The 56,870-nt window shown below is 66.5% G+C and carries 54 protein-coding genes (2 of these 54 running past the window's edge); 19 read left to right on the plus strand and 35 right to left on the minus strand.

The features are described 5' to 3' along the window. The 5 genes in view from ABIB38_RS15600 to ABIB38_RS15620 are tightly spaced (at most 30 nt apart) and all read right to left on the minus strand, a layout consistent with a single transcriptional unit that may run on beyond the window. On the minus strand, positions 1–102 hold the 5' portion of the coding sequence (locus ABIB38_RS15600; RefSeq protein ID WP_005668925.1) for a YjfB family protein. Its footprint begins 90 nt before the window's first position; the window shows 102 of its 192 coding nt (coding positions 1–102); its start codon is at positions 100–102; the stop codon falls past the left edge of the window. 23 nt (positions 103–125) lie between these two features. Continuing rightward, the gene (mobB, locus tag ABIB38_RS15605) at positions 126–710 is read right to left on the minus strand and encodes a molybdopterin-guanine dinucleotide biosynthesis protein B (RefSeq protein ID WP_429205183.1); all 585 of its coding nucleotides are present in this window, start codon (positions 708–710) and stop codon (positions 126–128) included. Continuing rightward, entirely contained in the window at positions 697–1,419 is a 723-nt protein-coding gene (locus ABIB38_RS15610; protein ID WP_429205185.1) for a general secretion pathway protein GspB, read from the minus strand. The genes mobB and ABIB38_RS15610 overlap by 14 nt, the downstream gene beginning before the upstream one ends. 1 nt (position 1,420) lies before the next feature. Then, complete coding sequence (locus tag ABIB38_RS15615; protein ID WP_429205186.1) at positions 1,421–3,043, minus strand: AAA family ATPase; 1,623 nt, start codon at positions 3,041–3,043, stop codon at positions 1,421–1,423. 30 nt (positions 3,044–3,073) lie between these two features. Next, entirely contained in the window at positions 3,074–3,595 is a 522-nt protein-coding gene (locus ABIB38_RS15620; protein WP_429205188.1) for a hypothetical protein, read from the minus strand. Positions 3,596–3,796: 201 nt separating this feature from the next. Between ABIB38_RS15620 and ABIB38_RS15625 the strand changes: the two genes are divergently transcribed. From ABIB38_RS15625 to ABIB38_RS15665, 9 genes are all read left to right on the plus strand, one after another. Then, on the plus strand, positions 3,797–5,164 hold the full coding sequence (locus ABIB38_RS15625; protein ID WP_429205190.1) for a GIN domain-containing protein: 1,368 nt from the start codon (positions 3,797–3,799) through the stop codon (positions 5,162–5,164). Between the two features lie 221 nt (positions 5,165–5,385). Then, positions 5,386–6,264 carry a BadF/BadG/BcrA/BcrD ATPase family protein gene (locus ABIB38_RS15630; protein WP_429205191.1) on the plus strand — a complete coding sequence of 293 codons (879 nt, stop codon included), beginning with the start codon at positions 5,386–5,388 and terminating at the stop codon, positions 6,262–6,264. Then, positions 6,261–7,358: an N-acetylglucosamine-6-phosphate deacetylase gene (nagA, locus tag ABIB38_RS15635; RefSeq protein WP_429205192.1), complete on the plus strand. Its 1,098-nt coding sequence runs from the start codon at positions 6,261–6,263 to the stop codon at positions 7,356–7,358. Before ABIB38_RS15630 ends, nagA begins: the two co-directional genes overlap by 4 nt. A 44-nt stretch (positions 7,359–7,402) precedes the next feature. Beyond that, positions 7,403–8,413: an SIS domain-containing protein gene (locus ABIB38_RS15640; protein WP_429205295.1), complete on the plus strand. Its 1,011-nt coding sequence runs from the start codon at positions 7,403–7,405 to the stop codon at positions 8,411–8,413. Positions 8,414–8,424: 11 nt separating this feature from the next. Then, on the plus strand, positions 8,425–9,933 hold the full coding sequence (gene nagZ / locus ABIB38_RS15645; RefSeq protein WP_429205193.1) for a beta-N-acetylhexosaminidase: 1,509 nt from the start codon (positions 8,425–8,427) through the stop codon (positions 9,931–9,933). A gap of 202 nt (positions 9,934–10,135) precedes the next feature. Next, positions 10,136–11,407, plus strand: a complete 1,272-nt coding sequence (locus tag ABIB38_RS15650) for a tetratricopeptide repeat protein (protein ID WP_429205194.1) — start codon at positions 10,136–10,138, stop codon at positions 11,405–11,407. 153 nt (positions 11,408–11,560) lie between these two features. Further along, complete coding sequence (locus tag ABIB38_RS15655; RefSeq protein WP_429205195.1) at positions 11,561–12,529, plus strand: IS1595 family transposase; 969 nt, start codon at positions 11,561–11,563, stop codon at positions 12,527–12,529. 135 nt (positions 12,530–12,664) lie between these two features. Further along, the gene (locus ABIB38_RS15660; protein WP_429205196.1) at positions 12,665–13,735 is read left to right on the plus strand and encodes a flavodoxin family protein; all 1,071 of its coding nucleotides are present in this window, start codon (positions 12,665–12,667) and stop codon (positions 13,733–13,735) included. Positions 13,736–13,799: 64 nt separating this feature from the next. Beyond that, positions 13,800–14,576 (plus strand): GntR family transcriptional regulator, encoded by a 777-nt coding sequence (locus tag ABIB38_RS15665; RefSeq protein WP_429205198.1) that lies wholly within the window; start codon positions 13,800–13,802, stop codon positions 14,574–14,576. A gap of 99 nt (positions 14,577–14,675) precedes the next feature. Here ABIB38_RS15665 and ABIB38_RS15670 read toward each other — a convergent pair whose 3' ends face one another. The 11 genes from ABIB38_RS15670 to rpsP all read right to left on the minus strand — a co-directional run bounded on the left by ABIB38_RS15670 (position 14,676) and on the right by rpsP (position 24,378). Then, positions 14,676–15,356, minus strand: a complete 681-nt coding sequence (locus ABIB38_RS15670; protein WP_429205199.1) for a choice-of-anchor E domain-containing protein — start codon at positions 15,354–15,356, stop codon at positions 14,676–14,678. A gap of 184 nt (positions 15,357–15,540) precedes the next feature. After that, positions 15,541–16,332 carry an SDR family oxidoreductase gene (locus ABIB38_RS15675; protein WP_429205201.1) on the minus strand — a complete coding sequence of 264 codons (792 nt, stop codon included), beginning with the start codon at positions 16,330–16,332 and terminating at the stop codon, positions 15,541–15,543. A gap of 103 nt (positions 16,333–16,435) precedes the next feature. Next, a complete protein-coding gene (locus ABIB38_RS15680; protein WP_429205202.1) occupies positions 16,436–19,243 on the minus strand; it encodes a M16 family metallopeptidase in 2,808 nt (935 codons plus the stop codon). Positions 19,244–19,360: 117 nt separating this feature from the next. Beyond that, entirely contained in the window at positions 19,361–19,810 is a 450-nt protein-coding gene (locus ABIB38_RS15685; RefSeq protein ID WP_429205204.1) for a CBS domain-containing protein, read from the minus strand. 99 nt (positions 19,811–19,909) lie between these two features. Beyond that, positions 19,910–20,263 (minus strand): DUF3579 domain-containing protein, encoded by a 354-nt coding sequence (locus tag ABIB38_RS15690; RefSeq protein WP_429205206.1) that lies wholly within the window; start codon positions 20,261–20,263, stop codon positions 19,910–19,912. 200 nt (positions 20,264–20,463) lie between these two features. Further along, on the minus strand, positions 20,464–21,423 hold the full coding sequence (locus tag ABIB38_RS15695) for a CobD/CbiB family protein (protein ID WP_429205208.1): 960 nt from the start codon (positions 21,421–21,423) through the stop codon (positions 20,464–20,466). Between the two features lie 91 nt (positions 21,424–21,514). Further along, positions 21,515–22,225 (minus strand): CoA pyrophosphatase, encoded by a 711-nt coding sequence (locus tag ABIB38_RS15700; RefSeq protein ID WP_429205209.1) that lies wholly within the window; start codon positions 22,223–22,225, stop codon positions 21,515–21,517. Positions 22,226–22,259: 34 nt separating this feature from the next. After that, positions 22,260–22,646 carry a 50S ribosomal protein L19 gene (rplS, locus tag ABIB38_RS15705; RefSeq protein ID WP_429205211.1) on the minus strand — a complete coding sequence of 129 codons (387 nt, stop codon included), beginning with the start codon at positions 22,644–22,646 and terminating at the stop codon, positions 22,260–22,262. Between the two features lie 113 nt (positions 22,647–22,759). Beyond that, entirely contained in the window at positions 22,760–23,521 is a 762-nt protein-coding gene (trmD, locus tag ABIB38_RS15710) for a tRNA (guanosine(37)-N1)-methyltransferase TrmD (protein ID WP_429205213.1), read from the minus strand. 27 nt (positions 23,522–23,548) lie between these two features. Then, positions 23,549–24,079 (minus strand): ribosome maturation factor RimM, encoded by a 531-nt coding sequence (gene rimM, locus ABIB38_RS15715; RefSeq protein ID WP_429205296.1) that lies wholly within the window; start codon positions 24,077–24,079, stop codon positions 23,549–23,551. Between the two features lie 50 nt (positions 24,080–24,129). Further along, positions 24,130–24,378 carry a 30S ribosomal protein S16 gene (gene rpsP / locus ABIB38_RS15720; protein ID WP_123071958.1) on the minus strand — a complete coding sequence of 83 codons (249 nt, stop codon included), beginning with the start codon at positions 24,376–24,378 and terminating at the stop codon, positions 24,130–24,132. A 253-nt stretch (positions 24,379–24,631) separates the two neighbouring features. Between rpsP and ABIB38_RS15725 the strand changes: the two genes are divergently transcribed. Then, positions 24,632–25,045 (plus strand): NINE protein, encoded by a 414-nt coding sequence (locus ABIB38_RS15725; protein ID WP_429205214.1) that lies wholly within the window; start codon positions 24,632–24,634, stop codon positions 25,043–25,045. 1 nt (position 25,046) lies between these two features. Here ABIB38_RS15725 and ABIB38_RS15730 read toward each other — a convergent pair whose 3' ends face one another. From ABIB38_RS15730 to ABIB38_RS15765, 8 genes are all read right to left on the minus strand, one after another. Further along, on the minus strand, positions 25,047–26,837 hold the full coding sequence (locus ABIB38_RS15730) for an acyl-CoA dehydrogenase (RefSeq protein WP_429205215.1): 1,791 nt from the start codon (positions 26,835–26,837) through the stop codon (positions 25,047–25,049). Positions 26,838–27,098: 261 nt separating this feature from the next. Next, positions 27,099–28,028, minus strand: coding sequence for an electron transfer flavoprotein subunit alpha/FixB family protein (locus ABIB38_RS15735; RefSeq protein ID WP_429205217.1), 930 nt, complete (start codon positions 28,026–28,028; stop codon positions 27,099–27,101). Between the two features lie 34 nt (positions 28,029–28,062). Beyond that, complete coding sequence (locus ABIB38_RS15740) at positions 28,063–28,812, minus strand: electron transfer flavoprotein subunit beta/FixA family protein (protein WP_147933939.1); 750 nt, start codon at positions 28,810–28,812, stop codon at positions 28,063–28,065. Between the two features lie 214 nt (positions 28,813–29,026). Further along, the gene (locus tag ABIB38_RS15745; protein WP_040777452.1) at positions 29,027–29,254 is read right to left on the minus strand and encodes a sulfurtransferase TusA family protein; all 228 of its coding nucleotides are present in this window, start codon (positions 29,252–29,254) and stop codon (positions 29,027–29,029) included. Between the two features lie 476 nt (positions 29,255–29,730). Then, complete coding sequence (gene alaS / locus ABIB38_RS15750) at positions 29,731–32,352, minus strand: alanine--tRNA ligase (protein ID WP_429205218.1); 2,622 nt, start codon at positions 32,350–32,352, stop codon at positions 29,731–29,733. A gap of 112 nt (positions 32,353–32,464) precedes the next feature. Then, on the minus strand, positions 32,465–32,692 hold the full coding sequence (locus tag ABIB38_RS15755) for a hypothetical protein (RefSeq protein ID WP_429205220.1): 228 nt from the start codon (positions 32,690–32,692) through the stop codon (positions 32,465–32,467). A 94-nt stretch (positions 32,693–32,786) separates the two neighbouring features. Further along, positions 32,787–33,539 carry a glycerophosphodiester phosphodiesterase gene (ugpQ, locus tag ABIB38_RS15760; protein WP_429205221.1) on the minus strand — a complete coding sequence of 251 codons (753 nt, stop codon included), beginning with the start codon at positions 33,537–33,539 and terminating at the stop codon, positions 32,787–32,789. A gap of 19 nt (positions 33,540–33,558) precedes the next feature. Continuing rightward, entirely contained in the window at positions 33,559–33,903 is a 345-nt protein-coding gene (locus ABIB38_RS15765) for a DUF1294 domain-containing protein (RefSeq protein WP_429205222.1), read from the minus strand. A 693-nt stretch (positions 33,904–34,596) separates the two neighbouring features. Here ABIB38_RS15765 and ABIB38_RS15770 point away from each other — a divergent pair. After that, on the plus strand, positions 34,597–35,061 hold the full coding sequence (locus ABIB38_RS15770; protein WP_429205298.1) for a DUF3597 domain-containing protein: 465 nt from the start codon (positions 34,597–34,599) through the stop codon (positions 35,059–35,061). A 22-nt stretch (positions 35,062–35,083) separates the two neighbouring features. Here ABIB38_RS15770 and ABIB38_RS15775 read toward each other — a convergent pair whose 3' ends face one another. Both ABIB38_RS15775 and trpS read right to left on the minus strand, forming a co-directional pair. After that, on the minus strand, positions 35,084–36,133 hold the full coding sequence (locus ABIB38_RS15775; RefSeq protein WP_429205224.1) for a serine endopeptidase: 1,050 nt from the start codon (positions 36,131–36,133) through the stop codon (positions 35,084–35,086). A gap of 118 nt (positions 36,134–36,251) precedes the next feature. Next, positions 36,252–37,283, minus strand: a complete 1,032-nt coding sequence (gene trpS / locus ABIB38_RS15780) for a tryptophan--tRNA ligase (protein WP_429205226.1) — start codon at positions 37,281–37,283, stop codon at positions 36,252–36,254. A gap of 302 nt (positions 37,284–37,585) precedes the next feature. Here trpS and ABIB38_RS15785 point away from each other — a divergent pair, with 302 nt between their 5' ends. The 3 genes from ABIB38_RS15785 to ABIB38_RS15795 all read left to right on the plus strand — a co-directional run bounded on the left by ABIB38_RS15785 (position 37,586) and on the right by ABIB38_RS15795 (position 42,193). Then, entirely contained in the window at positions 37,586–39,904 is a 2,319-nt protein-coding gene (locus tag ABIB38_RS15785; protein ID WP_429205227.1) for a family 1 glycosylhydrolase, read from the plus strand. A gap of 138 nt (positions 39,905–40,042) precedes the next feature. Then, positions 40,043–40,606: a hypothetical protein gene (locus tag ABIB38_RS15790; RefSeq protein ID WP_429205228.1), complete on the plus strand. Its 564-nt coding sequence runs from the start codon at positions 40,043–40,045 to the stop codon at positions 40,604–40,606. A 333-nt stretch (positions 40,607–40,939) separates the two neighbouring features. Next, on the plus strand, positions 40,940–42,193 hold the full coding sequence (locus ABIB38_RS15795) for a CaiB/BaiF CoA transferase family protein (RefSeq protein WP_429205229.1): 1,254 nt from the start codon (positions 40,940–40,942) through the stop codon (positions 42,191–42,193). Between the two features lies 1 nt (position 42,194). On the opposite strand, the gene ABIB38_RS15800 is transcribed toward ABIB38_RS15795, so the two are convergent. Together ABIB38_RS15800 and ABIB38_RS15805 are read right to left on the minus strand one after the other, a co-directional pair. Further along, complete coding sequence (locus ABIB38_RS15800) at positions 42,195–42,518, minus strand: hypothetical protein (protein ID WP_429205231.1); 324 nt, start codon at positions 42,516–42,518, stop codon at positions 42,195–42,197. Between the two features lie 230 nt (positions 42,519–42,748). Continuing rightward, complete coding sequence (locus tag ABIB38_RS15805) at positions 42,749–44,179, minus strand: alpha/beta fold hydrolase (protein WP_429205232.1); 1,431 nt, start codon at positions 44,177–44,179, stop codon at positions 42,749–42,751. A gap of 225 nt (positions 44,180–44,404) precedes the next feature. On the opposite strand from ABIB38_RS15805, the gene ABIB38_RS15810 reads away from it, so the two are divergent. Then, positions 44,405–46,051 carry a DUF4394 domain-containing protein gene (locus tag ABIB38_RS15810; protein WP_429205233.1) on the plus strand — a complete coding sequence of 549 codons (1,647 nt, stop codon included), beginning with the start codon at positions 44,405–44,407 and terminating at the stop codon, positions 46,049–46,051. 57 nt (positions 46,052–46,108) lie between these two features. Here the strand turns inward: ABIB38_RS15810 and ABIB38_RS15815 are convergent, their stop codons facing one another. Continuing rightward, positions 46,109–46,801, minus strand: a complete 693-nt coding sequence (locus tag ABIB38_RS15815; protein WP_429205234.1) for an anti-sigma factor — start codon at positions 46,799–46,801, stop codon at positions 46,109–46,111. Beyond that, positions 46,798–47,391: a sigma-70 family RNA polymerase sigma factor gene (locus ABIB38_RS15820; protein WP_429205236.1), complete on the minus strand. Its 594-nt coding sequence runs from the start codon at positions 47,389–47,391 to the stop codon at positions 46,798–46,800. The genes ABIB38_RS15815 and ABIB38_RS15820 overlap by 4 nt, the downstream gene beginning before the upstream one ends. A 590-nt stretch (positions 47,392–47,981) precedes the next feature. Here ABIB38_RS15820 and infA point away from each other — a divergent pair. Next, positions 47,982–48,251 (plus strand): translation initiation factor IF-1, encoded by a 270-nt coding sequence (gene infA / locus ABIB38_RS15825; protein ID WP_429205238.1) that lies wholly within the window; start codon positions 47,982–47,984, stop codon positions 48,249–48,251. Between the two features lie 178 nt (positions 48,252–48,429). Further along, positions 48,430–48,663: a hypothetical protein gene (locus ABIB38_RS15830; protein WP_429205239.1), complete on the plus strand. Its 234-nt coding sequence runs from the start codon at positions 48,430–48,432 to the stop codon at positions 48,661–48,663. 47 nt (positions 48,664–48,710) lie between these two features. On the opposite strand, the gene ABIB38_RS15835 is transcribed toward ABIB38_RS15830, so the two are convergent. From ABIB38_RS15835 to ABIB38_RS15855, 5 genes are all read right to left on the minus strand, one after another. After that, positions 48,711–49,925 carry an MFS transporter gene (locus ABIB38_RS15835; protein ID WP_429205240.1) on the minus strand — a complete coding sequence of 405 codons (1,215 nt, stop codon included), beginning with the start codon at positions 49,923–49,925 and terminating at the stop codon, positions 48,711–48,713. Positions 49,926–49,941: 16 nt separating this feature from the next. Further along, positions 49,942–50,820 carry a hypothetical protein gene (locus ABIB38_RS15840; RefSeq protein WP_429205242.1) on the minus strand — a complete coding sequence of 293 codons (879 nt, stop codon included), beginning with the start codon at positions 50,818–50,820 and terminating at the stop codon, positions 49,942–49,944. 17 nt (positions 50,821–50,837) lie between these two features. Next, the gene (locus tag ABIB38_RS15845) at positions 50,838–51,623 is read right to left on the minus strand and encodes a hypothetical protein (RefSeq protein ID WP_429205244.1); all 786 of its coding nucleotides are present in this window, start codon (positions 51,621–51,623) and stop codon (positions 50,838–50,840) included. Further along, positions 51,613–52,125 carry a hypothetical protein gene (locus tag ABIB38_RS15850; RefSeq protein ID WP_429205245.1) on the minus strand — a complete coding sequence of 171 codons (513 nt, stop codon included), beginning with the start codon at positions 52,123–52,125 and terminating at the stop codon, positions 51,613–51,615. Before ABIB38_RS15850 ends, ABIB38_RS15845 begins: the two co-directional genes overlap by 11 nt. 73 nt (positions 52,126–52,198) lie before the next feature. Continuing rightward, complete coding sequence (locus tag ABIB38_RS15855) at positions 52,199–52,492, minus strand: DnaJ domain-containing protein (RefSeq protein ID WP_429205247.1); 294 nt, start codon at positions 52,490–52,492, stop codon at positions 52,199–52,201. A gap of 165 nt (positions 52,493–52,657) precedes the next feature. Between ABIB38_RS15855 and ABIB38_RS15860 the strand changes: the two genes are divergently transcribed. After that, positions 52,658–54,412: a glutamine--tRNA ligase/YqeY domain fusion protein gene (locus ABIB38_RS15860; RefSeq protein ID WP_429205248.1), complete on the plus strand. Its 1,755-nt coding sequence runs from the start codon at positions 52,658–52,660 to the stop codon at positions 54,410–54,412. Positions 54,413–54,814: 402 nt separating this feature from the next. Then, a protein-coding gene (locus ABIB38_RS15865; protein ID WP_429205250.1) for a PKD domain-containing protein crosses the window boundary here: on the plus strand, positions 54,815–56,870 show its 5' portion. Its footprint extends 8 nt past the window's final position; the window shows 2,056 of its 2,064 coding nt (coding positions 1–2,056); its start codon is at positions 54,815–54,817; its stop codon lies beyond the right edge, outside the window.

Consider the following 56,870-nt stretch of genomic DNA (forward strand, 5'->3'; position numbering starts at 1 on the left):
CTGGATGTCCATGGATTTCTTGAGCATGGAAACGCCGACTTCCTGACGGATACCGGTTTCGGCCATGCTGGTTGCAAGCTTTGCAATGTTCGTGACGTCCATACACCTCTCCAGAAAAAGACACGTCAGTCTTTAACGGCCGCTTCGCCCCGAACTTGAGGCTGCGACTTTAACCATCCGCAAACCCATTCCACCACCTGCCCCAGGTCGTTCAAGTCGAGCCAGGCGAGTCCGGCGTGCGCATCGACGGGCCGCGCCGCGTCCGAGATCACGCCCAGGATCGTGACATCGTCCTGGAACAGCGGCGGCTTGCCCAGACCCGGGCGGTGCACCTCCAGCTTGGGCAGGGATGTCCATTTATAGCCTTCGACCAGGGTCAGGTCGGCCGGCGACAGCCGCGCCAGCAACTCGTCCAGCCCCGGCTCCGGCTCGGCGCGCAGTTCGCGCATGATGGCAATGCGGTAAGGCGACGCGATCATCACCTCGGCCGCCCCGGCCAGGCGCAGGCGCGCGCTGTCCTTGCGCGGCGGTTCGAGTTCGATGTCGTGGTGGCTGTGCTTGACGATGTTGACCCGCAAGCCGTCCTGCGCCAGGCGCGCGACCAGCCCTTCCAGCAAGGTGGTCTTGCCGCTGCCCGACCAGCCCACCACGCCCAGGACCGGGCCGGCCCCCTGCCGTTGCGCCGTTGGCGGCGCTTCAGTACGCGACACGGTAGCGGGTCCCCCTGTAGTTCATCACCGCCGCCTTCGGCATCAGGCGCTCGAGCACCAGTCCGGGCGCCACTTCCTCGCCTTCGCGGCGCAGCATCTTATCGACCAGCAACAAGCTCTCGCCCGGTGTCGGCGAATAGATGTAGCCGCCGAAGCTCAGTTGCGGGATCTCGCGCCTGACCGCCTCGGGCAATTGCTGCAGGGTACGCAGGTTGTCGTCGCCGGCCGGCACGGCCGCCGCCACGGGCGCCGGTGTTGGCGCCGGTGTCGACGCCGGCTCCGGCGCCGGTTCTGACGCCTTGCGCGCCGGCGCGGCCCGCGTTGAAGAAGCCGGCGCTTCGGCCACGCCCCTTGTCTGCGCCGGCTTCGCGGCCACCGGCGCGGCTGCGCGCGGCGCCGGCGCTGGAGCGGCGGTCGGCGCAGGAGCAGGATCAGGAGCGGATGCAGGTGCGGGCGCAGACACCGGCGCCGGCACGGCCACCGGCGCCGCCGCCAGCCGCACCGGCTGCTCGCCCCCGTGGCGTACCCACAGCAACGCGGCGGCCGCCACCAGCACGCCCAGGCCGAGGCCGATCACGAGATGGCGCCGGTTCCCGCCCTGGGCGCGATCCGGCGCCGCATACATCGGCGGCGGCGCATGGATGGTCGGGGCATTGCCCAGCTGGCGTTCGGCCTGGGCCTTCTTGAGTGCTTCGAGGATGTACGACATATCAGTTTCCCGTCGCCGGACCGGCCACCAGGCGCGGCTCGGCCACGCCCGACAGCTGGTTCAGACGCATATAGGTGCGCGGCCCGGCCACGCCGTCCGCCTTCAGGTCCTGGGCCGCCTGGAAGGCGCGCAGCCATTCCTGGGTGCGCGCCGCCAGCGGCTGGTCGAGCGGCGGCGCGGTGGTCTTGTTCAGGCCCGCCAGGCGCTGGGCGATCCAGTCGACGTCGGGGCCACGGTCGCCCTGTCCCACGACGTCGCGAAACGCGCCCGGCATGCGCCAGAACGTCGTGAACTCGCCGCCGAAGCGCGAGACGAAGGCGGGAATGGCGACCCGCGCGCGGCGCCCATCCGCGGCGAGCAGCACGCTGTCTTCGTCCATCCCGACCAGCACCGCATACCCGGTGCGCGGACCATCGTGCAGGGTGACCACGGCCGGGCGGTCCAGCAGGCGCAGTTCGTACAGGCCGCCGCGGCCCTGGTGACAGCGCAGGTTGGCGCGCTGCGCCGCCTCGCAGATCGCCTTCGGGCTGGCGCCGGCAATGCCGGCGAACGACGGCCCCCACAGGGCCGCCAGCGCGCGCAGCGCATCGGTCTCGTTCTTGCCGACCGCGAAATCGGCGCCGGCCACGGGCGCCCCCTCCATCGACGGCGGCGCCGGCCTGGCCGCCACCTGCTGCACGGCCGCCGCCCCCGCTTGCGCGGCGGCCGGCTGCGCCTGGTGCGGCAGCATCTGCCAGGCCGCGGCGCTGATCGCCACGCCGGCCAGCGCCCCGCCCGCCAGCAGCGGCCAGCGCAGCGGCTTGCGTGGGGCCGGCTCGCCGGCAAACACTTCCTCGGCCGACCTGAGCAGGATGGCGCGCGTGACTTGCGGGCTGTTCTCGACATAGGCGCCGAGCAGCGCGCGGTCGCACAGCAGGTTGATCCGGCGCGGCACGCCATGCGTCAGGCGGTGTACCTGCGGCGTCAGGCCCGGCGGGAACGGCATCCCGACCGCCCCCGACACCGCCAGCCGGTGCGCGATATAGGCCCCGGTTTCCTGCTCGGACAGCGGCCCCAGGTGATAGCGCGCGATCACGCGCTGCGCCAGCTGCTCCAGCTCCGGCCGCGCCAGCATGGTGCGCAGCTCGGGCTGGCCGATCAGGATGATCTGCAGCAGCTTGCGCTCGCTGGTCTCGAGATTGGTCAACAGGCGCAACTGTTCGAGCACCTCGCTCGACAGGTTCTGGGCCTCGTCGATCACGAGCACATTGTTCAGCCCCTGGGCATGCGATTCGAGCAGGTAGCGGTTGATCGCATCGACGTACGATTTGACGCCGCTCACCCCGGACGGCAGCGCGATGCGCAGCTCGTCGCAAATCGTCTGCAACAGCTCTTCGGCGTTCAGGCGCGGATTGAAGATATAGGCCAGCCGGCAATCCTCGGGAATCTGCTCGATGAAGCAGCGGCACACGGTGGTCTTGCCGGCGCCGATCTCGCCGGTCAGCAGGACGAAGCCGCCGCCGCTGCCGACGCCGTACAGCAGGTGGGCCAGCGCCTCGCGGTGCCGTTCGCTCATGAACAGGTAGCGCGGATCGGGCGCGATCGAGAACGGGGCGTGCTTCAGCTGGAAATAATGGTTGTACATGCGTTGGAACGGACGATGTGGCGTGCGCGGCTAGCGGCCCGGAGGCTGCGGCTTGAACTTCGCGCAGTATATTTTGCTTTTGTCATTGGCGTAGGCGATCGTGCTGCCCGGGTTGGACTTGCGCAAAGGGTGGCGCGAGGCGTCCACCGGCTTGAAGGCGACGCCGACGGCGGCGCGCACCGATTTCTCGAGCTCCTCGGGCGTGCTGTCGAGGACGGCGGCCACGAACACCAGGTTGCTGGTGTCGTCGCTGACCATCACCTCGCTCACCTGGGCGCCCCACAGCGACGCCTCGGTTCGGAACCACCAGGCGCCGCCCTCGCGCTTGTAGGCCGGGCCGAAGGCCTGGGTCAGGTAGGCGTGGAAATAGGCATTGTCCAGCTGGCTACGGCACAGCAGCGCGCTGCCGATCACGGGACCGAAGGTCGACGGCGCCGCCATGGCGCCGGAGCAAGCGAGCCCGGCCAGCAGCGGCAAGGCGCGCAGCAGCGGCCGGACGGCGCCCGACGATCTTGCTGCCCGCGCTGAAGGCGGGCCAGGGTCACGTTTCACGACAAGCTTCTCCTTCGACGATCTCGACATTATGACATTCCATGCCGGACATGGGACCGGGGATTGGCGCAAACGCCGCGCGGTTCGTCGCGTACGGGCGCAGCCGGTCGCCCCAAACCACCGCTTCGTCGGATTCATCGTGCAGCGCGCACGGGCCCGGCATATCGTTCAGTCTCCCGTCGACTCCGAACCAGGAACACCATGCACATCGTCCTGAAAACCGCCCTGACCGCCTTCGCCGCCGGCGCCACCCTCCTCGCGATCGGCGACAGCCAGGCCGGCACGCCCGACAGGCGCATCACCGAGCAGCGCAGCGTCGGCGCCTTCAGCGCCATCGAACTGTCCGGCCCCTACGACGTCACGATCGACGCCCAGGGTCGCTCCGGCCTGCGCCTGTCGGGCGAGCGGGAGCAGCTCGACGGGGTCGAGGTCTTCGTGCGCGGCGACACCCTGGTCGTGCGCCCGCTGGAACGCCGCTCGTTCCAGTTCGGCTTCAGCCAGCGGCGCCAGGCCGTCACGATCGACATCGGCACGCCGCAGCTCGAGCGGCTTGCCATGTCGGGCAGCGGCGACGTCACGCTGGCCCAGGTCAACGGCGAGCGCGTCGCGCTGCAGGTCGACGGCCCTGGCGACCTGCAGGTCTCGGGCGCGGTGCGCGAGCTCGCACTGCGGGTGAGCGGCAGCGGCGACACCGACCTGCAGCGCCTGCGCGCCGGCAAGGTGGAACTGGCCATGAGCGGTCCCGGCGACGTCTGGCTCGCCAACGTCGACCACGACTTGCAGGCCAGCCTGACGGGCTCGGGCGACCTGGACGCCGACGGCCTGCGCCTGGCGCGCCTGGATGCGCGCGTGACCGGCCCCGGCGGATTGCGGCTGCGCGGCAGCAGTCTCGAGGTGCGCGCCGAGCTCACCGGCTCGGGCGACTTCGACGCCTGCGACCTGGCCGCCGGCCGCGTCAGCATCCAGCAGCGTGGGCCGGGCGACGCCTGCGTCGGCGGCGCCATTACCCACCTCGACGCCGCGGTGAGCGGTTCCGGCGATTTCACGGCGCGCGGCTTGCGCGCGCAAGCCGCCGCCCTGCGCCTGGACGGTCCGGGCGACGTCACCCTCGGCGGCACAGTGGCCGATCTGAAGGCCGAACTGACGGGCTCGGGCGACCTCGACGGCAGCGCGCTGGCGGCGGGCAAGGCCGCCATCAAGAGCCGCGGCCCCGGCGACGTCGCACTGGCCCGGGTATCCGACGTGCTGGAAGCCGAGCTGCGCGACTCGGGCGGCCTGAAGGCCGAGATCGACGGCAAGCGCCTGGTGCTGACGTCGAGCGGCCCGGGCGGCGCCGACATCGGCGGACGGGTCGACCTGGTGCGGGTGCGACTGAACGGCTCGGGCGCGCTGGACGGCACCCGTCTGACGGCCGGGCGCGCCGACATCGCCGTCCACGGGCCCGGCGCCGCCAGGGTCCATGTGCTGCGCGACGCAAACCACCACGGCGACAGGGACGCTGCCGCGAAGGACGCGCCGGCCCGGTTGCTGGTGGTGCAGCGCAGCGGCAGCACGACCACGGCCGAGTGAGCTTGACGCGGCGCGCGCCTCGCACCGATCGAGGCCGGCCGCATCGCCGAAAGCAATACCAGTTGAGATACCAATCCCGCCAACCGTCCCTGTTGAGGCCGGGATTATAAGCGCAGACTATCGCGCGATAGTGGTCCGCATCGACGCATACCAGTTAAATACCTGTTGACATCCAGATAGGGCCTGCATATAGTGCCCTGACCCTATTTCTCCCACCTACCATGATCGACTATCTCATCGGCGTCGACGGCGGCGGCACCAATACCCGCGTACGCCTGGCCGGGCGCGACGGCGCCGAGCTGGCGACCGGCCGCAGCGGCGCTTCCGGCCTGGTCCACGGCATCGACAATGCCTGGCGCGCGGTCGAGGACGCCACCGCCAGGGCCTTTGCCGCGCTCGGCATCGACGCGATTCCCCGCCAGTCATGCGCCATCGGCCTGGGCCTGGCGGGCGTGCACAACAAGAAATGGGCGGCCGCTTTCCGCGCCGCCAATCCGGGCTACGCCGCACTCAGGCTCGACACCGACGGCTTCACGACCCTGATAGGCGCCCATGGAGGCCGCCCGGGCGCCATCGTCGCGATCGGCACCGGCAGCGTGGGCGAAACCCTGCGGGCGGACGGCACGCGGGTCGAGGTCGGCGGCTGGGGCTTTCCGTCTGGTGACGAGGCCAGCGGCGGCTGGATGGGCCTGCGCGCGATTGCCCACGTCCAGCAGGTGCTCGACGGCCGGGCCGAGGGCGGCGCGCTGGCGCGCGACATCATCAAAGCCTGCGGCGGCGGGCGCGACGCGATCCAGGTCTGGCTCGGCAAGGCCAGCCAGACCGATTACGCGAGCCTGGCGCGCTTCGTGGTGGAGCATGGCGAGCACGACCCGGTCGCCGGCGCGATCCTCGAGCAGGCCGGCCGCGAAGTGGCCACGATGGCGCAGGCGCTCGACCCGTCCGGCACCCTGCCGCTGGCGCTGTGCGGCGGCCTGGGCGACGTCCTGCGCCCGTACCTGCCGGCCGCGACGCTGGCGCGCTGCAGGGCGCCCCATGGCGATTCGGCCCTGGGCGCGCTGCGCATGATCGAACTGCACCTGAAGGACACCCCGGCATGACTGGCTCAATCAACGGCAACATCCTCACGCCCGACGGCTGGGTACGCGGCACGCTGCGCTACGGCGAGCGCATCGACGCCATCGACGGCAGCCCGGGCGACCCGAACGCCAACGGCGACGACTACATTTTGCCCGGCTTCATCGACGTGCACGTGCACGGCGGCGCCGGACGCGACATGATGGAAGGCGGCGACGCCCCGCACGTGATCGCCGCCCTGCACGCCAGGCACGGCACCACCAGCCTGCTGGCCACCACCATGACCGCGCCGGTCGAGGACATCGACCGCGCCCTCGCCGCCATCGGCCGCGCCTGCGCCGCGCGCGGCAAGGGAGAAGCGCGCATCCTGGGCGTGCACCTGGAAGGCCCGTACATCAATGCGGGCAAGCTGGGCGCCCAGCCGCCGTTCGCGCGCGAAGCCAGCCTCGCTGAAGTGAAACGCTTCGACGCCCAGGCGCCGATGAAGCTCATCACGGTGGCGCCCGAGATCGACGGCCACATGGAGCTGGTGCGCCTGCTGACCGAGGCCGGCATCCGGGTCCAGGTCGGCCACACCAACGGCAACTACGAGGTCGGCGTGGCCGCGCTCGAACACGGCGCGGCGGGCTTTACCCACCTGTTCAACGCCATGCCTGGCCTGCACCACCGCGATCCCGGCATGGTCGGCGCGGCGCTGGCGCATGCCGAATACGCCGAGATCATCCCCGACCTGCTGCACGTGCATCCGGGCGCGATCAGGACCGCGCTGCGCTGCATTCCCAAGCTGTTCTGCGTGACCGATTCGACCGCCGCCGCCGGCATGCCCGATGGCGAATACATGCTGGGCCGCCAGGTGGTCCATAAATGCATGGGCGGCGTGCGCCTGGGCGACGGCACCCTGGCCGGCAGCACGCTCACCATGGACCAGGCGCTGCGCAACCTGGTGAGCATCGGCCTGCCCCTCGCCGAGGCCAGCCTGCGCGTGTCCACCAACGCCGCCGACTACCTCGGCGAAACCCAGCGCGGCCGCCTGGCGCCGGGCTGCCATGCCGACTTCGTGGTCCTCGACCGCGACCTGAACATCAAAGCCGTCCATATCGAAGGAGAAGTCCTGTGAGCACCGCTACCGCTTCCGCAGTCACCCAGCCCGCCCCGTCGCTCATGCTGCAGGAGGCCTTGTCGGCCGCCGATTGCATCGCCCACCAGCTGACCCAGGACGTGGAGCGCTACGCGGAGCTGGGGGCGACGCTGCGCGCGGCGCCGCTGCACAGCGCGGTGACCGTGGCGCGCGGCAGCTCGGACCACGCGTCGAACTACCTGGCCTACCTGATCATGGCGCGCATGGGCCGCCTGGTGACGTCGCTGCCGATGTCGCTCATCACCCTGTACAAGTCGCCGATCGTCGCACGCGACACGCTGGCGGTGGCGATCTCGCAGTCGGGCCAGAGCCCCGACGTGGTCGAGCCGATCCGTTATTTTCGCGCTGGCGGCGCCACCACCGTGGCCCTGGTCAACGACCCCGCGTCGCCGCTCGGCGACGCCGCCGAATGGACCATGCCGCTGCATGCCGGCCCCGAGAAAAGCGTGGCCGCGACCAAGAGCTTCATCGCCAGCCTGGTGGCCGGCGCGCGCCTGGTCGCCAACTGGCAGGACAGCAAGGAGCTCAAGGACGGCGTCAACGCCCTGCCCGACGCGCTGCGCGCCGCCGCCGAGGTGGACTGGTCGGCCGCGATCGAGGTGCTGGCGCCGGCCCGCAACATCATGGTGGTAGGCCGCGGCATCAGCTTCCCGCTGGCGCTCGAATCCTCGCTCAAGTTCAAGGAAACCTCGGCGCTGCAGGCCGAGGCGTTCTCGGGCGCCGAGATCAAGCACGGCCCGATGGCCCTGATCGAGGAAGGCTATCCGCTGCTGGTCTACGCCACGCGCGGCCCGACCCAGGCCGGCCTGGTGGCCCTGGCCGACGAGATGCGCGCGCGGGGCGCGCGCGTGCTGCTGGCCGCGCCGGCCGACGTCGCCAGCCGCGACCTGCTGCTTCCCACCGCGGCCATCCCCGACCTCGACCCGATCACCGCGGTGCAAGCCTTTTATACGATGGCGGCCAAGCTGTCGGCCGCGCGCGGCATGAACCCGGACCAGCCGCGCCACCTGAGCAAGGTCACCAGGACCAACTGACCACAAGATCCATGACCAGTACCATGAGCGATTACCTCGACCTCGCCGGCCAATTGATGATGGTGCGCCTGTTCGGCACCGAACTCGATGCCGACACCGACGCCTTCCTGCGCACGCACAAGATCGGAGGCGTGTGCCTGTTCCGCCAGAACATGGTGGACGCCGACCAGCTGACCCGCTTCACCGGCGCCCTGGCGGGCGCCATCGGCCCACGGGCCCTGGTCGCGCTCGACCAGGAAGGCGGCGCCGTGGTGCGCTCGACCTGGGTGCCGGCGCCGCCGAGCGCCATGGCCCTGGGCGCCGCGAACGATCCGCAGCTGGCGCGCGAGGTCGGCGCCGCGGTGGCGCGCGCGGTACGCGCGCTGGGCTTCAACTGGAACTTCGCGCCGGTACTGGACCTGAACAACAACCCGCACAACCCCGTCATCGCCGAGCGCTCGTTCGGCGCCGATCCATTGCTTGCAACTCGCCTTGCCCTGGCCTGGATGGAAGGCAGCGAGAGCGAAGGCGTGGCCTGCTGCGTCAAGCACTTCCCCGGCCACGGCGACACCCACGTCGATTCGCACCGCGACCTGCCGCGCGTGGACAAGCCGCGCGAGGAGCTGGAACGCTTCGAGTTCGCGCCGTTCCGTATCGCCGCCAGGGCGGCAACGCCGGCGCCGGCGGTGATGACGGCGCACATCGTCTATCCCGCCCTGGACCCGGTCAATCCGGCCACGATGTCGCGCGCCATCCTCACCGGCGTGCTGCGCGAGGAATTCGGCTACGACGGCGTGATCATCACCGACGGCATGGACATGCATGCGATCGCGCACCGCTACGGCGCCGGCCAGGCCGCCGTCAACGCGCTGGCGGCGGGCGCCGACATGGTGATGGCGATCGGCACCCGCGACACGCAAATCGAGACCGTGCACGCGATCGCCGGGGCGATCCGCGACGGCGTGCTGCCGCTGCCGGACGTCGAGGCGAAACTGGCGCGCCTCGGAAAGCTGGCCGACGCGCATCCCGCGCGCGCCGTCGCCTACGCCCGCGAACAGGATGACCGCGCGCTGATGGCGCGCGCCTGGCGCGCCGGCCTGACCGCGCTCGGCCAGCCGCAACGGCCCGCGCGCGGCAGCCGCGTGCGCCTGGTCGCACGCGCCGACGTGGTCAGCGACGGCATCGCGGAAGCCGGGGTGCCGGCGGAGCGCATCGCCCAAGCGCTGGGCATCCTGTATGACGTTGACCTCGTCACCTTCGCCGACAGCGAAAGCTTCGACTGGTCGGTTCTACCGCAGGACGGGCGCTTCACGATCCTGGCCTCGACTTCGCGCCGCCGCTATGGCCCGAACGCGCGCGCCGGTTGGCGTCCCGACCTGCACCTGGCCCTGTGGAATCCCTACCAGGCGCTGGACTTCCCGGCCCCGGCCCTGATGAGCTATGGTTTCGCCGCGCCCGCCCTGGAGGCGGCGGTGGCCTGGCTGGCCGGCGAGATCGATGCGCCGGGCACGTGCCCGGTGCCAGGGTTCGAACGGCAATGACACGAAGGTGACCGCGGCGAGGTAACGCGATGTAACGACGCTGGGCGTACGGGCGAGCTCTGCGGCACAATTGGCAGGCCAGAAAATTGCCGATATATGGGACAATGCACGTTTGTCCAAGATTGGCATTTTTGCTATATTGCGGAAAAAATGTCGCGCAAGCGCGTTTCGTCGAAATTTTGTCTAGATAGAAGGATACCCAATGTCCCAACTCCGTCTTGCCCGCCTCTGCCTGATGCTGGCCGCCGTCGGCCTCTCGGCCCCGGCCCTCACCACCGCCGTCCATGCGCAAGAGAAGCCCGCCGCCGAAGCGCCGAAGGACACCGTCCGCCCAGAGCTGTTCAAGCTGCTCGACCCGGCCGCGATCAAGCCGCTGATGGACGCCAAGAATTACGCCGAAGTGCAGAGCCGCGTACAGCAGGCCGAAGCCTTCCCGAACCGCACCCCGTACGAAGACTACGTCGTCAACCGCATGAAGCTGTCGCTGGGCTCGGCGACCAACAACAACGCGATCGCCATGCCGGCACTGGAAGCCGTGATCAATTCCGGCCGCCTGCAAGGCCAGGAACAGGCCGATTTCATCCTGGCCCTGGGCAATATGCACTACAACGCCAAGGACTATCCGAAGGCGATCGAGTGGTTCAAGCGCTACCAGAAAGAAAGCGCAACCCCTGAAAAAGTCACGCCTTCCCTGATCCGCGCCCACTACCTGGGCGGCGACTTCGCCAGCGCCAAGGCGGCCCTGCTGCCGGCGATCGAAGCGACCGAAAAAGCCGGCCAGAAGCCGAGCGAGGAAGACCTGCGCCTGCTGGCCTCGTCGGCCAACAAGGTCAAGGATGACGCCGGCTACCTGACCGCGCTCGAAAAACTGGTCGCCCACTACCCGAACGACGACTTCTGGACCGACGTCCTGAACCGCGGCGTGGCGCGCAAGCCCGGCTTCGATGCGCAGACCAACATGATCAACGTGTACCGCCTGGAAGCGGCCACCGTCAAGAAGATGGCGCCGGAAGAATACGTCGACCTGGCCGAACTGTCGCTGCGCGACGGCTTCCCGACCGAAGCCAAGAAAGCCATGGATGCCGGCTACGCCGCCGGCGTGCTGGGCCAGGGTTCGAACGCCAAGGCCCACGCCGCCCTGCGCGACAAGGCGACCAAGGGCGCGGCCGACGATGCCAAGAACATCGCCGCCGGCGAAGCCTCGGCCACCAAGGCCAAGACCGGCGCTGGCCTCGTCAACCTGGGCTGGGCCTACGCCACCATGGACCAGGGCGACAAGGGTGTCGGCTTCATCCAGCAAGGCATCGCTAAGGGCGGCCTGAAGAACCCCGAAGAAGCCAAGCTGCGCCTGGGCATGGCGCAGGCGCTGGCCGGCAAGAAAGCCGAAGCCATCCAGACCTTCGAAACCGTCAAGGGCGGCGGCGGCGCGGGCGACCTGGCGAAGTACTGGATCGTTCACCTGAAACAGTCGTAATCGCCGCGCTGCGCGACGACCCCGCGAAGGCGGGCCGGGCTCGATGCCCGGCCCGCTTTTTTCATGGCGCTGTACTCGCTAGCTGTGGATGAGCACTGAACTGCTGAGCTGACCCGCGGTCCAATCCCGGTCGTCATCGATCGGGAGCGTACGATGAAAGCGCCGCAGTTTGCGCAGCTGTTCGCCCAGCTGCCAAAGCTGAACCAGCCGCAGCGTCAGAAGGTGCTCGCTGCCCTGCATCCCGCAGCCGGGCTGGACCGGGTGACCGCCCTCATCGGCGCGATCCGGTCAACCGGGCGGCGCTGTCCAGACTGCGCCTGCGAGCGCTGCCACCGGCATGGCCAGGCCAACGGCCTGCAACGCTACCGCTGCTGCGCGTGCGGCCGCACCTTCAACGACCTCACTGGCACGCCGCTGGCGCGGCTCAGGCTCAAGGGAAAGTGGGTCGACTATCTGGAAGCGGTGCTCGACTCCCGCTCGGTTCGCTCTGCGGCCAAGCGTGTTGGCGTGCACCGCAACACGGCCTTTCGCTGGCGTCATCGCTTTCTTGAGCGGGCCAAGGACGATCGCCCGGCACGGCTCGGCGGCATCGTCGAGGCCGACGAGATGTTCCTGCTCGAATCGCAAAAGGGTTCACGCAAGCTCGATCGCCAGCCGCGCAAGCGCGGCGGCAGGGCCGCCCTGCGCGGGATCTCGCATTACCTTGACTGCATCCTGGTGGCGCGCGACCGCAGCGGCCAGACCATCGACGCCGTTACCGGACGCGGCGCCCTGAAAGCGGCGCAGCTGGTCAGGCACCTGCTGCCGAAACTCGATCGCCAGGCGCTGCTGGTGACGGACGCCAACGCCGCCTATGCCGCCTTCGCCCGTGCCCATGGCGTTGCGCATCAAGCGGTCAATGTCAGTGCCGGCGAACGGGTCCGCAAGGGTGCCGAGGGCGCCATCCATGTTCAACATGTCAACGCCTATCACCGGCGCTTCAAGGAATGGCTGGCGCGCTTCCATGGCGTGGCGTCGCGCCGGCTACCCAACTACCTGGGCTGGCATTGGGCGCTCGATGGCGGACGGGTACCATCTGTCAAGCAATTGCTGCGCATCGCATTCGGGGTCATCAACAGCTGATGGGTACAGCGCCTTTTTCATGGGCGGTTCACGCCGGCGCCGGATGACCCGGATTTCGCCCGCCCAACGTGCGGCCCCGAACATTGACGTCGCGCCTGCCGGTCCGATAATTATCTTATTTACATCGGAGACGGCATGACGACGGTACGCAAGGGCCAGGCGCCCGCCAAGCTGGGACGCGACGAATTCCACCTGCGCTTTCGCAGGGCGTTCCAGGACCCCGGCTACGAAGCGCTCGACCGCGAGCTGGCGGCGATCGAGGACGTGGCCTGGGATGCGTACCACGAAGGCCGCAAGGCCCCGCACACGGTCAAGGCCGGCCCCGGATTCCTCGATCCCGGCTACGATCTGTCGGTCGAATGGAAGGAGGCGCGCGACCGGCTGATCGGCGCCGAGCAGCGCCAGAAGGACCCCGCGTCGCGCAACCGCATTCTCCTCATCAACGCCTCGGCCCGCAACGACGGCACCTGTCCCGGCGAAATCTCGAAGAGCTGGCGCATGACGCAGATGGCGAAAGAGGTCTTGATGGAACAGGGTTTCGAGGCCGACGTGCTCGACCTCTCCCTGCTCAATTCGGACTACGACCGCCACATCCACCCCTGCAAGGGCTGCGTGTCGACCGCGATGCCGCTGTGCCACTGGCCGTGCAGCTGCTACCCGAACCACGCCGAGCGCCAGGTGGGCGACTGGATGAACGAGATCTACGAGCGCTGGGTGCTGGCCCATGGCGTCATCATCATCACCCCGGTCTACTGGTACCAGACCCCTGCGGTGCTGAAACTGATGATCGACCGCCTGGTGTGCGCCGACGGCGGCAATCCCGACCCGACCTCGACCCACGGCAAGCACGCCGAGGAAGCCAAGCAGATCGAGCGTGACGGCTGGGATTATCCGAAACACCTGGCCGGCCGCGCCTTTGGCCTGCTGGTGCACGGCGACGTGGCCGGCATCGAGGGCACGCGGCGCTCGCTGTCGGACTGGCTCGAGTGGATGGGCTTGATCAACTCGGGCAGCTTCGGCCAGCTCGACCGCTACATCGGCTATTACGAATCGTATGCCGACAGCCACGAGACGTTCGACCGCGACGCCGCGGTGCAGGAAGAGACGCGCAACGTGGCGCGCGCGGTGGCCACCGCCGTGCGCGAGGTGCGCGCGGGGCGGGTCGCCGTGGTCAGCCAGCCCTTGAAGGATCCACGCCCGAAGTGATCCGGCGACTGACCGGGCGGACGTGCTGCGGTATCATTGCCTGTCCGTCCACCCTGCCAGCCGCATGAATCCCCTCGTCCAACTGATGCACGACGCCGCCAAGGCCGGCCTCGCCGCCGGCGCCGGCAAGCTGCCGCTCTACCAGCAATTGCAGCGCGCGCTGCGCCAGGCGATCGACCACGGCATCTACGGCCCCTCGAGCGCCCTGCCCGCCGAGCGCCAGCTGGCGCTGGAACTGGGCATCTCGCGCATCACGGTGCGCAAGGCGATCGACAGCCTGGTCGAGGACGGCCTGCTGGTGCGGCGCGCCGGCTCCGGCAATTTTCTCAACACGCGCATCGAAAAGAATTTCGCCAAGCTCAGTTCGTTCTCCGAAGACATGCGCGCCCGTGGACGGGTGCCGAGAAGCAGCTGGCTCAAGCGTTCGGAAGGCCTGGTCACGCCCGAGGAAGCGCTGCGCCTGCGGCTTTCTCCGGGCACGCCGGTGTACCGCTTCCACCGCCTGCGCTACGCCGACGATGCGCCGATGTGCCTGGAGTACGCGACCATCGCCGCCTTTGCCCTGCCTTCGCTCGACGCGGTGGGCGACTCGATGTACGAGGCGCTCGAGGCGGCCGGCAACCGTCCGGTGCGCGCGCTGCAGCGCCTGTCGGCCCTGCTGCTGGGTGCCGAGCAGGCGCGCCTGCTCGATGCGCGCGAGGGCGACGCCGGCCTGTGCGTGGAACGCCTGGGGTTCCTGCGCGACGGGCGTGCGGTGGAGTTCTGCCGTTCTTATTTCCGTGGCGATACGTATGATTTCGTGGCCGAGCTCAACGCGAGCCCGAGCCCGACGTCGATGTGAACGATGTGGGGTGTTCGACGGAGGTCGACAATCCTTCATCGAACGGCGCAAGGCTGTCCTTGCGCCGTTCGATCGGCAGGCAGCGCCGCCGTCTGCGGCTCAGGCCCGCTTTGCCTTGCGGCGGCGCACGGCGCCCATCAGGCCGAAGCCGGCGAGCATGGTCGCCAGGGTGGCCGGTTCCGGGATTTCGGCAAATGGCGTGTAGTCATACGTGACCTGCACCGCGCCGGAAGCGAGCGTGTCGAATCCGGTGATCACGTTGCCAGGCCCTTGCGCGAACGAGGTGCCCAGCGCGCTCAGGCCAAGCTCGATGAAACCGTTACCCGAGAACAGGGCGATATCGCTGGCGCTACTGCTCAGGAACGATGCGGCACTGCTCGCCTCGATCGTACCGGTGTGGATACCGGAGGTGCCGCCGTAGTCGACAACACGGTCGTAGCGCGCGAGGCGGTAAACCTGGTTGAATACCGGGTTCGCCACACCCAGCGTGCTGCCGTCCGGGCGGGTCAGCGTCATGGTCGAACTCAGGGTCAGGGTGACGTTCGCCGCACTGCTGCCGCGATTTTCGGCGAAACCGGCGCCGCTGACCAGGCCGTTCAGGTCGAACGTGATCGCATTGAGGGCGCCAAGCTTCGTGTTGAACTTGCTGAAACGCAGTGCCTCGGACCAGTCCGTTTCGGTCATTCCGATACTGTTGCTGAAGCTGATCACGGCGGCCTGGGCGCCCGCGACGGGAAGCAGGACAGCGGCAAGGGCCAGGGCGGCGAAAGTCTTTTTCAAATTAGTCTCACTGGTGGGGTTAGACGCTGCGTACATACAGCATCGGCCATCAGACAAGCATAATTCGTGCCGAAATTAAATACTTGATTGCAATCAACAACTTACCGCGTTCAAGCATTGCTGACGGGCGCCCTGTGTAAAAACCTCCGACACGCCATCACCGGCCAGGGGCCAGCGCACCGGATCAGACCGCGGTGAATCCGCCGTCGACCACCATCTCATGACCATTGACGTACGACGCCATGTCCGAGCACAGCCACAGGGCGGCCTGCGCCACCTCGCCCGCCTCGGCGAAGCGCCCCATCGGATGCGCCGCCTTGAGCTTTTTCTCGATGCCCGGATCGCGCTCGAACGCGCGCGCGAGCATCGGCGTCTTGACCGCAGCCGGGCACAGCACGTTGACGCGGATTCCCTCGCGCGCATATTCGGCGGCGGCGCTCTTGGTCAGGCCGACCACCGCGTGCTTGCTGGCGCCATAGATCGCATGGTTCGGGCTGCCGACCAGGCCGGCGACGCCGGCCATGTTGACGATCGCGCCGTGTCCCTGCTTGAGCATCTGGCGCAGCTGGTATTTCATGCACAGCCAGACGCCCTTGACGTTGACGTTCATGATGCGGTCGAACTGCTCGTCGTCGGCCTCGGCCAGCGGCTGGCGTTCTTCCTCTACCGCGGCATTGTTGATCGCGAAGTCGAGGCGGCCGTAGTAATTGATGGTCTTGTCGACCAGGGCTTCTACATCGCCGGCACGGGTGACGTTGCTTTGCACGAACAGCGCCTTGCCGCCGTTTTCGACGATCATCGCCGCGGTGGCGTGTCCACCGTCGATCGCGACGTCGGCCACCACCACACAGGCGCCGGCGCGGCCGAACGCCAGGGCAATGGCGCGACCGATTCCACTGGCGGCCCCGGTGACCAAAACGACCTTGCCGGTGAACGATAAACCGCTCGCCGGCTGCTGCTTGTTGATGGCCTTCATGATGCTCCCTGGATGAAACTTTTGCTTCCGAAAAGAAACATTTTAACGCATGGCTTCGTGTATTGTCACAATCCAAAGAGTTTTTGTTGGGAAACTGTTGTACTTACGGCATAGTGACTATCGGTTTCGCCTTGCCGCCCGCCTTGGCGTGGTCGCCCGCCATGAATACCGCTAGTTTACCCGGATCGATCGCCTTGCGAAACGCCGCATTCAACTGGGGCAGCGTCACCGCCTGCATCTTGCGTTCGAGCTCGGCCGATGCCTCGAAGGTCTTGCCGCGATACAGGAACGAGGTCCAGCCAGACGCCAGCGCGCCGTCGTTCGAACGCGCCTGCAGGCGCTGCTGCATCAGCCCCGACTTGGCGCCGGCCAGTTCTTCGGCAGTGAAGCCCTTCTCGAGCGCGCGCGCCAGCTCGGCGCGCACCGCCGCATCGAGCCTGGCCAGGTTCTGCGGCGCCGCGATCGCATTGATCGTGAAGCTGCCCGCGCGGTCCAGGGTGCCCGGCGACACGTCCGAGCCGCCGCCATACGACAGGCCATCCTGCTGGCGGATGCGGTCCATCAGGCGCGACTTGAGACCGCCGTCGCCGAAGATGTAGTTGGCGAGCAGCAAGGCGGGATAGTCCGCATCGTCGACGTTCAGATCCAGGTTCAATCGCGCGATGTAAAAGCCGTTTTCCTTGTCCGGGGTATCCAGCGTGCGCGCCACCGGGGCCACGTCGGCATGCGCGACCAGCACCGGCGCGTGCGGCTGCGGTGCGCGCCAGGCGCCGAACAGGGTATTGACCAGCGGCGTGATTTCCTTCGGATCGAAGTCGCCCACGATGGCCATCTCGGCCGGATTGGCGCCGTAGAACCCCGCGTGGAAGGCCTTGACGTCCTCCAGACGCGCCGCCCTGGCTTCTTCGAGCTGTTCTTCCAGGCTCGGCGAATAACGGATGTCGCCGCGCGGATAGCGGTTGAAGTGCTGGGCCATGGCGCGCACGGCCGCGCTTTGCGGCTCGTTGCGCCCTGCTTCGATGCCGACGATCAGTTGCTGGCGCAATTGCTCGAATTCGGATTCAGGGAATGCCGGCTCCTTGAGCACGTGGGCCACCAGCTTGAGCGCCTCGGGCAGGTGTTCGCGCGTGGTCTGGAAATGGGCGGGGCCGCCGGCGATCTTGAGCTTGTCGAAGGCGTCGGCCAGTTCGGCGCGCGTGTAGCGGGTGGTGCCGCGCATCAGCATCAGGTTCGTGAGGGCCTGGGTCGTGCCTTTGCCGAACAGGCTTTTCTCGTCGCCGAAGTGCTGGCGCAGGTCGACCGTCACGGTCTCGCCGCGGTTCTTTTTCGGCAGCAGGGCCAGCTTGACGCCGCCGGCGGTCGTCAAGGTGGTGCGCTTCATGATGTTCTGCTGGCTCGGATCGAAATTCTCCGCCACCAGGTTCGAGGCGGCCGGCTTGAAGTCCTTCAGCGCTTCGAGCACCGTGGGCGTCGGCGGCAGTTCGGCGCGCTTCGACGCTTCTTCGGGGATGAAGGTGCCGACCGTGCGGTTGGTGCGCAGGTAATAACGTCCGGCGCTGGCGGCAACCTGTTCGGCCGACATCTTTTGCACGCGCTCGCGGCCCACGAAATACATGCGCCAGTCGCCCAGGGCGATCGGTTCGGACAGGGCCACGCCCACCGCCTGCGGATTGTTCAGGCTGCGCTCGATCGTGTTCAGCCACGCGCGGCGCACCCGTTCCAGTTCCTCGGCGGTGGGCGGCTTGGCGGCCAGTTCCTCGACCGCCTGGATCAGCGCCTCGCGCACCGGCTCGATCGGCTCGCCCAGCTTGACGACGGCGCCGAAGAATTGCAGGCCCGGCGCGTAGCCGGTCTGGCCGAAGCTGAACACCTGGCTCGCCTTACCGGTCTCGACCAGCAGCTTGTGCAGGCGGCCGTTCGGCGCGTCGCCCATGATCTCCGAAGCGAAGCCGAGTGCCTCGGCCTCGGGATGCAGGTCGGACGGGATCTTGTAGCCGACCGCCACGAACTGCATGTCGCCCTGGCGCCGCACGGCGAAGCTGCGCTCGCCGTCCTGGGTCGGCTCCACCGTCCAGAACGCCGGCAAGCTGCGCGTCGGTTTCGGGATCGCACCGAACAGGCGGTTGATCCTGGCCAGGGTGGCGCGCTCGTCGAACTGGCCGGCCACCAGCAGCACCGCATTGTCGGGCTGGTAATAGGTGCGATAGAAATTCTGCAGGTTCTCGATGCGCACGTTCTCGATGTCGCTGCGGTTGCCGATGGTCGAGCGGCCATAGCTGTGCCAGTCGTAGGCGACGCTCTGCATGCGCTTGAACAGCACGTTGCCGGGCTCGTTCTCGCCGGCTTCGTACTCGTTGCGCACCACGGTCATCTCGGACGCGAGATCCTTGCTTGATACGAAGGAATTGACCATGCGGTCGGCTTCCATCTGCAAGGCCCAGTCCAGGTTTTCCTTTGACGCCTGGAACACCTCGTAGTAATTGGTGCGGTCGAGCGAGGTGGTGCCGTTGAACTGCATGCCGCGCTCGGAGAACTGCCTGGTGATGTCGCGGTTGTTCTTCGCGCCCTTGAACAGCAGGTGCTCGAGCAGGTGGGCCATGCCGGTCTCGCCGTAGTTCTCGTGGCGCGAGCCCACCAGGTAGGTAACGTTCACGGTCACGGTCGGGCGCGAGGCGTCCGGGAACAGCAGCACCTTGAGGCCGTTGGCCAGGCGGTATTCGGTGATGCCTTCGACCGAGGGGCCGAGCGTGACGCCCTTGGGCAGGGGCGCGCCGGACGCGGGCTTGGCGGCGGGCGCTGTGGCGGGTAGCGTGGCAGGCGTGGCGGCGGATGCCGGTACGAACATGAGCAGGGCCAGGCAGCCCGCTGCTACATGCGCGGCCATCCCGCGCAGCTGAAATCTCGAATCCATGGTATCCCGTCTACTCGGCGGGACGCCAGCCGTCCCGCCTGCCCCAGGATGGTAGCAGAGGGACGCCTTTTCTGTGGCCTGGCACCTTCCCAGTTGACAGGGCTTGCCGACAGGCAGCTATTGGCGTACGCGGCGCTCGTGCGATTGCTGCCAGGAGCCGATGCGCGACAGCTCGCTCATTTCCTCGGCCAGGAATTCGAGCAGGTCGTCGGCGCTGACGATGCCGCTCAGGTTGCCCTGGGCGTCCACCACCGGCACCCGGCGGATGCCGCGCAGGCGCATGTGCTCGATGGTTTCGTAGACGTCGTCGGCCTCGCCGGCGGTGAGCAGGTCGTCGCTCATGATGTCGCCGGCCAGCAGGCTGGCCGGATCGAGGCCGGGAGCGATCACGGCCAGCACGATGTCGCGGTCGGTCAGGATGCCGACCGGGACGTTTCCGCCGCCGTCGGTATCGATCACGACCAGGTCGCCGACGTGGTGGCGCCGCATGAGCATGGCGACGCCCTGGACGGTCTCGTCGCGCGTGCAGGAAATGGTGTCGGTGGTACAGATTTCGCCGATGCGCATGATGCCCCTCCTCGTTGTCGCTTGAGGATAGTGGCCGGAAACAAAACTGGCGCTTTGATTTCGATCAAAGCGCCAGTGTCGGCAAGCTTGCGGCAAGGCTCAGGCGCCGCCCGGCTTCTTTTCGCCCGGCAGGGGCACGAAACAGGCGTCGACCACCTGCATATCGTTGTCCTTGGCGAAACTGACGACGAAGTGGTAGGCCAGCGGCTCGATCTTTTGCAGGGTGCGGTTGACCACGACGGCCTTGGTGCCGTTGACCACGGTCGGGTAGACGTAGGGGGAAAACTTCAGGTGGGCGTTGGGACCGCCGGCGCCGGGGCAATAGCAGGACATGACGCCGCACAGCCGCTCGGCCCAGTCGCTGGGCCGGAACGTCTTGCCGTTGTTCGTGATGCCCAAGATAAAAAACTCGCCAGTGAGTTCTGCGTCCTTGGGTGGCGCTTGGTCGGTCATAGTCCTACGGGCTCAGACAGGAAATACTGCGTGGGTGAGAGCAAATTCAGCTCAGTGCAATACGGCTTTGCCAGGGTCCTGAATTGGACGTTCGTTGAACGAATCTTCAATTCAGGACACCAGGTTCAGGCAGTATTATATCTTATAGAAGACTTGAGGACGAGGCCATGCGCGCCACACTGCCCGCATGGCCGGCCGCCTCAGCGCAGCCAGGCCACGCTCGACGTCAAGAGCAGCAGGATCATCCACAAGATCAGGGCGCGCCACACCAGTCCGACCGTGCTCTGCAGGGCGCGGACGTTCGGCTCCTCGCCCGGCATGACGTCCACGTCGCTTTCGCTCAAGTCCACCGTGGCGGCGTCCGCCGGCAGCCATTGTGGCGCATTTTCGACCGGTGTGCCGAGGCGCACGCCCATCGCCCCGCCGCCGGCCGAGAGGATGATGCCGCGCGCCTCGTCGGCCCAGCGGTTGGCGAAGTTGCGCCAGGCATAGATGGCGTCCTCGAAATTGCCGACCACGGCAAAGGCCACCGCCGTCAGCCGCACCGGCACCCAGTCGATCCAGTAGAACGCCCTGGCGGCGAACTGGCCGAAGGCTTCGTTGCGCATGTGGTCGGGTTCGTTCCAGGCGCGCGACAGGTATTCGGACACGCGGTACATCACGGCGCCCGCCGGCCCCAGCGGCATCAGGAACCAGAAGAACACGCCGAACACGTTGCGATGGGTCGTGATCAAGGCCTTCTCGACCGCGATGCGGGTGATTTCGGTGGCGTCCATCCCGACGGTGTCCAGCCGCGTCCATTCGGCCAGGAGGGCGCGTGCCCGCGGCTCATCCCCGGAGCTCAGCGCGAACTGGATCGAGGTGAAGTAATGGCTGTAGTGACGGAAACCGAGGGTCAGGTAGACGATCAGGACATTCCACGCAAAGGCCAGGAACACCAGGTTGTAGTGCATGAAGAACCAGTAGACGAGCCAGGTCGGCAGCATCAGCGCGGTCATCATCAGGAACCAGCCCATGCGCCCATTCTTTTGCTCACCGGCGTTGAACCAGGTCTCGATACGCACGGCGAGCGACTTGACGCCGCGATACACCTGGTTATCGGCGCGCAGCGGTTTTAGTTGCTCGATGAGCAGTGCGCACAGGATGGAAAAGAATGTCATTCAGGAACCCTTTTTTGTTATGGCAAACCAACTGCCCCGTTACGATAACGGAGAAGCCTGCCAGAATCAAATCGGGACCGGTCCTCGGGCTTTACGCGCGCAGGAAATGAAAGAGGTTGCGCAGCATGGCGGCCGTGGCGCCCCAGATGAAGTATTGCTCATACGGCATCGTGTAGAAGGCGCGCCTCCCCGCTCCTTGCGGCAGTTCGAATACCCGGCGCTGGTGGTTCAGGCCATCCATCAGGAAGCCGAGCGGCACTTCGAACGCTTCGGCCACCTCACCCGGATCGGGCTGCAGTTCGAATGGCGGCTGGACCAGGGCCACCACCGGCGTCACGCGATAGGCGCTGACGGTGGTGTAATCGGGCAGCACACCGATGATCTCGATATGACGGCGGTGCAGGCCGACCTCTTCCTCGGTTTCGCGCAGCGCCGTCTCGATCGGCGACGAATCGAGTTCTTCGGCCCGGCCACCGGGAAAACTGATCTGGCCGGCATGGCTGGACAAATGGTCGGTCCGTAGCGTCAGCAGCACGGTCACCCCCTCGGGGCGCGCCACCAGCGGCACCAGCACGGATGCACGGCGCAGCGTGGCGCCCGTCATGCCGCGGCCCTCGTCCGACACTTCCTCTTCCCATGGCAGCGTTTGCGCAAAGCGTGCGCGCAACGCGGCCGGGATCAGGCGCTCGGGCGCCACCGGCGCTTCACCGGCCAGGCCAGTAACCGGCAACTGGGTCGGGTCGAAAACGAATTTGGGCAAACTGAATCCTTTGCAATATTCCGCCGGAATAGAAAAAGGCATCCTCGCGGATGCCTTTTTCTGAGCAAGAATGCTATTACTCAGCAGCAGCGACGGTCTTGACGCGACGCTGTGGCAGTTTTTCTTTGATACGCGCCGATTTGCCCGAACGCTCACGCAGGTAGTACAGCTTCGCACGACGGACGTCACCACGACGCTTCACTTCGATCGAAGCGATCAGCGGCGAGTACAGCTGGAACGTACGCTCGACGCCTTCACCGGACGAGATCTTGCGAACGATGAAGTTCGAGTTCAGGCCACGGTTACGACGCGAAATCACGACGCCTTCGTATGCCTGAGCGCGCTTGCGGCTGCCTTCGACGACGTTGACGTTGACGATAACGGTGTCGCCAGGTGCGAAATCAGGGATCTCACGGCCGAGGCGCGCGATTTCTTCTTGCTCGAGTTGTTGAATCAGATTCATTTTTATGACTCCAAAAACCATCTTGCTGGCACTACCTTCGCCCAGTAGAGGATGGGGTTGAACGACGGACAACGCGTCCGCCGTTGCATATGCCATGTTGCCGGCACATATTCTTACACTGCAGGATTTTCCAACCCTGCCAGGAACTGTTCGTCTTTCTTGCTCAGCTGGCCGGCGGCGCGCGCCTTGTCCAGCAGATCGGGCCGCTTCGACGCGGTCGCTTCCAGCATGCGCTGGCGGCGCCACTTGACGATCTCGGCGTGGTTGCCGCCCATCAGGACCGGCGGCACCGGCATATCTTCATACACTTCCGGCCGCGTGTAATGCGGCGAATCGAGCAGGCCGTTGACGAAGCTGTCTTCGACCGCCGAGGCATCGTCGCCCAGCACGCCGGGAATCAGGCGCACCACCGCATCCATCAAGGCCATGGCCGGTAATTCACCGCCCGACAGCACGAAGTCGCCGAGAGAGATTTCCTCATCGACACAGCGGTCCAGCAGGCGCTGGTCTACCGCTTCATAGCGGCCGCACAGGATCACCAGGCCGGGCTCGTCCTTGAGCGCCATCGCGCGCTCGTGGGTCAGTGGCTTGCCTTGCGGCGACATGAACACCACGCGCGGACTTGGCAGGCCGAGCTCGATTTGTCTTTGCTTTGCTGCATTGATGGTCGCTTCGAGCGGCTTGGCCATCATCACCATGCCGGGGCCGCCGCCATACGGGCGATCGTCCACGGTGCGGTGGCGGTCCTGCGTGAAATCGCGTGGATTCCAGATCTGCAGGCCCCAGCGTCGCTGCTCGAAAGCGCGCCGGGTGACTCCCGACTGCGTCAATGCGGCGAACATTTCAGGGAACAAGCTGACGACGTCAAACTGCATCGCGCTTTGCTCCTCTACCGGATGGGCTCAAAAATCGAGGCCCCAGTCCAGGGTAATCAGTTGTTGCTCGAGGCTGACGGTCTTGACGAACTGGTCCACGAACGGCACGAGGCGCTCTTGCGCCTTGCCTTCGGCAGCTGGATCAGCGACCGGAGTGATGCGCAAGATCGATTGCGCGCCGTTGTGCATCATGTCGGTCACCTTGCCCAGGGCTTCACCCTGCAGGTTGACCACATCCAGGCCGATCAGGTCGGACCAGTAATACTCGCCCTCTTCGAGCGCTGGAAACTCGCTGCGCGCGACCTGCACCGTGGCGCCCTTGAGCGCCTCGGCCGCATCGCGGTCACGCATGTCGACCAGGGTGGCGACAACATCGCCACCGTGCAGCTTTGCACTCCGTACCGTGACGGCGTGCAGGGTCGGCTTGTCGAGCCACCAGGTTTTCACGCTCAGCAGCGCATCGGCCTCGGGCGAATGCGGGGAGACACGGATGCCGCCCACAATGCCATACGCACCGGAAACATAACCGACCGGAGTCAGGTCATCGGGGATGTGCACCCCGCTCGCCACTGCTGAATCGTTCACTACGAACCTGCTTGCTTATCTGATTAAGCAGCTGGCTTTTGCTGGGCGACCAGGCGAGCGACGGTTGGCGACAGTTGTGCGCCAACGCCTTGCCAGTGAGCCAGACGGTCAGCAGCGATACGCAGGCCGACTTCGGCGCCCGAAGCCATCGGGTTGTAGAAACCGATGCGCTCGATGAAACGACCATCGCGACGGTTACGCGAGTCGGTTGCAACGATGTTGAAGAACGGACGCTTTTTAGCGCCACCACGAGCCAAACGAATAACGACCATAATATTTCCGAAAAAGTTGTTCTGGACGGAGAAAGTCGACGATTATAGCGCGCGACACCGAACAGCAGCAAGCGTTAATGACAACAGGGCCGACTTCACCTTCTGTCGTCCCAGCACAATCAACCATTATCGCCGATTTTTCACCACACCGCCACCGGCCATCCGCCCAAATCCGCAGCTTGTCGCGTGAAACGTGCCATTCGTGCAAATCTCGACCATACTCTTGCTGTCTCGAACTAATGAACAAGATGACATGGCCGCTACGCACAAGAACAAGACCGTCGCCACCCTGCTCGCCCTGCTGCTGGGCGGCTTCGGGGCGCACCGCTTTTACCTGAAGGGCGGCGCCGACCGGCTCGGGTTGCTGCACCTGTGCGCGCTGCCGATCACCGGCATCCTGTACGGCGCGGTCAAGCCACATCCCTTCTACGTGATCCTGCCGCTGCTGGTGTCGTTCATCGCCGGCTTCATCGAGGCGCTGGCGATCGGCCTCACGCCCGACGAGAAATGGGATGCGAAACACAACGCCGGCAGCGGCCGCCAGTCGCGCTCGAACTGGACCTTGCCGCTGCTGCTGGTGATCACGATGATGACCGGCGCCATCGTGCTGATCGGCACGATGGCGCGGCTGTTCGACCTGCTGTTGACCGGCGGGGCCTACGGCTGAGTTAGAACTGCTCGACCTCGAGCGCCAGCACGCCGGCGGCGCCCCCGACGATCGCATGAGACAGGCCAGGCGCCTGCGACAGGATGTGGTCGGCGAAGAAGCGCGCGGTGGCGATCTTGGCGCGATAGAAGGCGGCGTCGCCCTCGCCCGCATCGAGCTTGCCTTGCGCCACCAGCGCCGCGCGCGCCATCTGCCAGCCGCCCAGCACGATGCCGGCCAGCTTCAGGTAAGTCACGCTGCCGGCGAACACCGCGCGCACGTCCGATTTGACGTTGGCGACCACGTAATCGACCGCCTGCTCCAGCGCGGTCGCGCCTTCGCGCAGGCTGCGCGCGATCGCGGCAAAGTCTTCTCCCTGCGCCTCGCCCAGCCGGGCCTCGACCGCGCGGATCTGCGCGACCAGCGACCTGGCCACCGCGCCGCCATCGCGCACCGTCTTGCGGCCCACCAGGTCGTTGGCCTGGATCGCCGTCGTGCCCTCGTAAATGGTGAGGATCTTGGCGTCGCGGTAATGCTGGGCCGCGCCGGTCTCTTCGATGAAGCCCATGCCGCCGTGCACCTGCACGCCGTCGCGCGCGACGTTCTCGCTCATCTCGGTCGACCAGCCCTTGATGACCGGGACCAGGTATTCGTAGACGGCGAGATTGGCCTGGCGCGTCGCCGCATCGGGATGATGGTGGGCCAGGTCCGAGATGCCGGCGCCGACATAGGCCAGCGCGCGCGCCGCTTCGACCTGGGCGCGCATCGACATCAGCATGCGGCGCACGTCCGGGTGGTGGATGATGGCCACCGGGCCGTTTGATCCGGCCACGTCGCGCGACTGGATGCGGTCCTTCGCGAACGCCACCGCCTGCTGGTAGGCGTGCTCGGCAAGGCCGATGCCCTGCATGCCGACGCCGAAGCGGGCCGCGTTCATCATGATGAACATGTATTCGAGGCCGCGGTTTTCTTCGCCCACCAGGGTGCCGATCGCGCCGCCGCCGTCGCCGAACTGCAGCACGGCGGTCGGGCTGGCCTTGATGCCCAGCTTGTGCTCGATCGAGACGCAGTGCACGTCGTTGCGCGCGCCCAGCGAACCATTGTCGTTGATCAGGAATTTCGGCACGATGAACAGCGAGATGCCTTTCACGCCCGGCGGCGCGTCGGGCGTGCGCGCCAGCACCAGATGGACGATGTTCTCGGCCATGTCGTGCTCGCCATAGGTGATGAAGATCTTGGTGCCGAAGAGTTTATAGGTGCCGTCGCCCTGCGGCTCGGCGCGGGTGCGCACGGCGGCCAGGTCGGAGCCGGCCTGCGGCTCGGTCAGGTTCATGGTGCCGGTCCAGCGGCCCGAGATCAGCGGCTCCAGGAAGCGCGCCTTCTGCGCATCGGAGCCGGCGGTGAGCAGCGCCTCGATCGCCCCGTCCGACAGCAGCGCGACCAGCGCGAACGCCAGGTTGGCGCCATGCAGCATTTCCATGCACGGCGTGGCCACCAGCTTGGGCAGCCCCTGGCCGCCGAATTCCTGGGGATGCTGCACGCCCTGCCAGCCGGCGTCGGCGTAGGCGCGGAAGGCTTCCTTGAAGCCCCTGGTCGTGGTGACCTCGCCATCCTTCCAATAGCTCGGCTCCTTGTCGCCGGCATGGTTCAGCGGGGCGATCACTTCACCGCAGAATTTCGCGTTTTCTTCCAGCACCGCTTCCACGGTGTCCGGGGTCGCGTCCTCGCAACCGGGCAGCGCATTGACCTCGGCGAGGTTGGCCAGTTCATTGAGGACGAACTGCATGTCTTTCAGCGGGGCTTTATAGCTCACCTTTGTCTCCTAGAATATTTCGTTTGCCAATAAAAAACGCCGTTCCCACGGCAGGAAGAGAACCCGCGTCTTCAATCGTCAGCTGCACACATCGAACCGTCGTTCCCGCGCAGGCGGGAACCTGAGTTCGTCGAGCAGCCACGAACGCTTGCCATTCAGGCAGCGCATGAAAACTTGGGTTCCCGCCTGCGCGGGAACGACGTTCCAAGGTAGGTTGGTGGAGCAGGCGCTGCAAGTGTGCACGCTCTGCCCCAGTCAGAATTAGCCCAGTTCCTTGACCAGTTCCGGCACGACCTCGAACAGGTCGCCCACCAGGCCGTAGTCGGCGACCGAAAAGATCGGCGCTTCCGGATCCTTGTTGATGGCGACGATGGTCTTCGAGTCCTTCATGCCGGCCAGGTGCTGGATCGCGCCCGAGATGCCCACGGCGATGTACAGGGTCGGGGCGACGATCTTGCCGGTCTGGCCCACCTGCCAGTCGTTCGGCACGAAGCCGGCATCGACCGCGGCGCGTGAGGCGCCCATGGCGGCGCCCAGCTTGTCGGCCAGCGGTTCCAGGATCTTGAAGTTGTCGGCCGAGCCGATGCCGCGGCCACCCGAAACGATCACCTTGGCGGCGGTCAGCTCGGGACGGTCCGACTTGGCCAGCTCGCGGCCGACAAAACTCGAGGTGCCCGCGTCCGCGACGGCCGTCACGTTCTCGATCGCGGCCGAGCCGCCGCCGGCCGCCGCGTCGAAGGCGGTGCCGCGCACGGTGATGACCTTGACCTTGTCGCTCGACTGCACGGTGGCGATGGCGTTGCCGGCGTAGATCGGACGCTCGAAGGTGTCGGGCGAATCGACCTTGGTGATCTCGGAGATCTGCGCCACGTCGAGCCTGGCGGCCACGCGCGGCAGGATGTTCTTGCCGTAGGCGGTGGCCGGGGCCAGGATGTGCGAATACTCGCCAGCCACGGCCAGGATCTGCTCGGCCACGTTCTCGGCCAGGCCGTCGGCGAAGTGCGGTGCGTCGGCGACCAGCACTTTCGAGACGCCGGCGATCTGCGCGGCGGCTTCGGCGGCGGCGCCGCAGTTGCTGCCGGCGACCAGGATGTGAACGTCACCACCGCACTGGGCGGCTGCGGTCACGGTGTGGTGGGTAGCGCCCTTGAGGGAGCCGTTGTCGTGTTCAGCAATGACTAATGCGACCATGTTGATTCCTATGTATTAAGTAACGACAGACGACTCAGATGACTTTGGCTTCAGTGCGCAACTTCTGCACCAGGGTAGCGACGTCCGGCACCTTGACGCCGGCCGAGCGCTTGGCCGGCTCGACGACCTTCAGGGTCTTCAGGCGCGGTGCGACGTCCACGCCCAGGTCTTCCGGCTTGATGGTTTCGAGCGGCTTCTTCTTGGCCTTCATGATGTTCGGCAGCGTCACGTAGCGCGGCTCGTTCAGGCGCAGGTCGGTGGTGATGATCGCCGGCAGGGTCAGCGCCACGGTTTCCAGGCCGCCATCGACTTCGCGGGTCACGGTGACCTTGCCGTCTTCCAGCACGACTTTCGAGGCGAAGGTGGCTTGCGGCCAGCCCAGCAGCGCGGCCAGCATCTGGCCGGTCTGGTTCGAGTCGTCGTCGATCGCCTGCTTGCCCAGGATGATCAGTTGCGGCTGCTCCTTGTCGGCCAGCGCCTTGACGATCTTGGCCACGGCCAGCGGCTCGGTGTCGCCGGCGGTTTCCACCAGGATGCCACGGTCGGCGCCGATCGCCATGCCGGTACGCAGGGTTTCCTGGCACTGGGCCACACCCACGGAGACCGCCACCACTTCGGTCACTTTGCCGCCCTCTTTCAGGCGCGTTGCCTCTTCCAGTGCGATCTCGTCGAACGGGTTCATCGACATCTTGACGTTGGCGACATCGACGCCGCTATTGTCGGACTTGACGCGAACCTTGACGTTGTAGTCGACCACGCGTTTGACGGGTACCAGGACTTTCATGGGGTGCCTTTAAAAATGGGATGGATCGAAATAAGTGGCCTAGATTATATGAGAAATCGACGCTACGGGCCAAATTAAAGCACGATCGTGCGATTTTTAGTTAGAGGAAAACACCTAATCGGTCCATTCCGGCTATTACAGAGGGAGCAGACGGGGCTGAACGCCCCGTCTCAGGGTGTGCGCGCAGCTGCAGCATCGGCAGCCGCCCGTCACATTATTTGCGGCGCATCAGGAAGGTGAACTCGCCATTCTCATGGGTATGAGCCAGCAAGGCATTGCCGGTTTGCTTGGCAAATGCCTGGAAGTCGCGCACGGAGCCGGTGTCGGTGGCAACGATGCGCAGCACCTGGCCGGTTTCCATCTCGGCGAGCGCCTTCTTGGCTTTGAGGATGGGCAGCGGGCAGTTCAGTCCGCGTGCATCCAGGTCTCTCTGGAATTCCATGGTGTCGGTGTCGGTTTCAAAAGTGATATCGCTCATCGCATTACCTGCTTTGATTAAGTGGTCCAACTTCAGTCGCATACTACTCCAATTCGGGCAGTATGACGCACCGCACCAAAATAGTCACACATTGTTGCAAGATTGCAACCACAATGTGAAATGCTTGACCAAATTACATTGAGTGTGTACTGGATGCTCACGAATCGGCACTGCAGCGGTGCATCACGCCCCTCAGATGCGGTCCGAATTGGGGCGAACAATAGTCCAAATGACCATGAAAACAAAGTGTTACGACTTGGTTTACGACTCTGCGTGGCCCATTGTCGCAAACGTAAAAACGTCGTCCCCGCGCAGGCGGGGACCCAAGTTTCATGCGCTGTGTCTACGTAAATCGTAGTGGCTGCGCAAAGGACTTGGGTCCCCGCCTGCGCGGGGACGACGTGTTGAAGCTGACTTCTAAAGGTGGTGCTTGCTGGAGATCAGGCGCGCTCGCCCACCCAGCCCGCCACGCCGGCCAGCGCAGCCGGCAGGCCCGATGGATCGGTGCCGCCCGCTTGCGCCATATCAGGACGGCCGCCGCCCTTGCCGCCCACCTGCTGGGCGACGAAGTTCACCAGTTCGCCGGCCTTGACTTTACCGGTGGCGTCCTTGGTCACGCCCGCGATCAGGCTGACCTTGCCGTCCGCCACGCTGGCCAGCACGATGGCGGCCGTCTGCAGCTTGTCCTTGAGCTTGTCCATGGCTTCGCGCAGGGTGGCGACATCGGCGCCTTCCATCGTTGCCGCCAGCACCTTGATGCCGTTGACGTCGACCGCCTTGCTCATCAACTCGTCGCCCTGGCCGGCCGCCAGCTTCGACTTCAGCGCGGCGACTTCCTTTTCCAGGGTCTTGACCTGATCCTGGACCTGGGCGATGCGGACCGTCAGCTCGTCCGGGCTGGTCTTGAGCGCGCCGGCCGCTTCGATCAACTTGCGGTTGATCGACTGCACCAGGGCCAGGGCGCCCTCACCCGTCACCGCTTCCACGCGGCGGATGCCGGCGGCGACGCCGCCTTCCGACACGATCTTGAACAGGCCGATGTCGCCGGTGCGGGTCACGTGGACGCCGCCGCACAGTTCTTTCGACGAACCGATGTCCAGCACGCGCACGCTGTCGCCGTACTTCTCGCCGAACAGCGCCATCGCGCCATGCTTGACGGCGTCGTCGAACGACATGTTCTGCGCCTGGGTCGGATGATTCTCCAGGATCTCGCGGTTGACGATGGCCTCGACCTTGGCGATCTCGTCGGCGGTCAAGGCTTGCGGGTGGCTGAAGTCGAAGCGGGTCTTGTCCGGATCGACCAGCGAGCCCTTCTGCTGAACGTGGCTGCCCAGCACTTCGCGCAAGGCCTTGTGCATCAGGTGGGTGGCCGAGTGGTTGCGGATGGTGCGCGCGCGCTTGACGGTATCGACCGAGGCGTCGACGGTGTCGCCGACCTTCAGCGCGCCTTCGCGCAGCACGCCGTGGTGGCCGAACACATCGGCCTGGATCTTGAGCGTGTCCTCGACCTCGAAGCGCACGCCGGCGCCGCCCACCGAGCCGCCGATGACGCCCTGGTCGCCGACCTGGCCGCCCGATTCGGCATAGAACGGGGTGGTGTCCAGCACCACGATGCCGGCCTGGCCGGCCTTGAGCTCGTCCACCTTCACGCCGTCGGCGTACAGCGCCAGCACGTGGGTGTTGTGGGCCAGCGATTCGTAGCCGACGAATTTGGTCTTCTCGCCCGCGTACTCGACGTTGGCGGCCATCTTGAACTTGCCGGCGGCGCGCGCCGTCTTCTTCTGCTGCTCCATGGCGGCGGTGAAGCCGGCCTCGTCGAGCGTCACGTTGCGTTCACGGCAGATGTCGGCGGTCAGGTCGAGCGGGAAGCCGTAGGTGTCGTACAGGGTGAACGCGGTGGCGCCGTCGAGGTTCTTCGGATCCCTGGCCAGCTGGGCTTCCAGGATCTTCATGCCGTTTTCCAGGGTCTCGCCGAAACGCTCTTCCTCGGCCTTGAGCACCTGGGCCACACGGTCTTTCGCATCGCGCAGTTCCGGATAGGCTTCACCCATCTCGAGGTCGAGGTCGGCGACCAGCTTGTGGAAGAACGGCTTCGTCTGGCCCAGCTTGTGGCCGTGGCGCAGTGCGCGGCGGATGATGCGGCGCAGGACGTAGCCGTGGCCTTCGCTGCTCGGGATGATGCCGTCGACAATCATGAACGAGGCCGAGCGGATGTGGTCGGCGATGACCTTGAGCGAGTTGTTGCCCAGGTCATCGATGCCGGTCTCGCGCGCCGCGGCGCGGATCAGGTTCTGGAACAGATCGATCTCGTAGTTGCTGTGCACGTGCTGCAGCACGGCGGCCAGGCGCTCCATGCCCATGCCGGTGTCGATCGACGGCTTCGGCAGCGGGGCCATGTTGCCTGCCTCGTCGCGGTTGAACTGCATGAACACCAGGTTCCAGATCTCGATGAAGCGGTCGCCGTCTTCCTCTGGCGAGCCCGGAGGGCCGCCCCAGATGTCGGCGCCATGGTCATAGAAGATCTCGGTGCACGGGCCGCAAGGGCCGGTGTCGGCCATCTGCCAGAAGTTGTCCGAGGCATAGCGCGCGCCCTTGTTGTCGCCGATACGGATGATGCGCTCTTTCGGCACGCCGATCTCGTTGGCCCAGATGTCGTAGGCTTCGTCGTCCTCGAAATAGACGGTGACGGTCAGCTTCTCGGCCGGCAGGCCATAGACCTTCGTCAGCAGTTCCCAGGCATACTGGATCGCCTCGCGCTTGAAATAGTCGCCGAAGCTGAAGTTGCCCAGCATTTCAAAGAAGGTGTGGTGACGTGCGGTGTAGCCGACGTTTTCCAGGTCGTTGTGCTTGCCGCCGGCGCGCACGCAGCGCTGGACCGAGGTCGCGCGCGAATACGGGCGCGAATCCAGGCCCAGGAACACATCCTTGAACTGCACCATCCCGCTATTGGTCAACAGCATGGTCGGGTCATTGCCCGGCACCAGCGAGCTGGAACGCACGATGGAATGGCCTTTGGATTCAAAGAACTTCAGGAACTTTTCGCGAATGTCTGAGGATTTCATGTCTGTTGGAGGGCGGAATGAGGCAGCGTGCCGTATAAAGGAACGATTATAGCTTAGCCGCCGCCGTCAATATCGGTCATGCCGATATTGGCACCTGCCAGCAACAGCGGATTCAGCGCAGCAGCTGCGATACCGCGTGCGCCCTGGGCCCGACCGGCGCCAGCATCGTCTTGGCCGCCTCCTGCAGGATGCGCGCACGCGCCTCGCCAAGCGGATCGGTATCGCGCCGGCGTGCAGCTGCCAGCACCGACTGGCCGACCAGGCCAAGCCAGTGGTTGACGGCCGCCTGCGTGCCTTCGGTGTGCGCAGACAAAGGGATAATGGTGGTCGAGGGTGCCATGCTTGCCGCTTCAAAGAGATCGTCTGTACTTAACGTCTCTCCGGCGCCGGTTCTTGAGGCGATTTAGCAAATATATTGCTGAAATGAAAGTTCTTCAGGCGAAATCCGGGCCGATCAGGTCGATACGGTCGGTGCAGAAGGCGTCCACGCCCCACTCCAGCAAGGTGCGCGCGCGGCCGGGATCGTTGACGGTATAGCAGAACAGGCCGAAGCCGCAGTCTTTCACCGTGCGCGCCATCTCCGGCTCCAGGTGCTGGTGATTGGTGTGGATGGCCACCGCGTCCAGCGCCCGCGCACGGGCTTCCCAATCCGGCCCCAGCGCGCTCATCAGGCAGGCGCGCGGCAGGTGCGGGGCCGCCCGGCGCGCACTGGCCAGCGCCACGTCGCTGAACGAAGACAGCAGCGGAGCCCGGGCCATGTCTCCGGCCGCGAGTTCGGCGGCAAACAGCTCGGCGGCAAGCGCGGCCACGACCGCGCCGGTTTCCGCTTCGAATCCGGACGCCGGCTTGATCTCGATGTTCATCCACACGCCCTGCTCCTTGCACAGGCGCGCGAACTCGGAAAACAGCGGCACCGGCTCACCGGCGAACGCCGGGGCGAACCAGGCGCCGGCATCCATCGCCGCCAGCTCGCCGGCATCGTGCTCGAACACGCTGCCGCTGCCCTTGACCGTGCGGCCCAGGGCGGGATCGTGCGTTACCACCGGCACGCCGTCGCGCGCCAGCATGACGTCGAACTCGATCGCACGAAAGCCGGCCTGCATCCCGCAGCGTAGTCCGGCATACGTATTCTCGGGCGCCAGCGTGCCGCCGCCGCGGTGGGCAAGGACACGGGGGTAAGGCCACATGCGCGCCTCCTTTCGATGCTCAGGCCGGCACGCCGAAACGCCAGGCGAGCCAGGCGAAGGCGCCCAGGTTCAGCGCCACCGTCAGCTGGAACTTGCGCTGGAACGATTGCTTGCTGGTCTTGTGCCGCAGCCATTGCTGTGCAAGCAAGGCGCCGGGCCAGCCACCGACCAGGCCCAGGATCAGCAAGGTGCTTTCCGGCGTGCGCCAGGACTGCGCGCGCGCCGCCGACTTGTCGATCGCGTAGGCGACGAAGCAGGTCAGGCTGGTCATGAGGTAGGCGGCGCCGACCAGCTGCGACATCTCCCAGACCAGGCTGGCGAACAGGTAGACAAGGAGGAAGAGGACGAGCGGCAGGTAGGGCATGCCGACAGCTTACCGCTCCCGGATCGCAAATGTCCACTGGGCAAATGCGGATCGATCGTCGGTGGATACTACCCCTGGGTTCGTCATCGAACAGAACCGGCAAAATCAAACGCCTACGCTGGGCGATCACAGGTATCACATCGCGTAGGAGATGACATGGCTTTTGATTTAGGAAACTTATTGCAGCAATACATTGGCGGCGCCGGCGCCGGCGCCAACAACGGCAAGGCGGCCGACGACTTCGACCAGGTGGCGCAGAACGCGCCCCGCGCCAGCATCGCCCAGGGCATCGCCAGCGCCCTGCGCTCGGACCAGACCCCGCCCTTCCCCCAGATGGTCAGCCAGTTGTTTGGCCAGAGCAATCCCGACCAGCGCGCCGGCATGCTCGACAAGCTGATCGGCGGCACCGGCGGCGGCCTGCTGTCCTCGGTGGCCGGCGGTGCGCTCGGCAAGATCTTCGGCGGCAACACGACCCGCGTGACCCCGGAACAGGCAGCCCAGGTCTCGCCTGAGCAAGTGCAAGAACTGGCTGAAAAAGCGCAACAACAGAACCCCGGCATTGTCGATCGCATGAGCGACTTCTACGCCGAACATCCGACCTTGATCAAGGCCGCCGGCGGCGCCGCGCTGGCGGTCGCGCTTGGCTACATGGCAAACAATATCCGTCAACAATCACCAGCAAAGGAGGGTCCCGTGGGTATCCTAAGCAATATTTTCCACAAAATTTTCCCAGGTAAGAAAGATGCGGCGCCCGCTGCCGCAACGACTTCCGCATCGACTGCCGCTCCAGCCGCCGCGCCGGCAGCCCCAGGCGCCGCGCCGCAGCCGCAAGCCGCTCCTGCGCCAGGCGCACCGGCTGCCGCTCCGGCCGCCCCGGCGCCGGCCGCCGCGCCGATGCAGCAAGTCGACGTCGAGCAGGTCTTGAACGACATGCAGAAGTCGTCCGGCCAGCAGCTGAACTGGCGCACCTCGATCGTCGACCTGCTCAAGTTGCTCGGCCTGGACAGCAGCCTGCAGTCGCGCAAGGAGCTGGCTGCCGAGCTGAACTACACCGGCGACACGGGCGACTCGGCCAAGATGAACGTCTGGCTGCACCGCCAGGTGATGAACAAGCTGGCCGCCAACGGCGGCAAGGTGCCGGCCGACCTGCGCGACTGACCTGCCACGAAGCGCTGGCCGGTTAATCCGCCAGCGTCGTATTGGCCGCCGTCCCGCAAGCGAAGCAGAAGCGCGCGAACGCATTCTTGCGGGCCGAGCAAGCGCCGCAGCGATTGAACAGGCCGATGCCGCAGTGCGGGCAGAAGTCGGTCTTGCCATCCTTGAGGTCGACGGCGCGCTCGCAGCCCGGGCAGACGCCCTTCGCCAGGCGCGCCTGGACCACGTCGTAGCGCATGCCCTCACGCCGCTGGGCGTCGGGCAGCGCCTCGGCCTCTTTCTGGCGCGCCAGGTAACCCTGCAGCCAGGCGATGGCGTAGCGGCCCACGACCACGGTGAGGAGGATGCCGACGACGTAGCGCACGTAGCCGCCATAGCTCGGCAGGTAGGGCACCAGTTCGAAGAAGAAGGTGAACAGGGCGAACAGGATAAAGCCCCAGGCGAACGGCCAGTCTCGTGTCTTGCGCTTGTGCCTGAACAGCCAGCCGGCCGCCAGCAGCAGCGGCAACGTCAATGCCAGGCGATACAGGAACACGCGCAGCTCGCGCGCCTCGACTTCGTCGGCGAAGGCCTGCTGCGCCGGTTCTTGCAGGGCGTCCCAGCGCAGCTTGGCGCGCTCATGGGCCTGGGTGGCGTCCAGCATCGTCTGCTGCTCGCCTTCCACCGCCGCCAGGGCGGCGCGTTCAGCGCGCTCCAGGGCCTCCAGGCCCTGGGTACGCTTGATCAGTTCGGGGTCTTGCTCGGGTCGCGCGGTCGCCTGCCGGGTCGCGAGCCAGTCGTCGAAGGTCGAGCGCGCCGAGCGCGTATTCGACTGCGCCACCGCGTGCTGGTGGCTGGCCTGCTCGAGGCGTGTGCGCGCGCCCTCGATGCGCTCGCGCTGCGCGGCCATCTCGGCGCGCAGCTTGCCAACCTGGGCCGGATTCATGAACTGCTCGACCGTCAGCGGCTCTTCGACGTCGCGCAGCTGCTGCACGACCAGGCCGCCCAGGCCGATCAGGAAGCCGGCGAAGACGAAGGCGACGAGCCACAAGGCCCGCTGCATCCATTGTTCGGTCAGGCGCAAGCCCTTGCTCATGGAGCGCTCCTCGGCGATGCACAAGCCCGCAGCTTGCCATCGACGACGGCGCCGTGCTACCGCTAGTTGTCAGAGGCCCGGGTTGCGCTACCGCCGGTAGCGGGCGGCGATACCCGGGTCAGAAGTAGGACAATCCCAGCGCCTTTTTCACTTCGTCGGTGGTCGCGGCCGCCACTTCGCGCGCCTTGAGGGTGCCTTCCTGCAGCATCTTCATCACCTGGGCCGGATCCTTGGCGAACTCCTCGCGGCGGGCGCGGATCGGCGCCAGCAGGTCTTGCAGGATGCCTTCCAGGCGCTTCTTGACGATGCTGTCGCCCAGGCCGCCGCGCTGGTAGTGCGCCTTCATCTCGGCCAGGCCTTCCTTGTCGGTGTCGAACGCGTCCAGGTAGGTGAAGGCGACGTTGCCCTCGATATGGCCGGGATCCGACACCTTCAGGTGCAGCGGGTCGGTGTACACGTTCTTGACCGCGGCGCGGATCTCGTCGGCGCTCGCGCCCAGATTGATGGTATTGCCGAGCGACTTGCTCATCTTGGCCTTGCCGTCGATGCCCGGCAGGCGGCCGACTTCCGGCACGAAGGCCTTGGCCTCGACCAGGATGTCGCGGCCGACGATGCGGTTGAAGCGGCGCACGATCTCGTTGCACTGCTCGATCATCGGGATCTGGTCTTCGCCCACCGGCACCACGCCGGCCTTGAAGGCGGTGATGTCGGCAGCCTGGCTGGCCGGGTAGGTCAGGAAGCCGGCCGGAATGTCGCGCTCGAAGCCGCGCAGGACGATTTCCGCCTTCACGGTCGGGTTGCGCTCGAGGCGCGCGACGGTCACCAGGTTCAGGTAGTAAAAGGTCAGCTCGGTCAGTTCCGGGATCTGCGACTGGATGAAGATCGTGGTCTTGACCGGGTCGATCCCTACGGCAAGGTAATCGAGCGCCACTTCCAGCACGTTCCGGTGTACCTTACTCAAGTCATCCATGTTGTCGGTCAGCGCCTGCGAATCGGCCAGCATGACGAATTGGCGGTACTGGTGCTGGTAGGTCACGCGATCGCGCAGGCTGCCCACGAAGTGGCCGAGGTGCAGCGGACCGGTCGGACGGTCGCCGGTCAGGATAATCTGGCTCGCCGGAGCAGGAGCGGAAGTTTGTTGCAGGGTCATCGAGATTCCTTGGTAGATGCCTCGATCGTCCTGCGTCAATGAATGAACGCCACCCGAATCGAGGCGGCGTTAGCTGAAATGCACATCATTTCCGGGGCCGCGCGCTAGGAGCGGCGCCACCAGGCAAGAATGAGATGTGCTTTCGGAAAGATCATGGACCGCATGGTTGCAGGTTGACGCGCCGCTGTCAACCGCTACCGGTACCGTGACTCGGCAGGCAGGCTCTCCCCACGCAGTTGAAATGTCGGTAGCGCCGCATTGCCGCTATTTTGTTGCAATAAAATTAAGGAATTAGAACAATCATGAACAAGAGCACGAACAGCCCAGCACACCCCCTCGAACTCTGGGGCGGCCTCGAATGCACGGTCAACCGCGTGCAAGACACCTATTTCAGCCAGCTGGACCGCAACGGCCACAGCGATCGCGCCTGCGACATCGAGCGCTTCTCCGCGCTCGGCATCCGCGCCATCCGCTACCCCATCCTGTGGGAACGCACCGCTCCCGACGGCATCGACGGGGCCGACTGGCGCTGGCCGGACGAGCGCCTGGCCGCCCTGCAAGATGCCGGCATCACCCCGATCGCCGGGCTGATCCACCATGGCAGCGGCCCGCGCCACACGAGCCTGGTCGACCCGGGTTTCGCGCAAGGGTTGGCCGACTACGCCGGCGCCGTCGCCGCGCGCTACCCCTGGCTCGAGTTCTACACCCCGGTCAACGAGATCTGCACCACGGCGCGCTTCGCCGGCCTGTACGGCATCTGGTATCCGCACGGCCGCGACGACCGCACCTTCATCCAGGCCCTGCTCAACCAGTGCCGCGCCACCGTGCTGTCGATGCGCGCCATCCGCGCCGTCAACCCGCACGCGAAACTGGTGCAGACCGACGACCTCGGCAAGACCTACGGCACGCCGGAGCTCAGCCATGTGGCCGAGTTCTACAACGAGCGCCGCTGGCTGGGCTGGGACCTGCTGTGCGGCATGGTCGGACCCGAACACCCGCTGTGGAACTACCTGCTCAAGAGCGGCGCCAGCGCCGACGATATCCTGTGGTTCCGCGACAATCCCTGCCCGCCCGACATCATCGGCGTCAATTACTACGTGACCAGCGAGCGCTGGCTGGATCACCGCCCCGAACGCTTTCCCGCCCAGCACCGCGGCATGGCCGACGGCATCCCCTGCGCCGACATCGAAGCCTCGCGCGTGCTGGCCACGCCGACGCCGGGCATCGCCCCGCTGCTGGCCGAAATCTGGGAACGCTACGGGATCCCGCTGGCCATCACCGAAGCCCACATCGACGCCAACCGCGAAGACCAGATGCGCTGGCTGCTCGAGATCTGGGAAGCGGCCCAGCAGTCGCGCGACAACGGCGTCGATGTGCGCTCCGTCACGGTGTGGGCGCTGCTCGGCTCCTTCGACTGGAACAGCCTGGTGACGCTCGACCGCGGCTACTACGAGCCGGGCCCGCTCGACGTGCGCTCGCCGCTGCCGCGGCCGACCGCGCTGGCCGGGATGATGCGCGAGCTGGCGGACGGCGCGCCGCTGTCGCACCCGGTGCTGCGCGCCCAGGGCTGGTGGCGCCGCCCGGGCCGCTTCTTGTGCCAGCAGCCGGTGGCCACGCCGGCCGCGCTCACCTCGATCGCAGCCGACGGCCACCGCCTGGTGGGCACCGATGCCGCGCCGATCCTGATCCTGGGCGCCACCGGCACCCTGGGCCGGGCGTTCGCCCGCATCTGCGACAAGCGCAACCTGGCCTACCGCCTGCTGTCGCGCCAGGACATGGACATCGCCGACGCCGACTCGGTCGAGCGTGCGCTGGCGCAGCACAAGCCGTGGGCCGTGGTCAATACCTGCGGCTATGTGCGGGTGGACGACGCCGAGCACGAGATGGAGCGCTGCCAGCGCGAGAACACGCACGGCGCCGCCATCCTGGCCGCGGCCTGCGCGCGCCACGGCATCCACCTGACCACCTTCTCGAGCGACCTGGTGTTCGACGGCCGCAACGAGCGTCCCTATGTCGAATCCGACATGCCCAATCCGCTCAATGTCTATGGCCGCACCAAGCTCGATGCCGAACGCGCGGTGCTCGAGAACCATCCGGGCGCACTGGTGGTGCGCACCAGCGCCTTCTTCGGCCCCTGGGACGGCTACAACTTCGTGACCCTGGCGCTCGATGCGCTCGAGCGCGGCGACGCCTTCGTGGCCGCCAGCGACCTGACGGTCTCGCCGACCTACGTCCCCGACCTGGTGCACGCCTGCCTGGACCTGGCGGTGGACCGCGAGGCCGGCATCTGGCACCTGGCCAACCAGGGCGAGCTGACCTGGGCCGCGCTGGCGCGGCGCGCGGCCGAGCTGGCCGGTGTCGATGCGGCGACGCTGGAAGCCAAGCCGGCCGCCGAGTTCGGCTTCACGGCGGCGCGGCCGGCGTATTCCTCGCTGCACAGCGAGCGCGGCGCATTGCTGCCGGCGCTGGACGACGCGCTGCGCCGCTTCGTCGAGCTGCGCAATGCCGACAAGGCCGAACGCTGCGCGCTGCAGCAGGAAGCCGAAGGACGGCGACAGGTGCCCGGGGGCGACAGCCAGGCCGAGGCCGATCCGGTCGCGGCAGTACAGTCTGGAACCTGATGCGGATACAAGATGCGGCGCTGCTGGCGCCACATCTTGACTCACCGGCCGCTCGAGCGAGCATCGCCGGTTTGATACTCCGTAAGTTGCCTGTCCTCCAGCTTGCTAAATTGGCTGCTCCTCCCGCCGGAGCTTGCAATGGCAACCACGAACGTGAAATCCACATCGGGCAGCAGTCCAAACATCGCATTACGAATGAGTCCACAAGCATTGAATGCGATGCGCAATACCGACATGGCTAATCGATGCAGAGAGTCAGCGCCATTTCGAGCGCTCTCGTCGGTGTTCGCCATCGCCATTGCGGCAAGTCTACCTGCGCAGGCGGTGCAGCCAGGCCATGAAGTCATCGGGCAGTGGAAATTTACATCTGTGCTCGATGGTGTAAAGATCACCTCGATTGACGAGCATCAGGCCAAGCAATTACTCGGACGGGTAATGACCATCCAAAACGAGGGAACCAAGTTTGGGAGTGAAAGCTGCGGCCCCCCAAGCCTTGAGAGCAAACGTGTCGAACCAAATGCATACGTACGCCAGGAAGCGCAAATCAACGCCGCCAGATTACGCCTACCCAATCCGGTTACCGTTGTCGATATCGGTTGCACGCAGGTGTTCATCAAAAGGGCCGATGAGGCAGTGATCTTCTGGGACGGCTTTTTTTTCGCTGCAAAGAAGATAAAGTCATCGAGGAACGTTCATCGCTGATTGCTCAACCCGAACATAGGCGTATCCTGACAAACAAAGCTGCGGCACGCCGGTTCCGGCAGCCCAACGCGCATTGATTTATCGGTTTCTTGAATTCTGTCCGGAAAGCTGGAAGAAGCGCATGCCGGTGCAGGGGCGGGCAACACAGGCCAGGCTTGCCAGGCGTGACCGGCGCAACTCACATCGACCGGGATAGGCTCATCGTAAAGCTCTCCACCGTCATTGCCTTGTGGTGCAGGCGGCGTCGCCTGTCAGTCCTGTCTCGGGCGATGGTTGCCGCCTATCGCGCACGGCTATAATCGGCGCTTCCCGACCGCATAACGACAACGAGACATGACACATACACCTCCGTCTCTCTCCCCGCTGCCGAAAGCCCTCGGCCACCTCCGCGTGCTCGACCTGTCGCGCGTGCTGGCGGGACCATGGTGTTCGCAGAACCTGGCCGACCTCGGCGCCGACGTGATCAAGATCGAACGCCCCGGCGCCGGCGACGACACCCGCGCCTGGGGCCCGCCGTACGCCAGGGATGCGCAAGGCAACGACACGCAGGAGGCGGCCTATTACCTGTCGGCCAACCGCGGCAAGCGCTCGCTCACGGTCGATATCGCCAGCAGCGAGGGCCAGGCCCTGCTGCGCGAGCTGGTGCTGCATTGCGACGTGGTGCTCGAAAACTTCAAGGTGGGCCACCTGAAGCGCTATGGCCTCGACTATGCATCGCTCAGGCAGATCAAGCCCGACCTGGTGTACTGCTCGATCACCGGCTTCGGCCAGGACGGCCCCTATGCTCACCGCGCCGGCTACGACTTCCTGATCCAGGGCATGGGCGGCCTGATGTCGGTCACCGGCGAGCGCGACGACCTGCCCGGCGGGGGGCCGCAAAAGGCCGGCGTCGCGCTGACCGACCTGATGACCGGCATGTACGCCACGGTGGCCGTGCTGGCCGCCCTCACCCATCGCGACCGCACGGGCGAGGGCCAGCACATCGACATGGCGCTGCTCGACACGCAGGTGGCGATGCTGGCCAATGTCGGCAGCAATTACCTCAACAGCGGCAAGCCGCCCAGGCGCTGGGGCAACGCCCACGCCAACATCGTGCCCTACCAGACCTTCGCCTGCCTGGATGGCCACATCATCGTCGCCACCGGCAACGACGGCCAGTACCGGAAGTTCGTCGAGGCTGGCGGCCGGCCGGAGCTGGGAGACGATCCGCGCTTCGCCACCAACCCGCTGCGCGTCGAGAACCGCGACCTCCTGGTGCCGCTGCTGGCCGAGATGGTCAAGCTCAAAAAGCGCGACGAATGGATCGCCCTGCTCGAAGAAATGGGTGTACCCTGCGGACCGATCAACGACGTCGGCGAGGTGTTCGCCAACGAGCAGGTGGTGGCGCGCGCGATGGCGATCGACCTGCCGCATCCCAGCGCGGGCCAGGTGAAGCTGGTGCGCAATCCGATCCGGATGTCGGCCCTGCCCGCGACGAGCGCAATCGCCCCGCCCCTGCTGGGCCAGCACACGGCCGAAGTCTTGCGCGAGGTGCTGGGCAGGAGCGAGGAAGAGATCGCCGCCTTGCGCGAGCGCGGCATCGTCTGAATCAATGCAGCTGGTGCTTCAGGTTCGACAGCTCGTCGTGCACGCGCACGATGACGGATTGCACTTGTGGTGACGGACGGGTCGAGGTGCAGACGCGCTTGGCCTCGTCGCCCATGGCTTCCAGATCGTCGATGGCCTGGATCATGCTCGACTGGTCGTTCGACTGCATGACGCTTTGCACGCGCCCGGCTTCCTCGGCGATCTTGTGGATGCAGTCGCGGATTTCGCTGGGAACGCTCTGGTCGCTCTGGCAGACCTGTTCGGCCTGGTTCACCACTTGCTGGACGTTCTTGAAGCGTTGCTGGATTTCGGCGGTTTGCAGCATGATGCCCTCCTGAAAAAGATGTGAAAAAAACCACTGGAGCCTTTCAGCTTAGGATGCATTCGTGGTTTATCAAGCATCGATTTCATCTGTTCCACGGGACAATGGCGGTGCGTTCCGGCCGGCATTCAAGCCGTCTCATTCCAGCGCCGCGCACAGGGTCCCGGCCATGTCCCGACTGCTACCGCCGTCGTCGCCCGGCCGGCCGCGGCAGATAACCGCGTCAGCGCGGGTCAAGGGCTAGAGGTGACCGGCACACAGGGCGTCGGTGCATCCTCGCCCAGCACAAACTGCATGACCTCGGCCGCGCCGCATGTACGGTCGGCCCAGAGCACGAAATGCCCGCCGTGCTCGTCGGTAAATAGCTGAACCGGCCCGGCCTTGCGCAGCGCCTCGATATGGCGCACGGCGGCGCCATACGGCGTCTTCGCATCGCGGCGGCCGTGGATCACCAGCGTCGGCGGCAGGCGCTCGGGCAGGCGCGCAAACCAGGCGTCGCGTGCATAAAAAGGAATCGGAGCGCCGACCAGGTGGCCCGGGATGCCGCTCGAAAACAACAGGCCGGCTTCTTCCTGCTTTACTGCCTCCATGGTGCGTCCTGGCTGCAGATTGTTCTCAGACCCGCTGATGAGGATCACGAGAGGCATCGACGGCGGCAGTTGCGGAAAAGTCCCGAGGCTCGCGGCCTTGCGCCGCACCTCGGCCAGCGCCGCCTTCAACTGCGCGTCCTGGCCGGCGTCGAGCTCCTTGACGATGTCCGGGATGCGGCTCGCGGCATCCGGAAAATCGAGCAGGCCGCCCAGGAAACGCTTCAGGTCCTTTCCTGGCACATTGGCCAGGAGCGTCGACTCGCTCCCGGCGCGCGCCAGCACCCGCCGGTAGAGCGGCTCGAGCGGCTCGCCGATGCGGCGGCCGCATCGCCCCTGGTCGCAGTCGGCCAGCAATGCGCGTCCGACTGCATCGGTCACCAGCGAGCGGCGGCTCAGGTCGGCCGTGGGGTCGTCCTGCAGCGGCACCAGCGAATCGAGCACCAGGCCATCGACCGCGGCGCCCAGCGCCACCGTGCGCAGCACCAGTTGGGTGCCGTACGAAACGCCATACAGATAGGTCTTGCCGTGACGCGGCGTGCGCTCCAGCAGCAATTTGAGGTCGTGGGCGGCATTCGTCAGCGAGAACTGTCGCGTGTAGGCGGGATGCCGGTTCAGGTACCCGAAGCAGGCGCCCCACTCGGCGCCCTCCAGTGCGGCGCCGCCGGGCGAGCCCGGCGCTTCCTCGGCCGGGCACATCCGGGTCGAGAAACCGGTGCCGCGATGGTCCGGCATCACCAGATCGAAGCCGGGGAAGGCGCGGCGCAAGGTCGGCAGCATGCCGTAGAACGAGGCGCCGGATTCGCCGGGGCCGCCGGCGACCAACCAGACCTGACCGCGCGATGCGCCCTGCGCCGGGAACTTGCGCACGAATAACGAGACCGGCGGCGAGACCGACGCCGCGGGGCCGCCAGCCAGTCCGGACGGATCGCCCGGCATTTGCTCGAGCGCGCACAGGCTGCCGCCCAGGGCCGGATCGCTCGCGGCATCGTCGCAAGTCTTGAAAACTGCCGCCTGCGCCAGGCTCGCGCCCAGACATAGCGCGACGCCAGCGATCGTCCGACTCAGGGTCTTCATCTCTGTTCCTGCAATGAAAGAAAGCCAGCCTATGACGGTTGCAGCCAATTGTCCATTAGATATTTACGTTGCATAAATGCACATTTGGACATCATGAAAATATTTTTTCACAAGCTGCATCCATTCCTGCATCTGGCGCGTAGTACCAGCGCCAACATTGCAGCCGTCCAGGCCGCGATGCGCCCCCAACGAATTCAAACAAGCAATTCTTACTGAGGACACATCATGACCCAACCGCACTTCACCAAGCTCGTTCTCGTTTCGTCGATCGCCTTCGCCCTGGCCGCCTGCGGCAGCAGCAGCGACGATCACGCCAAGCCGCCGATCACCACCCCACCGCCGCCCGCCGCCACCGTCGGCGACGTGGTCGCCCTGACCGCCAGCAACCGCCTGGTGTCGTTCGATCGCGCCACGCCGGGCACCATCCGCAGCAACGTGCTCGTGACCGGCCTGCAGAGCGGCGAAAACCTGGTCGGCATCGACGTGCGCCCGGCCGACGGCCTGCTGTATGGCGTCGGCTCGACCGGCCGCCTGTACACGCTGGACGCCGCCACCGGCGCCGCCACCAGCAAGTCGCGCCTCGCCGCCGACGCCGCCGATACCAGCGCGCCGTTCACCGCACTGGCCGGCGCGAGTTTTGGCGTCGATTTCAACCCGATGGCCGACCGCCTGCGCATCGTCAGCGATAGCGGCCAGAGCCTGCGCATCAATGTCGATACCGGCGCCACGACCACCGACGGCAGCATCAACGGCGGCGCGGCCAATACCGCGATCTCGGCCTCGGCCTATACCAACTCGTTCGCCGGCACCGGATCGACCACGCTATACGGCATCGACAGCGCCAATGCGACCTTGTACGTCCAGAACCCGCCGAACGACGGCGCCCTGGCCATGCCGGTCCCGCTGGGCGTCGCCATCGGCGCCGCGAACGGCTTCGACATCGATGCGCGCACGAATATGGGATACATGGTCGCCACCGTTGGCGGCGCGCGCAACCTGTATGGCGTGAACCTGGCAGCCACCAGCGCCCCGGCCAACCTGATCGGCGCGCTCGGCGTGACCGAAGACATCCGCGGGATCGCGCTGCGCGGCGCCGCGGCGCCGGTGGTCCTGGGCCTGGCGGACGACAATCGCCTGCTGGGCTTCAAGGTCGGTTCGCCCGGCACCATCGACACCAGCGTCGCCATCAGCGGCCTGGCGGGAGGCGAAACCCTGGCCGGCATCGACGTGCGGCCGAAGGACGGCATGCTGTACGGCCTGACGAGCGCTGCGCGCCTGGTCACCATCGACCCGGCCACCGGCGCCGCCACCGTCAAGGCGACGCTCGCCGCCGACGCCGCCGACACGACCGCGCCGTACACCGCCATGCAGGGCGCCGCGTTCGCGGTCGACTTCAACCCGGCCGCCGACCGCCTGCGCGTGATCAGCGACAGCGGCCAGAGCCTGCGTATCAATGTCGACACCGGCGCCACCACCACCGACGGCAACATCAACCGCGCCGGCGTGGCGCCACGCGTCGTGGCCGCCGCCTACACCAACAGCATCCCGAACGCGGCCTCGACCCAGCTGTTCGACGTCGACGGCGCGAGTTCGGTGCTGGCGCTGCAGAATCCGCCGAACGACGGCACGCTGGTCGACGTCGGCCCCCTGGGCGTGACGGTGGCGGGCGCTGGCGCGATGGACATCGGCGGCGGCGCGAACGGCCTGGTGCTGGCGGCGCTGCGCACCACGGCCGGTGGCCCGAGCACGCTGTACCGGGTCAATCTGACGAGCGGCGCGGCCACCCCGGTCAATGGCGCGGCGACGCCGGCGACGTCGGTGATCGGCAGCGGCGGGCCAGGCGTGCGCGATATCGCGATCTGGCTGCGCTGATGGAAGCCGGGTGGCGGCCGCATGGTCTTGTCCTGGCCGCCACCCGCCCTTCTTCTTTTATATCCTGACCGCGCGCCCGATGTAGAGTATGGGCCCGGTCGGACGGCCGATCGGTGATCCGGCGGCCGGTTCCAGCGTGATTTCGAACAGCTGGTTCGGCACCACCTTCGGCAGGTTGGCGAGCTTGACCTCGACCGCCTCGCCCGGCTTGACCAGGCCCAGCGACACCGGACCTGACCAGTCGTCGGCCTTGGTCCACAGCTGCAGCGCGCGGTCGGCCGGGACCGCGGTCGTGACCAGCGGTCGCAGGCGCAGCGTGTCGTCGGCCACCAGCTCCAGCACCCAGCCCGGCCCCGCGTTCTGCGGCGCGGCCAGCACCACCATATAGCGCGGCTGCGCCACCTCGAACTGGCGCACGCCGACCACGGCCGCCATGATCGCGGCGGCCGCGAAGCCGCCGGCGGCCAGGGCGCGCCACAGGCCCAGGCGCTCCCACCACCCCGCGCGAACGGGCGCGGGTGCGGCGACCGGCGCCAGGCTGCGCTCGATGCGCGGCCACAGGGCGGGAGGTGGCGCCACCGGCTCGACCAGCGCGCTCAAGGGCAGCAGCCGCTCTTCCCAATAGGCGACGGCGGCGCGCAGCGTGGCGTCCTGCGGCAGCATGGCATCGACTTCGCGGCGCCGTTCGCGCGACAGCGTGCCCAGCACGTATTCGCCGGCCAGCTCGTAGGGGTCGCGGACCGGATTCATACCATGCACTCCCGCAGCGCGCTCAGGCCGCGCTTGATCCAGGCCTTCACGGTCCCCAGCGGCGACTTGAGGCGTTCGGCGATCTCGCTGTGCGAGAAGCCATCGACATACGCATGCAGGATGCTGTTGCGCTTGGCGACATCGAGCCGGTTTAGGCAGTCGTGCAGGCGGCCCATGTCCTGGCGCAGCTCGAAGGCTTCCTGGATGCCGGGATCGAAGGCTTCGCCGCCGAGGGCGTCGAGCGCCGCTTCGTCGACGTGCACCTCGCGCGCGCCGTCGCGCACCGCATCGAGCGCCGCGTGGCGCACCACGGTGTACATCCAGCCGCGCCCCGAGCCGCGCGTGGCGTCGAAGCCGGCGGCGCGGGTCCAGATGCTCACGAAAGCGTCGTGCAGCACGTCCTCGGCCGCCTGGCGCTCGCGCACGATGCGCAGGGCCACGCCCAGCAGGCGCGGACTTTCGCGGTCATACAGGCGACGCAAGGCCTGCCGGTCGCCGCGTGCGCAGGCGGCGAGGTGCGCTTCATAGTCGAAGTGGTCGGGTGCAGTCGTCACGACGGGCCGTTCGCGGGTTGATGGTCCGGGCCCCATGGGCCCTCGCTGAACGGCAATTATAGTTGGACAGGTGACGCAGGCTTGCACATTTGCACGGTCGTGACCAGTCGCCGCCCCGCCGTCGCCAGCGCCGGGGCCGTCAAGCGACCGGGAAAAAACGCCCTGCAGCGGGGCCGGAATGGTGAATGAACCATCTTTGTATTGCGCTGGAGCATGAACGGCACAGCGCCGATCATGTTACACTACCGGTTTTGCGGCATCATTCAATCGCTCGTGCCAGGCAGCATCCGCGATTGGCGTACACGAAGATTGCCCTTGGTAATTCACGACCCTGTCCCCATATCGTGTGCATGCGGACGACCTTGCGCCCATGGCGCAGCCTATGACGCGGCATGCTTGCGGATGACAGGCGCCGCACCGAACGAAGTATCCGCAAACGCAGTACCTGCCAGTCACCGAACATCAAGCCTGCCACGCGCGGGCCTTGTCATTCCCGGCGAAGCGTCCGCGCTGCGCCGCCACGTTCATCCTGACATCGCCTGCTTGCAGGCCGCCTTACCCGCCAGCCCCGGCGCCTCGCGCCAGGCCGGCCCAATATTCGCATTTCCAACCTACAGGAGCCCATCATGGCAAAAGAAGAACTGATCGAACTGAATGGCGTCGTCTCTGAAGTGCTGCCGGATTCGCGCTATCGCGTCGATTGCGACAACGGCCACAAGCTGATCGCCTACACTTCCGGCAAGATGCGCAAGAACCACATCCGCATCATCGCCGGCGACCAGGTCAGCCTGGAACTGTCGCCCTACGACCTGAGCAAGGGCCGCATCACCTTCCGTCATCTCGGCAAGACCGCTGGCGCCGGGCGCCCCCCGGTGAATCGCGCGGCGCGCCGCTGATCGTCGCCAGCGCAGCGCCAGCCGACGCCACGCCTAGCGTGGCGTCGTCACATGGGCGCGCATTTTTCGGCCCAGGCTGGCGAATCGCCTGCCAGGCGGGGTATCATCCGGGACATGCCGATGCCAGGAGCGCCTGCGTACTCGACAGTCGATGATTCGAAGGCATGGTGAGGTGCAAGTGCGGCAACGACGCAATGATGAAGCCACCGCGAACGCCGTGGCGCGCGGCCTGAACATCCTGGCAGTGCGCGATGGCACCCAGGCGCGGCGTTACATGGAACACAAGAGCGTTCCCGCGGCCGTGATCGAGCGCGTGTTACAGCGGCCCGAGCTGTGCCGGCGGATCACGCCGGAACAGGCGGTGTCCGAAGCGATCCTGCCGCTGCCGCGCAACAACCGCTTTCCGAACTGAGCCGCGCCGCCGAGGCGCCCGCCGAGCTGCCCACCGAGTTGCCCACATCATGGCGCAGGGTGGACGGGTACCGGCGCCAGCGTGCGCAGGCGCAGCGCGATCAAGAGGCCGATGCCCAGGATCGCGCCCAATAGCGCCACCACCCCGGGCCAGGCCCAGTGCTCGTACACATAGCCGGTGAACCACCCCACCACGCTCGAGCCGAGATAATAGAAGAACAGGTAGATGCCCGAGGCCAGCGCCTGCGGCGGCTGCGCGCGCCGGCCGACCCAGCTGCTGGTCACCGAATGGGCGGCGAAGAAGCCGAAGGTGGCCACGCCCACGCCCAGCACCACGGCGACGACCGAATCGACCAGGGTCACCAGCAAGCCAGCGATCATCACCCCCATCAGCAGCCACAGCACGTTGCGCCGGCCCAGGCGGTCGCCCAGCTTGCCGGCCCACATCGAACTGAAGATGCCCAGCAGGTAGAGCAGCGACAGCAGCCCGACCGCGCTCTGGCGCAACCCGAACGGCGGCGCCAGGAGGCGGTAGCCGATGTAGTTGTACAGGCTGACGAACGTCCCCATCAGCAGGAAAGGCAGCGCGAACAGCCACGGCAGGCCCGGGTCGCGCAGATGGATGCGCAGGCCCTCGACGAAGCCGGGCCCGCGCGCCGGCCGCGCGCCGCCATGGCGCGACGGTGGCAGGCTGCGCGAGAATTCCCAGGCGGCGTACAGTCCGGCCGCGCCGAGCAGCCCGACCGCTACGCGCCAGGAGGCGACATCGCTGATGAAGGCCGAGATCACCCGCCCGCTCATGCCGCCGAAGGCGCTGCCGCTGATGTACATGCCCATCGACAGGCCGAGCGAGGTCGGCTCGATCTCGTCGCTCAGGTAGGCCATGGCCACGGCCGGCAAGCCGCCCAGCATCAGGCCCATCAGGCCGCGCACGGCGACCAGTTGCGGGTAGCTGGTGGCGAAGGCGCAGGCCAGGGTCAGCACCGCACCGCTGATCATCGAGGCCACCATCACCGTCTTGCGGCCGAAGCGCTCGGCCACGCTGGAAGAACCCAGCAGCGCCAGCGCCAGGGTGGCGGTGGACACCGACAGCACCAGGCTGCTCTCGGCCGGCGACAGCCGGAAGTCGCGGCCCAGCAGCGGCATCAGCGGCTGCACGCAGTACAGCAAGGCGAAGATGGAAAAGCCCCCGAACGCCATCGCGCGGTTGATGCGCCGGAAAGCGGGGCTGCCGGCGGCGATGCGTGCGCCGGGCTTGTTCATGCCGGGCTACTCATGCTCAAGGGTATTCCGGATCCACTTCGGAGCCGGCGTAGTTCTCCAGCTCGGTCATCAGCTGGCCGATGGTCGCGCTCGTCCCGAGCTGCTCCAGCACCGTGCAATGCTTGCGGTAGATGTCGATGCGCTCGGCCACGATGGCCTGGTGGGCCGCCGGGATGCGCGCCAGGAACTCGGCCCAGCCCTGTTCGAAGTCCGGCCGATGCTTGCGCACCGCCTTCACGAAGCGCTCGAACTCGCTCTGGCCGGTGCGCGCCGTGATGCGCGCGCCGCCCTCGACCGCGAAGATGATGGCCAGCGCGATCACGCCCTCCGAGTTCAGGTCCGGGTCCTTGACCGGGCCCTCGTAGTGGTTCTTGCGCAGCCACTCGGCGGCCTTGACGGTCGCCTGGACCTGCTGGCGCTGCCGGACCTGGCCCAGGAAGCGCTCGTAGCCCGACCACGATTCGCCGGGATCGGCGGTGCAGATGTCGACGAACAACTCCTTCAGGCGCCGCTGGGCGTAGACCGGATCGTTGTCGTACTCGCTCACCAGGCTGTCCTCGGGCAGCGCGGCCAGCTCGCGGATCATGCGGAACCCCGCCTGGAAGGCGTGTTCGGCGCCCTCGGCCACCAGGATGTCGAGCGCGTCCAGGTCGCCCTCGTCCTCGCTCTGGATCAGGTGTTCGAGACCCAGCGACACACAGCCGATGCTCAACAGGAGCGCACGCTGAATTCCTTCGGCGGTACGGTCGTTGGTGAATTTCTCGGCCACCATGGCGGTGATCCCGGACAGCTCGTCGGCCAGGATTGCCGCCTCGTCGGGCGTGGCTTCGCCCGGCAGCAGCCTGATCGCGCGGATCAGGCGCGGCGGTTGTTCGATGACGATGGCTGGCAACATGTGGCTGGCGGCTCCCGTCACGAGAAGATGTCCGTGCCCATGCTGCGGCGCGGGCTGCGGCGCGCCATGCTGCGCACCGACGGCACCTGCTTGCGCAGGCGCAGCAGCAGGTCGCGGGTCGAGCGCTGCATGAACTCGGACTCTTCGTCCGGATCGTCGGGCAGAGAGATCTCGGCCATCTCGGCGCTGTGGCGGAATTCGGGGAACAGTTCGAGCAGCGAACGCTCCCAGCCGTCCTCGGTGGCCTTGGCCAGGTCGACCGCCAGCGGCACGATGTCGCTGTCGGCGCTGGTCTGGCCGCTGACGTAGCGGCCTTTCGACAGGATCTCGCCCGCCACTTCCAGGATTTCCTTCGGCGCCAGCGACCACAGGATGGCGAACACGGTCGCGCCATGGTCGGTGGCGGACGCCGCCTCGAGCAGCTCGTTGCGGCGCTCCTCGTCGTCCTGGGCATAGACCACGCCATGCACGTGGTTGAACAGGTTCTCGGCGATGCGCTCGGGATCGTCCTCGATCAGGTTGTCGGGCCAGGTGGCGGCGATGAAGGCCAGGCTGTCGGCCCAGGCCTTGGGCGGCACCAGCATGGTCGCCAGCGAGGTCTTGGCGCCATCGAAGCCCGACAGGTGCAGCGCGGTCACTTGCGGCGGCAGTTCGGTCAGGACCTGGGCCACGGCATAGTCGCCGTGCTCGTCGGCGGCCCTGGAGAACACCTCTTCGGCGTGGTCCAGCGAGCCGGCCAGCACCAGTTCGCCGACCTGGCTGACCAGGGCCGGCAGGTTGGTCTTGTCGGTGTCATCGCTCATCGCGCTCTCCTTCGTCGAACAGCTGGGTGAAGTCGTCGGTGGCGGGGCTGTCTTCCTCGTCGTCGTCGTCGCCGTCGTCGTCGCGGCCGAGCTGCTCGAGCGACTGGTCTTCGTCGTCCCAGCGGTTCTGGTTCTTGAACAGGAAGGCGGTGATGATGGCCTGGCGCGCCAGTTCCGGATAGCTGGCGGTCATGCCTTCATACATGGCGCGGCCGTCCTCGCCGCTGCACTCGGCCATCGCGAACACGCGCGCAGGATCGCCGTCGGCATAGTCGGCCGCTTCGCGCAACAGGCCCTTCGGGTCCAGGAAGCGGATCTTGTCGACCAGCGCGAACGCCATCATGTTGACGTCGTCGATGCCGCCGCCGTCGGCGTATTCGGCCACCAGCGCATTGACCATCATGTCGTAGTTCTTGCGGTTGGGCGGGTCGCCCAGGGTGCCCTCGATCTGGCCTTCCAGCTCACGCGACTGGAAGGAGAATTCGGGATGTACGTTCTTCATGTTCTATCCTGTTGATGGGGCGCGGCGAAGGCCGCGTCCGGTGCGTTGCCGCCGGGTGAAGCGCAGGGCCGGGTCAGTGCGCCGGCAGGTTCACGCCGTTGAGCGCGAACAGCGAGCGCCACAGCTCGAACGCCTCGGCCTCGGCGTCCAGCACGATGCGGTGGTTCACGCTCTGGTTGTATTCCTCGCGCTTGGCGCGGTCCGAGAGGATCTCGTAGGCCTTGGTAACGGCCTTGAAACGCGCTTCCGCGCCCGGCGCCTGGTTACGGTCCGGGTGGTAGCGCATGGCCAGCGAACGGTAGACTTTCTTGATCTCGTCGTCGCTGGCATTCGGCGCGACACCGAGGATCGCATATAAATTTTCCAACAGTAACTCTCCCGGCAACTATCTTAAAGACGCGCAAATAGAGATTATCCTATAGAAAAGGCCCGACGTGGCGCGATAGCCGATGTCCGCCTTGCGACGCGGGCAACCTCAGCCGCGTCCGGGTACGGTAAAATGCCCCCCAACTTACCCTTCCAGAACTATTTCATGAGCAACGACAAGAATACCCCGGCGCCGGTCAATGCACCGTCGTCGAACTTCGTCCGTGCGATCGTCGAATCGGACCTGGCCGCAGGCACCCATCGGCGCGATGGTTTGCCCTCCGTGATCACCCGCTTCCCGCCGGAGCCGAACGGCTACCTGCACATCGGCCACGCGAAATCGATCTGCCTGAACTTCGGCCTGGCGCGCGACTACGCGGGCCTCTGCCACCTGCGCTTCGACGACACCAATCCGGAGAAGGAAGACCAGGAATACGTCGACACCATCATGGACAGCGTCAAGTGGCTCGGCTTCTCGTGGGAGCGCGAGGGCCAGGAACACCTGTACTACGCCAGCGACTACTTCGAGCAGCTGTACAAGATGGCCGAGTACCTGATCGAGAAAGGCTACGCCTACGTCGACAGCCAGAGCGCCGAAGACATGGCAAGGAACCGCGGCAATTTCGGTACCCCGGGCACCAATTCGCCGTTCCGCGACCGCCCGCCGGCCGAATCGCTGCAGCTGTTCCGCGACATGCGTGCCGGCAAGTACAAGGATGGCGAACACATCCTGCGCGCCAAGATGAGCGAGGATGCGATGTCGTCCCCGGTCATGACCAACCGCGACCCGGCCCTGTACCGCATCCGCCATGCGCACCACCACCGCACGGGCGACGCCTGGTGCATCTACCCGATGTACGACTACACGCACCCGATCTCGGATGCGATCGAGAACATCACGCACTCGCTGTGCACCCTGGAATTCCAGGACCACCGCCCGTTCTACGACTGGCTGGTCGGAACCCTGGCCGAAGGCGGTTTCTTCAAGAAGCCGGTGCCGCGCCAGTACGAATTCGCGCGCCTGAACCTGACCTATGTCGTCACCTCCAAGCGCAAGCTGCGCGCGCTGGTCGACGACGGCACCGTGACCGGCTGGGACGACCCGCGCATGCCGACCATCGTCGGCCTGCGCCGCCGCGGCTACACGCCGGAATCGATCCAGCTGTTCTGCGAGCGCATCGGCGTGTCGAAGGCCGACGGCTGGATCGACATGAGCATCCTGGAAGGCGCGCTGCGCGACGACCTGGACCCGAAGGCGCCGCGCGCCATCGCCGTGCTGCGTCCATTGAAGCTGATCGTCGACAACTTCCCGGAAGGCGAGTCGGTGGAATGCTCGTCGCCGGTCCACCCGCACCACCCGGAAATGGGCAAGCGCACCTTCCCGTTCACGCGCGAGCTGTGGATCGAGCAGGAAGACTTCATGGAAAACCCGACCAAGGGTTACTTCCGCTTCACCCCGCCCAGCGGCGACCAGCCGGGCAGCCGCGTGCGCCTGAAATACGGCTACGTCGTCGAGTGCACCGGCTACGACAAGGATGCAGACGGTAACGTGACCGCGGTGCACGTGAAGTACTTCGAGGATTCGAAGTCGGGCACGCCGGGCGCCGACAACTACAAGGTCAAGGGCAATATCACCTGGGTCAGCGCGGCGAGCGCCCTGGCCGCAGAGGTGCGCTTGTACGACCGCCTGTTCCTCGACCCACAGCCGGACGCCGGCGGCAAGGACTTCAAGTCGGCGCTCAATCCGAACGCCCTGGAAACCGTGACCGCCTACCTCGAGCCGGGCATGCAGGACGCCGTGGCCGACCAGCGCTTCCAGTTCGAGCGTCATGGCTATTTCGTGGCGGACCGCGTGGATTCGCAGCCGGGCAAGCCGGTGTTCAATCGCGTGACTACCTTGAAGGATAGCTGGGGCAAGTAAGAACCTATCCCGGTAGGTGGGAGGAAGTTCATGCCGATGCATGGCGAGCGTGAGCAAGGCGCGAGGAGGCCGCATGGCGAGCCATGCAACGACGAGCAACGCAGCGCACGCTTGTCAGGCGCGGCAGGAACGACTCTCACCTACCGGGATAGGTTCTAAGTTCCAGTGTCCTGACGAAGATCCCGTCCCGGCATCGCCGCGGCGGGATTTTTTTTTGCGTCCCGATCAATTCCGGCACGGCTGTTTCGACCTGCATCATCCGTGCACGGGAGGTCCGCATGACCGTCCTCATGCTGCGCCCCGCAGCGTCCCCGATGATGGATGGCGCCGGGTGTCCGACATGCGCCGCGCGCGATGCCGACGCCTTCATCACCAGAGCCCATCTCTTCCAGCGGAGGCATCATGCACGTACGCAACCACACCGGCGCAGGTCGCTGCGCTGCCCCCCGGACCCTGTCTTATCTGCTGTGCTCGCTGGTATTCGCCGGCACGGCCTCGGCGCAACAGCCGCCAGGCCCGGAAGCGGCCAAAAAGCCGCATCACCCAGCCGCCGGCAAGACCGTCTACCGTGTGATCAACCTCGCCGCCGGCGAAGCCATTTCGGCCTCGATCAATGCCAGCGGCCAGGTCGCCTACTCGCTCACGCCCGATATCTTCAGCGCCCCCATCAATGCCTATTTCTACAATGGCAGCAGCTCGCAGAATGTCGGCAGCCTCGACGGGCCGGGCGACTTCGCCCGCGCTACCGGGCTCACCAATTCGGGCAGGGTCGTCGGCGTTTCGACCAACCCGGCCGGCGACACCCGCACGTTCATCTGGAGCAGTTCGGGCGGCATCACCGACATCGGCACCCTGCCCGGCGCCGACGAAGCCCTCGAACCGGTCATCAACAACAAAGGCGTGATTACGGCGATCGCCCACAATACCGCCACCGGCTTCAACCGCGGCTTCCGCTGGAGCGCACTGGGCGGCATCACCGACCTCGGCGTGCTGGCGCCGGGAGCCGCCGAATCGTCCTACCCGCGGGCGATCAACGACGCCGGCATCATCGTCGGCGACTCCTGGGCGTTCGGGAACGACTACCATGCCTTCCTCTGGACCTTCGGCACCGGCATGATCGACATCCACACCAACGCCAGCAACGATTCGACCCCGGTCGGGATCAGCGCCTTCGGCCAGGTGGCCGGCAACTACCACGTCGACGGCGAAGACTGGCGCGGCTACGTCTGGACCTTCGGCACCGGCATGGTGGACATCGCCCCGCCCGCCGTGCGCACCGAGGTCTTCGGCATGACTTCCGGCGGGCGCATCACCGGCCAGATCGGCGACCCGATCATCGGGTCGCGCGCCATGACCTGGACCCAGACCGGCGGCCTGGTCGACCTGGGCACGCTCGGCGGCACCATCTCGTCCGGGCGCGGCGCCAACAACAAGGGGCAAGTGGTCGGCAGCGCCCAGACCGGCGCCGGGCCGGTCCATGCCTATGTCTGGACCGCCAAGGAAGGCATGGTCGACCTGAACACGCGCCTGAAACACGCGCCACCGGGCATCGTGCTGGAAGTCGCCCTGGGCATCTCCGACAACGGCTCCATCGTCGCCGTGGGCAACACCGGCCTGGTGCTGCTCAAGCCAGTGAGCAAGTCGCCCTGCGGCTGTCCGCATAGCGTCGGCCCGATCGTGGCGAGCGACATGGTGGCGGTGGGCGCGCCGTTGACGGCATCGGTCGGCGTCGCCGACGAACGTTCGTCCGCGCGCTATGGCATCAACTGGCACTGGGGCGACGGCAATGCCACGCGCACGGCGAGCATGCCGGCCGCGAACGGCGCCGGCGCCAGCGCCACCCACAGCTATACCCGTCCCGGCATCTACACGATCACGGCGAAGGTCGTCGACGGCGCCGGCGCCAGCGTTGACGTCAGCCGCCAGGTCGTCGCCTACCAGCCCGGCAAGGGGATGGCGGCCGGCGCCGGCGCCTTCATCTCGCCGCTGGCGGCGAGCAAGGCGCCTCGGCGCCACACGGGCAAGGCGCGCTTCAGCTTCATCGCGCCGGCGCTCGACGCCCAGCCGCCAAGCGCGGCCGCCTTCCAGCAAGTGACGCCGGGCGCGCTGCATTTCGATGCCGGCGACCTGGACTTCGTGAGCAAGGACCTCAGGCGGATCGCGGCACAAGGCGCCCAGGGCCGGTTCGAAGGCAGCGGCGCACTCAATGGCAAGGGCGGCTACCGGTTCACGCTGGCCACCACCGCATCGAACGCCGCCGGCGGCCAACCGGGCCGTATCAGCCTCAAGATCTGGCGTCTCGACCCGGCGACGGGCAAGGAAATCGTCGCCTACGATAACAGCCGGGCCGGCAATGGACAGGTGCGCGCGGCCCCGGCCGGCACGACCGGTCGCGATACTGTTTCCGGGAATGGCGCCGGCGATGGCGGCAGCGTCCTGGCCGAGGGCAGCATTGCCC

It is taken from the genome of Massilia sp. UYP11 (assembly GCF_050434805.1).
Taxonomy (GTDB): domain Bacteria; phylum Pseudomonadota; class Gammaproteobacteria; order Burkholderiales; family Burkholderiaceae_D; genus Telluria.

Coding starts and splice junctions, on each gene's coding strand:
- ABIB38_RS15610 (WP_429205185.1), bottom strand. CDS start 1,419: ATGTCGTACATCCTCGAAGCACTCAAGAAGGCCCAGGCCGAACGCCAG.
- ABIB38_RS15615 (WP_429205186.1), bottom strand. CDS start 3,043: ATGTACAACCATTATTTCCAGCTGAAGCACGCCCCGTTCTCGATCGCG.
- ABIB38_RS15625 (WP_429205190.1), top strand. CDS start 3,797: ATGCACATCGTCCTGAAAACCGCCCTGACCGCCTTCGCCGCCGGCGCC.
- ABIB38_RS15630 (WP_429205191.1), top strand. CDS start 5,386: ATGATCGACTATCTCATCGGCGTCGACGGCGGCGGCACCAATACCCGC.
- nagA (WP_429205192.1), top strand. CDS start 6,261: ATGACTGGCTCAATCAACGGCAACATCCTCACGCCCGACGGCTGGGTA.
- ABIB38_RS15640 (WP_429205295.1), top strand. CDS start 7,403: ATGCTGCAGGAGGCCTTGTCGGCCGCCGATTGCATCGCCCACCAGCTG.
- nagZ (WP_429205193.1), top strand. CDS start 8,425: ATGACCAGTACCATGAGCGATTACCTCGACCTCGCCGGCCAATTGATG.
- ABIB38_RS15650 (WP_429205194.1), top strand. CDS start 10,136: ATGTCCCAACTCCGTCTTGCCCGCCTCTGCCTGATGCTGGCCGCCGTC.
- ABIB38_RS15655 (WP_429205195.1), top strand. CDS start 11,561: ATGAAAGCGCCGCAGTTTGCGCAGCTGTTCGCCCAGCTGCCAAAGCTG.
- ABIB38_RS15660 (WP_429205196.1), top strand. CDS start 12,665: ATGACGACGGTACGCAAGGGCCAGGCGCCCGCCAAGCTGGGACGCGAC.
- ABIB38_RS15665 (WP_429205198.1), top strand. CDS start 13,800: ATGAATCCCCTCGTCCAACTGATGCACGACGCCGCCAAGGCCGGCCTC.
- ABIB38_RS15675 (WP_429205201.1), bottom strand. CDS start 16,332: ATGAAGGCCATCAACAAGCAGCAGCCGGCGAGCGGTTTATCGTTCACC.
- ABIB38_RS15680 (WP_429205202.1), bottom strand. CDS start 19,243: ATGGATTCGAGATTTCAGCTGCGCGGGATGGCCGCGCATGTAGCAGCG.
- ABIB38_RS15685 (WP_429205204.1), bottom strand. CDS start 19,810: ATGCGCATCGGCGAAATCTGTACCACCGACACCATTTCCTGCACGCGC.
- ABIB38_RS15690 (WP_429205206.1), bottom strand. CDS start 20,263: ATGACCGACCAAGCGCCACCCAAGGACGCAGAACTCACTGGCGAGTTT.
- ABIB38_RS15695 (WP_429205208.1), bottom strand. CDS start 21,423: ATGACATTCTTTTCCATCCTGTGCGCACTGCTCATCGAGCAACTAAAA.
- ABIB38_RS15700 (WP_429205209.1), bottom strand. CDS start 22,225: ATGCCTTTTTCTATTCCGGCGGAATATTGCAAAGGATTCAGTTTGCCC.
- rplS (WP_429205211.1), bottom strand. CDS start 22,646: ATGAATCTGATTCAACAACTCGAGCAAGAAGAAATCGCGCGCCTCGGC.
- trmD (WP_429205213.1), bottom strand. CDS start 23,521: ATGCAGTTTGACGTCGTCAGCTTGTTCCCTGAAATGTTCGCCGCATTG.
- rpsP (WP_123071958.1), bottom strand. CDS start 24,378: ATGGTCGTTATTCGTTTGGCTCGTGGTGGCGCTAAAAAGCGTCCGTTC.
- ABIB38_RS15725 (WP_429205214.1), top strand. CDS start 24,632: ATGGCCGCTACGCACAAGAACAAGACCGTCGCCACCCTGCTCGCCCTG.
- ABIB38_RS15735 (WP_429205217.1), bottom strand. CDS start 28,028: ATGGTCGCATTAGTCATTGCTGAACACGACAACGGCTCCCTCAAGGGC.
- ABIB38_RS15740 (WP_147933939.1), bottom strand. CDS start 28,812: ATGAAAGTCCTGGTACCCGTCAAACGCGTGGTCGACTACAACGTCAAG.
- ABIB38_RS15745 (WP_040777452.1), bottom strand. CDS start 29,254: ATGGAATTCCAGAGAGACCTGGATGCACGCGGACTGAACTGCCCGCTG.
- alaS (WP_429205218.1), bottom strand. CDS start 32,352: ATGAAATCCTCAGACATTCGCGAAAAGTTCCTGAAGTTCTTTGAATCC.
- ABIB38_RS15755 (WP_429205220.1), bottom strand. CDS start 32,692: ATGGCACCCTCGACCACCATTATCCCTTTGTCTGCGCACACCGAAGGC.
- ugpQ (WP_429205221.1), bottom strand. CDS start 33,539: ATGTGGCCTTACCCCCGTGTCCTTGCCCACCGCGGCGGCGGCACGCTG.
- ABIB38_RS15765 (WP_429205222.1), bottom strand. CDS start 33,903: ATGCCCTACCTGCCGCTCGTCCTCTTCCTCCTTGTCTACCTGTTCGCC.
- ABIB38_RS15775 (WP_429205224.1), bottom strand. CDS start 36,133: ATGAGCAAGGGCTTGCGCCTGACCGAACAATGGATGCAGCGGGCCTTG.
- trpS (WP_429205226.1), bottom strand. CDS start 37,283: ATGACCCTGCAACAAACTTCCGCTCCTGCTCCGGCGAGCCAGATTATC.
- ABIB38_RS15785 (WP_429205227.1), top strand. CDS start 37,586: ATGAACAAGAGCACGAACAGCCCAGCACACCCCCTCGAACTCTGGGGC.
- ABIB38_RS15790 (WP_429205228.1), top strand. CDS start 40,043: ATGGCAACCACGAACGTGAAATCCACATCGGGCAGCAGTCCAAACATC.
- ABIB38_RS15795 (WP_429205229.1), top strand. CDS start 40,940: ATGACACATACACCTCCGTCTCTCTCCCCGCTGCCGAAAGCCCTCGGC.
- ABIB38_RS15800 (WP_429205231.1), bottom strand. CDS start 42,518: ATGCTGCAAACCGCCGAAATCCAGCAACGCTTCAAGAACGTCCAGCAA.
- ABIB38_RS15805 (WP_429205232.1), bottom strand. CDS start 44,179: ATGAAGACCCTGAGTCGGACGATCGCTGGCGTCGCGCTATGTCTGGGC.
- ABIB38_RS15810 (WP_429205233.1), top strand. CDS start 44,405: ATGACCCAACCGCACTTCACCAAGCTCGTTCTCGTTTCGTCGATCGCC.
- ABIB38_RS15815 (WP_429205234.1), bottom strand. CDS start 46,801: ATGAATCCGGTCCGCGACCCCTACGAGCTGGCCGGCGAATACGTGCTG.
- ABIB38_RS15820 (WP_429205236.1), bottom strand. CDS start 47,391: ATGGGGCCCGGACCATCAACCCGCGAACGGCCCGTCGTGACGACTGCA.
- infA (WP_429205238.1), top strand. CDS start 47,982: ATGGCAAAAGAAGAACTGATCGAACTGAATGGCGTCGTCTCTGAAGTG.
- ABIB38_RS15835 (WP_429205240.1), bottom strand. CDS start 49,925: ATGAACAAGCCCGGCGCACGCATCGCCGCCGGCAGCCCCGCTTTCCGG.
- ABIB38_RS15840 (WP_429205242.1), bottom strand. CDS start 50,820: ATGTTGCCAGCCATCGTCATCGAACAACCGCCGCGCCTGATCCGCGCG.
- ABIB38_RS15845 (WP_429205244.1), bottom strand. CDS start 51,623: ATGAGCGATGACACCGACAAGACCAACCTGCCGGCCCTGGTCAGCCAG.
- ABIB38_RS15850 (WP_429205245.1), bottom strand. CDS start 52,125: ATGAAGAACGTACATCCCGAATTCTCCTTCCAGTCGCGTGAGCTGGAA.
- ABIB38_RS15860 (WP_429205248.1), top strand. CDS start 52,658: ATGAGCAACGACAAGAATACCCCGGCGCCGGTCAATGCACCGTCGTCG.